At 29.8% G+C, this 57,671-nt stretch carries 40 protein-coding genes, 1 tRNA gene, 1 rRNA gene, 2 riboswitches and 1 other annotated feature (3 of these 45 only partly in view); of the genes, 15 read left to right on the top strand and 27 right to left on the bottom strand.

The features are described 5' to 3' along the window. The 4 genes from CLJU_RS07315 to CLJU_RS07300 form a co-directional block, all read right to left on the bottom strand. Nucleotides 1-437, bottom strand: a 16S ribosomal RNA gene (locus tag CLJU_RS07315); it reaches 1,073 nt to the left of the window's first position. A gap of 536 nt (nt 438-973) precedes the next feature. After that, a tRNA-Met gene (locus CLJU_RS07310) sits at nt 974-1,049 on the bottom strand. A 304-nt stretch (nt 1,050-1,353) separates the two neighbouring features. Continuing rightward, a complete protein-coding gene (locus CLJU_RS07305) occupies nt 1,354-2,874 on the bottom strand; it encodes an FGGY-family carbohydrate kinase (protein WP_023163266.1) in 1,521 nt (506 codons plus the stop codon). A gap of 159 nt (nt 2,875-3,033) precedes the next feature. Continuing rightward, a riboswitch (FMN riboswitch) is annotated at nt 3,034-3,147 on the bottom strand. A 77-nt stretch (nt 3,148-3,224) separates the two neighbouring features. Further along, the gene (locus CLJU_RS07300; protein WP_013238155.1) at nt 3,225-4,043 is read right to left on the bottom strand and encodes a dienelactone hydrolase family protein; all 819 of its coding nucleotides are present in this window, start codon (nt 4,041-4,043) and stop codon (nt 3,225-3,227) included. Nucleotides 4,044-4,204: 161 nt separating this feature from the next. Here CLJU_RS07300 and CLJU_RS07295 point away from each other — a divergent pair, with 161 nt between their 5' ends. Continuing rightward, entirely contained in the window at nt 4,205-4,573 is a 369-nt protein-coding gene (locus CLJU_RS07295; protein ID WP_013238154.1) for a winged helix-turn-helix transcriptional regulator, read from the top strand. A gap of 41 nt (nt 4,574-4,614) precedes the next feature. On the opposite strand, the gene CLJU_RS07290 is transcribed toward CLJU_RS07295, so the two are convergent. Together CLJU_RS07290 and CLJU_RS07285 are read right to left on the bottom strand one after the other, a co-directional pair. Next, a complete protein-coding gene (locus CLJU_RS07290) occupies nt 4,615-5,568 on the bottom strand; it encodes a MerR family transcriptional regulator (RefSeq protein WP_013238153.1) in 954 nt (317 codons plus the stop codon). A gap of 334 nt (nt 5,569-5,902) precedes the next feature. Continuing rightward, nucleotides 5,903-6,535, bottom strand: coding sequence for a YczE/YyaS/YitT family protein (locus CLJU_RS07285; protein ID WP_013238152.1), 633 nt, complete (start codon nt 6,533-6,535; stop codon nt 5,903-5,905). Between the two features lie 366 nt (nt 6,536-6,901). Here CLJU_RS07285 and CLJU_RS07280 point away from each other — a divergent pair, with 366 nt between their 5' ends. Together CLJU_RS07280 and CLJU_RS07275 are read left to right on the top strand one after the other, a co-directional pair. Next, nucleotides 6,902-7,351 carry a YsnF/AvaK domain-containing protein gene (locus CLJU_RS07280; protein ID WP_013238151.1) on the top strand — a complete coding sequence of 150 codons (450 nt, stop codon included), beginning with the start codon at nt 6,902-6,904 and terminating at the stop codon, nt 7,349-7,351. 73 nt (nt 7,352-7,424) lie between these two features. Then, nucleotides 7,425-7,829, top strand: coding sequence for a YsnF/AvaK domain-containing protein (locus CLJU_RS07275; RefSeq protein ID WP_013238150.1), 405 nt, complete (start codon nt 7,425-7,427; stop codon nt 7,827-7,829). A gap of 1 nt (nt 7,830) precedes the next feature. Here the strand turns inward: CLJU_RS07275 and CLJU_RS07270 are convergent, their stop codons facing one another. From CLJU_RS07270 to CLJU_RS07250, 5 genes are all read right to left on the bottom strand, one after another. Further along, nucleotides 7,831-10,311 carry an HD domain-containing phosphohydrolase gene (locus tag CLJU_RS07270; protein ID WP_013238149.1) on the bottom strand — a complete coding sequence of 827 codons (2,481 nt, stop codon included), beginning with the start codon at nt 10,309-10,311 and terminating at the stop codon, nt 7,831-7,833. A gap of 301 nt (nt 10,312-10,612) precedes the next feature. After that, on the bottom strand, nt 10,613-11,353 hold the full coding sequence (locus CLJU_RS21275; protein WP_013238148.1) for an MORN repeat-containing protein: 741 nt from the start codon (nt 11,351-11,353) through the stop codon (nt 10,613-10,615). A 260-nt stretch (nt 11,354-11,613) separates the two neighbouring features. After that, nucleotides 11,614-12,930: an MFS transporter gene (locus CLJU_RS07260; RefSeq protein ID WP_013238147.1), complete on the bottom strand. Its 1,317-nt coding sequence runs from the start codon at nt 12,928-12,930 to the stop codon at nt 11,614-11,616. A gap of 163 nt (nt 12,931-13,093) precedes the next feature. After that, nucleotides 13,094-13,366 (bottom strand) — a binding site (T-box leader). 71 nt (nt 13,367-13,437) lie between these two features. Further along, a complete protein-coding gene (locus CLJU_RS07255; protein WP_013238146.1) occupies nt 13,438-15,150 on the bottom strand; it encodes a methyl-accepting chemotaxis protein in 1,713 nt (570 codons plus the stop codon). Nucleotides 15,151-15,161: 11 nt separating this feature from the next. After that, a complete protein-coding gene (locus tag CLJU_RS07250; RefSeq protein WP_013238145.1) occupies nt 15,162-16,835 on the bottom strand; it encodes a bifunctional diguanylate cyclase/phosphodiesterase in 1,674 nt (557 codons plus the stop codon). 184 nt (nt 16,836-17,019) lie between these two features. On the opposite strand from CLJU_RS07250, the gene CLJU_RS07245 reads away from it, so the two are divergent. Continuing rightward, nucleotides 17,020-17,619: a tyrosine-type recombinase/integrase gene (locus tag CLJU_RS07245; protein ID WP_013238144.1), complete on the top strand. Its 600-nt coding sequence runs from the start codon at nt 17,020-17,022 to the stop codon at nt 17,617-17,619. Between the two features lie 138 nt (nt 17,620-17,757). Next, nucleotides 17,758-18,786: a 3-deoxy-7-phosphoheptulonate synthase gene (locus tag CLJU_RS07240; protein ID WP_013238143.1), complete on the top strand. Its 1,029-nt coding sequence runs from the start codon at nt 17,758-17,760 to the stop codon at nt 18,784-18,786. A 994-nt stretch (nt 18,787-19,780) separates the two neighbouring features. On the opposite strand, the gene CLJU_RS22880 is transcribed toward CLJU_RS07240, so the two are convergent. The 5 genes from CLJU_RS22880 to CLJU_RS07220 form a co-directional block, all read right to left on the bottom strand. Beyond that, entirely contained in the window at nt 19,781-20,032 is a 252-nt protein-coding gene (locus CLJU_RS22880; RefSeq protein WP_013238142.1) for a cyanase, read from the bottom strand. 38 nt (nt 20,033-20,070) lie between these two features. Next, the gene (locus CLJU_RS22875) at nt 20,071-20,259 is read right to left on the bottom strand and encodes a hypothetical protein (protein ID WP_013238141.1); all 189 of its coding nucleotides are present in this window, start codon (nt 20,257-20,259) and stop codon (nt 20,071-20,073) included. A 192-nt stretch (nt 20,260-20,451) separates the two neighbouring features. Further along, complete coding sequence (uvrA, locus tag CLJU_RS07230; protein ID WP_041705350.1) at nt 20,452-22,956, bottom strand: excinuclease ABC subunit UvrA; 2,505 nt, start codon at nt 22,954-22,956, stop codon at nt 20,452-20,454. Between the two features lie 169 nt (nt 22,957-23,125). Continuing rightward, nucleotides 23,126-24,109 carry an alpha/beta fold hydrolase gene (locus CLJU_RS07225; RefSeq protein WP_013238139.1) on the bottom strand — a complete coding sequence of 328 codons (984 nt, stop codon included), beginning with the start codon at nt 24,107-24,109 and terminating at the stop codon, nt 23,126-23,128. Beyond that, nucleotides 24,099-24,671 carry a MarR family winged helix-turn-helix transcriptional regulator gene (locus tag CLJU_RS07220; protein ID WP_013238138.1) on the bottom strand — a complete coding sequence of 191 codons (573 nt, stop codon included), beginning with the start codon at nt 24,669-24,671 and terminating at the stop codon, nt 24,099-24,101. Before CLJU_RS07220 ends, CLJU_RS07225 begins: the two co-directional genes overlap by 11 nt. Before the next feature lie 188 nt (nt 24,672-24,859). Between CLJU_RS07220 and CLJU_RS07215 the strand changes: the two genes are divergently transcribed. The 3 genes from CLJU_RS07215 to CLJU_RS07205 are packed head-to-tail and all read left to right on the top strand — an operon-like array spanning nt 24,860 to nt 29,015. Beyond that, on the top strand, nt 24,860-25,342 hold the full coding sequence (locus CLJU_RS07215) for an NADH-quinone oxidoreductase subunit NuoE family protein (RefSeq protein ID WP_013238137.1): 483 nt from the start codon (nt 24,860-24,862) through the stop codon (nt 25,340-25,342). Between the two features lie 29 nt (nt 25,343-25,371). After that, nucleotides 25,372-27,252 (top strand): NADH-quinone oxidoreductase subunit NuoF, encoded by a 1,881-nt coding sequence (locus CLJU_RS07210; RefSeq protein ID WP_013238136.1) that lies wholly within the window; start codon nt 25,372-25,374, stop codon nt 27,250-27,252. A gap of 26 nt (nt 27,253-27,278) precedes the next feature. Further along, the gene (locus CLJU_RS07205; protein ID WP_013238135.1) at nt 27,279-29,015 is read left to right on the top strand and encodes an NADH-dependent [FeFe] hydrogenase, group A6; all 1,737 of its coding nucleotides are present in this window, start codon (nt 27,279-27,281) and stop codon (nt 29,013-29,015) included. 111 nt (nt 29,016-29,126) lie between these two features. Here CLJU_RS07205 and CLJU_RS07200 read toward each other — a convergent pair whose 3' ends face one another. Then, nucleotides 29,127-29,831: a helix-turn-helix domain-containing protein gene (locus CLJU_RS07200; protein ID WP_242825700.1), complete on the bottom strand. Its 705-nt coding sequence runs from the start codon at nt 29,829-29,831 to the stop codon at nt 29,127-29,129. A gap of 488 nt (nt 29,832-30,319) precedes the next feature. Next, nucleotides 30,320-30,403, top strand: a riboswitch (cyclic di-GMP riboswitch). Between the two features lie 181 nt (nt 30,404-30,584). Here CLJU_RS07200 and CLJU_RS07195 point away from each other — a divergent pair. Next, on the top strand, nt 30,585-31,898 hold the full coding sequence (locus CLJU_RS07195; protein WP_013238132.1) for a VanW family protein: 1,314 nt from the start codon (nt 30,585-30,587) through the stop codon (nt 31,896-31,898). A 271-nt stretch (nt 31,899-32,169) separates the two neighbouring features. Here CLJU_RS07195 and CLJU_RS07190 read toward each other — a convergent pair whose 3' ends face one another. The 3 genes from CLJU_RS07190 to CLJU_RS07180 form a co-directional block, all read right to left on the bottom strand. Beyond that, a complete protein-coding gene (locus CLJU_RS07190) occupies nt 32,170-35,436 on the bottom strand; it encodes an SNF2 helicase associated domain-containing protein (RefSeq protein ID WP_013238131.1) in 3,267 nt (1,088 codons plus the stop codon). A gap of 163 nt (nt 35,437-35,599) precedes the next feature. Then, complete coding sequence (locus CLJU_RS07185; protein WP_013238130.1) at nt 35,600-37,573, bottom strand: EAL domain-containing protein; 1,974 nt, start codon at nt 37,571-37,573, stop codon at nt 35,600-35,602. 213 nt (nt 37,574-37,786) lie between these two features. Beyond that, nucleotides 37,787-39,103 (bottom strand): L-cysteine desulfidase family protein, encoded by a 1,317-nt coding sequence (locus CLJU_RS07180; RefSeq protein WP_013238129.1) that lies wholly within the window; start codon nt 39,101-39,103, stop codon nt 37,787-37,789. Between the two features lie 227 nt (nt 39,104-39,330). On the opposite strand from CLJU_RS07180, the gene CLJU_RS07175 reads away from it, so the two are divergent. Then, complete coding sequence (locus tag CLJU_RS07175; protein WP_013238128.1) at nt 39,331-39,816, top strand: low molecular weight protein-tyrosine-phosphatase; 486 nt, start codon at nt 39,331-39,333, stop codon at nt 39,814-39,816. 98 nt (nt 39,817-39,914) lie between these two features. Here CLJU_RS07175 and CLJU_RS07170 read toward each other — a convergent pair whose 3' ends face one another. From CLJU_RS07170 to CLJU_RS07160, 3 genes are all read right to left on the bottom strand, one after another. Next, on the bottom strand, nt 39,915-40,124 hold the full coding sequence (locus CLJU_RS07170) for a hypothetical protein (RefSeq protein ID WP_013238127.1): 210 nt from the start codon (nt 40,122-40,124) through the stop codon (nt 39,915-39,917). Nucleotides 40,125-41,181: 1,057 nt separating this feature from the next. Then, nucleotides 41,182-41,364 (bottom strand): hypothetical protein, encoded by a 183-nt coding sequence (locus CLJU_RS07165; protein WP_013238125.1) that lies wholly within the window; start codon nt 41,362-41,364, stop codon nt 41,182-41,184. 149 nt (nt 41,365-41,513) lie between these two features. Continuing rightward, entirely contained in the window at nt 41,514-42,176 is a 663-nt protein-coding gene (locus tag CLJU_RS07160) for a hypothetical protein (RefSeq protein WP_013238124.1), read from the bottom strand. Nucleotides 42,177-42,501: 325 nt separating this feature from the next. On the opposite strand from CLJU_RS07160, the gene dndB reads away from it, so the two are divergent. Genes dndB through CLJU_RS07135 form a run of 5 tightly spaced genes read left to right on the top strand, consistent with a single transcriptional unit; the run spans nt 42,502 to nt 48,946 of the window. Beyond that, nucleotides 42,502-43,587 (top strand): DNA sulfur modification protein DndB, encoded by a 1,086-nt coding sequence (gene dndB, locus CLJU_RS07155; RefSeq protein ID WP_013238123.1) that lies wholly within the window; start codon nt 42,502-42,504, stop codon nt 43,585-43,587. Nucleotides 43,588-43,589: 2 nt separating this feature from the next. Next, nucleotides 43,590-45,218 (top strand): DNA phosphorothioation system sulfurtransferase DndC, encoded by a 1,629-nt coding sequence (dndC, locus tag CLJU_RS07150; RefSeq protein ID WP_013238122.1) that lies wholly within the window; start codon nt 43,590-43,592, stop codon nt 45,216-45,218. After that, nucleotides 45,208-47,367 (top strand): DNA sulfur modification protein DndD, encoded by a 2,160-nt coding sequence (gene dndD, locus CLJU_RS07145; RefSeq protein WP_013238121.1) that lies wholly within the window; start codon nt 45,208-45,210, stop codon nt 47,365-47,367. The genes dndC and dndD overlap by 11 nt, the downstream gene beginning before the upstream one ends. A 2-nt stretch (nt 47,368-47,369) precedes the next feature. Next, nucleotides 47,370-47,759 (top strand): DndE family protein, encoded by a 390-nt coding sequence (locus tag CLJU_RS07140; protein WP_013238120.1) that lies wholly within the window; start codon nt 47,370-47,372, stop codon nt 47,757-47,759. Then, nucleotides 47,756-48,946: a cysteine desulfurase family protein gene (locus CLJU_RS07135; RefSeq protein ID WP_013238119.1), complete on the top strand. Its 1,191-nt coding sequence runs from the start codon at nt 47,756-47,758 to the stop codon at nt 48,944-48,946. Before CLJU_RS07140 ends, CLJU_RS07135 begins: the two co-directional genes overlap by 4 nt. A 14-nt stretch (nt 48,947-48,960) precedes the next feature. Here CLJU_RS07135 and CLJU_RS07130 read toward each other — a convergent pair whose 3' ends face one another. Beyond that, a complete protein-coding gene (locus CLJU_RS07130) occupies nt 48,961-51,045 on the bottom strand; it encodes a hypothetical protein (protein WP_013238118.1) in 2,085 nt (694 codons plus the stop codon). A gap of 1 nt (nt 51,046) precedes the next feature. Further along, entirely contained in the window at nt 51,047-52,066 is a 1,020-nt protein-coding gene (locus tag CLJU_RS07125; protein WP_013238117.1) for a DNA sulfur modification protein DndB, read from the bottom strand. Between the two features lie 334 nt (nt 52,067-52,400). Further along, nucleotides 52,401-57,671, bottom strand: partial view of a DNA phosphorothioation-dependent restriction protein DptH gene (dptH, locus tag CLJU_RS07120; protein ID WP_013238116.1) — the 3' portion only. 15 nt of this gene lie beyond the right edge of the window; 5,271 of the gene's 5,286 nt are visible here — the last part of the coding sequence; its start codon lies off the right edge, out of view; the stop codon is at nt 52,401-52,403. Next, nucleotides 57,667-57,671 carry the 3' end of a DNA phosphorothioation-dependent restriction protein DptG gene (dptG, locus tag CLJU_RS07115; protein ID WP_013238115.1) on the bottom strand. The gene runs 1,393 nt beyond the window's last position, so the window shows 5 of its 1,398 coding nt (coding positions 1,394-1,398); its start codon lies off the right edge, out of view — the gene reads right to left on this strand; it ends in the stop codon at nt 57,667-57,669. The genes dptH and dptG overlap by 20 nt, the downstream gene beginning before the upstream one ends.

The following is a 57,671-nucleotide window of genomic DNA, read 5'->3' as shown; positions in this document are numbered from 1 at the left end:
GACAGAGCTTTACAATCCGAAAACCTTCTTCACTCACGCGGCGTTGCTGCATCAGGCTTTCGCCCATTGTGCAATATTCCCCACTGCTGCCTCCCGTAGGAGTCTGGACCGTCTCTCAGTTCCAATGTGGCCGATCACCCTCTCAGGTCGGCTACGCATCGTCGCCTTGGTAGGCCGTTACCCTACCAACTAGCTAATGCGCCGCGGGTCCATCTCAAAGCGGATTACTCCTTTAAATCAGTCTCCATGTGAAAACTGATTATTATGCGGTATTAATCTCCCTTTCGGGAGGCTATCCCCCTCTTTGAGGTAGGTTACCCACGTGTTACTCACCCGTCCGCCGCTAATCCACTCCCGAAGGAGCTTCATCGCTCGACTTGCATGTGTTAAGCACGCCGCCAGCGTTCGTCCTGAGCCAGGATCAAACTCTTAATTTAAAAGTTTATATGGCTCTGTTGAAAATCAATACTAACTTCGCATTTCTGCGTCAAACCTTTCGCTGTGGTGCTCATTTACTTAAGTAAACTCCGCTCCTCACTCAAGGCTTTCCTTGAACTACTCGTTATTATTGATTTTAATATATTACATTTCAGCTTGTTAGCAAAATATAATACATTATTCTTACGAAATTACTTTTTTAGCTGCTCTCGCAGCTCAAAAGAATTGCTGGTTTATTCTAAATAAGTTGTACTTATATCTTCCTCTGTTTAATTTTCAAGGATCATTTTGCTGCCTCACTTCGACAACTTTTATAGTATATCATCTTTGTTTCAACCTGTCAACTAGTAATTTACTATGAATTAAACTTTCTAAGTTATCGTTCAGTTGCGACAGGAATTATATCTTATCACATCTATTTTATCATGTCAATTAGTAATTTATTTCCAGGTTGTTCATTACATTATATATCTTTTAGTAATATAATTAATAACTTTTATATAGTACTATGCAAACTGAATTACTATAATACTCTTGGTTGCGGGAGCAGGACTTGAACCTACGACCTTTGGGTTATGAGCCCAACGAGCTACCAACTGCTCCACCCCGCGTCATTATATACATTTATATTAACAACTATCCTTGGTTGTACTGGCCGCCTCTTGAAGCGACAAGTGATATCTTATCATATATGCAGATATAAACAACTAGCAATATTCGGTGTTTACCATACAATATTATAGCAATACCTCATTATGCTTCTATATACCCAATAATTCATATAGTGACACACCTGACATAGTTTGCTGAAAATAAGTATTACCTCTCAATTAGTATTAGTCAAATCTCCGACCTACTAGTATCAGTCAGCTCATTATGAAAAATGAGTTAGCAACTAACTGCTAACCACTTTTATCACTTTATGTTACTATCCACACCACTTAATACACTTTTTCTAAGTACATACTGCTCCTTATATACATTTGAATTGTTGGCATTTGGACTATATTTATTGATAATTTTTATATTGTTGACAAGTGCCTCTTTTAAGTCCTCTATATCACCTTCTGCATATGCACCAATAATACAATCTGTAAGTACAGCACCTCCTGACACTTCTAGTGTAATTGTTTCACTTTGCATAATGTCTGCTTTAATTTGATTCCACAAATCATCTTTACTTCCACCCTCAGTAATAGTAATTCTGTCTATTTTGATACCAGCATTTCTATAATCATTTGTAATTTCCATATAATCATAAGCAATAGCCTCCAAAACAGACCTCCATAAAGCAAATTGATCTGTATCCAAGGTCATGTTCAAAAAACAACCTTTTATCTTTGAAAATTGACCATATCCACCAGTTAAATATGGTAAGAAAATCACACCATTGCATCCCGGTACAACCTTTTCCGCTCCTCTGCTAAGCAGTTTATAATAGCTATCATCATCAGATTTTTGACAAATGTTATCCTTAAACCAACGCAGTGCCAGACCTCCAGTTCTAACAAATCCCCAGTAAAAATATGTATTTTCTAAAGTGCCGCTGTTAAAAATCAATTCACTTCCTCTTTTACTAAGCTCTGGAATAATCCCATTTGTAGAGACACAGAACATGGCACAAGTTCCTGCAACATCTACAGCCTTATTTGCTTCAAGAATTCCACTTCCCAGCATGGACTGCATTGTATCACCTGCACCAGCACAAATTGGTATGCCATGAGGACATCCCGTTTCCTTTGCTGCACTTTCCGATAACGTACCAATAATATTCCAGGGCTTTACAATCTTAGGCATATAGCTTTTAGCTATTCCTAATATATCAAGCTGCTTATCTGACCATTCCTTTTCATACACACGATATCCAAGGCCCCATCCTGACATAGTTCCCCAATCAACAAAAGCATCCTCACTCTCTAAACCTGCAAGATTCATCAAAATATAGGGAGCATTATGGACAAACTTTTTGCCTCTTTTTTGAAATTCTTTATTATTTGCTAAGATCCATCTTGCATGCAGTGCTGGAAACATACAGCTTGGATCAGCATTTCCGGTTTCCTTTCCCCAAATATCAAGATTCAATTTCTTAAGGACTTCAACATCACTCTGTGTTCTTGAATCCAGATAGTTTATGTAAGGTGTAATTGCCTTTCCACTTTCATCTATACCTACAATTCCACAAATAATTCCATCCCCCATAATTACTTTAATTAAGTTAGGATCAATTTCTTGTTTTTTTAACTGTTCTATGCACTGTTTCATGCCAAGTCTTGTAAGTAAAAGATATTCATCTGCATCCATATCAACCCATCCTGGATGAGGATATTTCAAAGTTGTCCTATTTGACGATTTTGCTACACATTTCATATTTTTATCATATACAGCAACCTTTACGCTTTGAGTTCCTGCATCAAAAGCAAGATAATAATGTTCCATTTTATATATTTAGCGAGAGGTACATAGAAATTGCAATCTCCCACTAAAGTTCGCCTCTTTTCTTTATCATACTATCCATATGTAATTTTAAGTAAAATAAAATAATCCCCTAGGTTCTCCTAGGGGATTGTAAACATAATAAACATATACATCTTGTTTATCCACCTTCTTTCATCCAGACTATACTGTCGGCTTCGGAATCTAACCGAATCTGCCATATGGCTTGCGGGCTGTACCGCCGATAGGGAATTTCACCCAACCCCGAAGGATATTTTATATAACTTTACCATTAATATATCATTATGCTTTTTCTCTGTCAATGCTCATATATTACTATAAACTAGGCTATTTCATACAATCAAATACTTTCTTAAAAAATCTAATGACTTAGATATTATTTCACATGTTCTATCATTATCATTAAATAAATCAAATGCATGTCCTCCTGTAGGATGATTATAGATATCAACAGTTAAATTGTTTACCAACGCTTTTGTAATAAACTTATCAAGTGATTCATTAAGTATTGGATTATCAAGTCCTGCTCTTGCAATAAATAATGGTGGAATTTTCTTTGAGTTTTCATCTATAAGATATATTGGTGAATATTTTTCTACTTCTTCATCTTCATCTGATATATTAATTCCAAGTAATTGTCCTGCATGTTTAAAATCGGTCAAGCCATAGTATGCAATAATACATTTAACATAATTAGAATACCTGTGCATACCTGCATATAATCCAAAAGGAACACCCCCTGAAAAACACCAGATAGCAATTTTATCCTTGTCTATATTTAATTTTTCATTATTTTCTACCAAGTATTTGATAAGGATATCTATATCACTATTAATTTCTTTAATGCTAAATCCTTCTGACAAAACTTTATGATTAAAAGTTACTGCATTTAAACCAGAAGCTGCTATTAACTTTCCCATTGAAGTATATTGTCCCACATCTTTAAAATTTACAAATTTCGCTTCCCCATGTACTAATATTACAACAGGTAATTTTTCCTCCTTCTCATTACTAAAAGGAGTATACATATCCATTAAGAATTCTTTCTTACCATTTGTTTTATATACTAGGTTTTTTAATATATTAACATTCTCCATGTTGTCTATCTTATAAACTACCTCTTTTTTTAAAATTTCCTCCATACTTAACATACTAAATTCTCCTCTAAAGCATTTATTTTTTGTTAACAAAATTACATCGTCAAATTTGACTTATGCTATAATTATAGTATTATATTTTTTAATGTTAAGTAGGCACATAAATGTGCTGTAGTACCCTTTTGGATACTACTTTTATGGGAGAAGGATAAAAAATGGATGATAATAATTGTATAATGATTCATAATGGAATACCATATAAATGCTCTATATCACTAGCACTAAGCGTTATCGGTGGTAAATGGAAACCTTTGATTCTGTGGCATTTAAAAGATAAGGTTTTACGTTTTGGAGAACTAAAACGCTCTCTTGATAATATAACTCAAAAAATATTAACTCAGCAATTACGTGAACTTGAATCTGATGGCTTGATAAATCGTCACATATACACTCAAATTCCTCCTAAAGTAGAGTATTCTTTAACTGAAAAAGGTAATACAGTTGTACCTATTTTAGAAATAATTAGCAAATGGGGAGCTGGCTATTGCAGCTCACTTAGTGTAAATAATTCCAAGAAACTATAATTTATCAGTTAAAATAAAACATTTTTTAACTCATTCATCTTCTATTTTTCTTCATTAAAACTCTTTACTAAATCGTTTATACCAAATCCTAAATTGCCTTTTACTCCATTCTCAATATCAAGCAGCATCTTAGTGTCATTTTCTCTATACTTTTTATAGTTCTCATTAAGCACAGCTAGATATTTTTCAAACTCTCCTTGAATAGGCTTAATTATCTTACAATACTTTTTTGTAAGTTCAATACATCTAATAAAGCTGCACTTTGCTTCCTCATCCTCCTTTAAAGATTTTACAAATTCAATTTGATTATTTACTGTAGTATTTTTAATACTATCATCATAGTTCAATAGCTTTTTAACTTGATTACCTATCGTTGTTCTAAATTCATCTAATTTATCATCATCTAAATCTTTTAATTCTTCTATTGGATAGTCACTTTCATCTACTTCCTCAGCAGAATCTAAAAATTCCACAAGCTTTAACCATACTTTCTTCTTTTCATCATTATCAATTTTAACTTCTAAAAATGGCTCATACATAACGGCAAACATTTTTCCAAAGTTTCCTGGAAATATTCTAAGCAAACTATTTGATATAAGTTCTTTTTTATTATCTCTAGACAGTTCCAGCGTTTCCCGCAGCTTTTTAATTTGTTCTCCTGAATACTTATAATCATCTGGATTCTTTTCCATAAGACTTGATATGATCAACTTACTTTTTTCTAGATAACTTATGTTCTCATCTATTTTTTCTAAAGCGTCCATTAAAGCTTCCTGCAGTCCTTTTTTACCTGCAATTACATCCTTTATACCTTTTATTGGTATATCTAAACTTCTAAGTGCTCCTATTAAATTTAATCTAATAATATCCTCATCTGAATATTCCCTATAATTGTTTTCAACATTTTTTAAAGGATTAATCAACCCTTCACTTTCGTAGTATTTAATAGCCTTCTTAGTAAGTCCAGTCTTCTCTGCTGCAGCTTTTATATTCATACATATTTCCTCCCACCAATATCAATAAATCTTACTTTTTATATTAATGGTATCCCTAAGGTACATGTCAATATATTTTTTAGTAAAAAAAGAATAAAGTACATCTTCTCATTCTCAAATAATTAGTACTTTACTCCCTAAAATTTCAATTTATCCGATGACTAGCTGCTCTAATACTCCCACGCACACAGCTAAAGCGACTATCACCAAATCAAAGATTTGGGATATCTGCTTTTCTCTAAGTGTGAGTAAAGAGCAGCTACGTCCCTGGATAACGATTTCTAAACATCAGATGGAGTTTTGACTCCATCTGACGCCAAGAACTCTGTTTATATTACTCTACAAGTGCAATCATTTTCTTTCCAAATAGCATATTAGTTAAGGCAATAGCTCGTCCAACACCAATAACTGCCACTAAAGTTCCAATTCCAATTCCAACAATTTTTCCAGCACACATCAAACCAATAATTACAGTGATCATAACACTTGATATATCTGTTATATTTTTTGCCAGTCCAAGTCCTTTCTTAGTTCGCTCTGCTAGTGCCTGTGTAAAACCATCTGCAGCATTTGGAACAATCTTCATTTGGACTGTAATATATGCTCCAATTCCAGTTAGAATAATTGCTGCTGCAAGCAAAAGCAAATTCATTATTAAGTTATCACAATTTATGACTATCATATCATTAAAAATATTAATTATACGGCTAAATACAATACTCATGGGAACCTGTAGTAAGTCAAATGGACGAAATTCCTTTCCACGCAATGCTGCTTGTCCAGCTACACACAGTATGTAAATACACATAGTTGCATTTCCCAAGTTTATATTCCAAATTTTTGAGATAGAATAGGGTATTGAAATTATCGGTGATACTCCCAGTCCCGTTTTTGTATTTAAAATAATTCCTAATGCAAGTATCACAAGTCCGATACAGTACATCATTCCACGATAAAATTTCTTCATATACATTCCTCAATTCTTAATTTTGCTATAAATTTACATTTTTAAATTTAGCCACTCTATTTAGTAGAAATTATAAATTTTTAACTACTGTTTATTTACTCTTTTCACTTCCTTCGTATATTGTATATAAATAGTAACAATACTATTATATAAACTTTATAAATTAAAAATCAACTTATATGCAGACATACTTTTACAATAATGAAGCTCATCTAAATATTTTGTACATAAGTCTTAATAAAAAATTTATGTCACTTTTAATTACTCTCGAACCTTTTCTTTAGCATATTTCCAATATTGAAACAGGATAATATACTTCACAAAGGGCAATATATAAATGGTCATTATTTAAGGAGGTGTCTATATATGAGTATATTAAATGGACTTTTGGGAAACAATGATGATAATAAAAGAGATACTGATGAGGATGAAGCAAAACTTCGTCTCCGTAAGGAAGAACTTGACATTACTAAAAATAAAGTTCAAAAAGGTGAAGTAGAGCTTAGCAAAGAAATCATTGAAGAGAAAAAAAGTGTAGATGTCCCTGTAACACGTGAAGAAGTCGTAATTGAAAGAAGAAACCTAGACAATGAAGCCTCTGATTCTCCTATAACTGATGAGGAAAGTATTAAAATTCCTGTCAGTGAAGAAAAAGTTGATGTAAATAAACACACAGTGGTATCAGGAGAAGTTTCAGCTCATAAGCGTGCCATAGAAAATACAGAGCATATAGATGAAACTCTTAAACGAGAAGAAGCTAAAGTAAATAAAATTGGTGATCCTAATGTAGTTGACAGTACAAGTAACCAGAGCTAGTTAAATTTGAGACACCTCACAAATTGTACACAATTCGTGAGGTGTCTTTCTAAACAATTGGAGGACAAAATTTATGGCAAAGACAAGTAATAATATCAATAGTACAACTCTTCAAATTAAAAAAGAACAGCTTGATATAGCAAAAAAGTGGATACAAACAGGAAATGTAAAAATTCATAAAGAAACTTTCACAGAAGGAAAAAATTTTACTATACCTGTTGTACACGAAGAACTTATAATTGAGAAAGAGACCTTTAGCCCAGCTGATGTACAACATAAAGATAGTTCTACTGAATTTATACGTATCCCTTTGAGCGAAGAACAGGTAGAATTTGTAAAACATAAAGTTATCTTAGAAGATGTATCCATATATAAACAACAAATTGAAGAGATACAGCATATTGAAGAAACCTTAAAAAAGGAGGAGGCTAAGATTAAAGTCTCTGGATCTCCAAGTGTGATTGACAATAAAAAGTGAGTTATACTACCTTTTCAACAAATATCTTTACAAGTTCTGGGTCAAATTGAATACCTGCATTCTTAATAAGCTCTTCTACAGCTATCTCTTTTGATAAAGCACTTCTATAAGCCCTCTCACTTGTCATAGCATCAAAAGCATCGGCTATTGCAATTATTCTTGATTTTAATGGAATTTCCTCTCCTTTAAGTCCTTTAGGATAGCCCTTTCCATCCCATCTTTCATGATGTGCTAAAACATACTCTGACATCTCCGCCATATCATTAACAGAACTTAAAATTCGATAGCCTATTTCTGGATGACGTTTAATTTTTTCCCACTCTTCATCGATAAGCTTACCTGGCTTATTTAAAATATTTTCATCTATGGCAACCTTTCCTATATCGTGTAAAAACCCTACAGTCTTTAGTTCTTGTATTTCACCCTCCGGTAAATTCATAGCCTTTCCTAAAAGATTACAATATTCAGATACCCTATGAGAATGTTGTTCCTCTCTTTTATTTTTTTCATGTAGTGTATTTATAATGGCACCAATTGTTTTTCCTCTCATACTTGGGCTCTCAAAAAGCTTCTTTTTATACATGAAATCTTCTGCTTTTTTCAGTACTTCAAATACATTTTCATCATCATAATGCTTTGTATCAAATCCAAAAGAAATTGAAAGGTTTATTGACTCTACTTTCTCTTTTGAAGCCAATTCAGAAATACGCTTAAGTATTTTGCCTGCTTCAAGTTCATTTGTTTTCGGAAGCAGTATTACAAACTCATCTCCTCCTATACGTGATATTATACCTTTATCACTGCAGACATTGAGCATTACTGCTGAAACCTTTTTCAGCAATTCATCACCAGCAGCATGTCCAAAAGAATCATTTATTAACTTTAATCCATTAACATCAGCCATAACAATAGTAAGAGGAAGATTTTCTTTGCTATTTAATCTTTCAATCTCTTCTTCAAAAAACCTCCTATTGTATAGTCCTGTAAGTTGATCGTTATAGCTTAAGAATTCAATTTTCTTTTGATTTTTTCTTTCATCTGTAATATCTCTGCTTATTACAATAACCTCATTTTCCCTACATTTAACTATCCGAAGTTCATAATATTTCTTACCTACTGGTGTATCAATTTCGTATTGAAAACTTTCCAAAGAATTATTTTTAAGAGCAGCCTTAATTTTCTCAAAACCAGTTTCAGCTATTTTAGATGGAAGTACATTCCAAAGAGTTTTTCCTATGAACTCATTTTCAGGCATTATTAGCACAGAAGCATCTTTTATTTGACAGTCTTTGAAAACAGCATTTCCATCTACAACAAAGATAATGTCTGGAATAGCAGTTACTATTGCTCTATTTCGTTCTTCACTTTTCTTTAAATTTTCTTCACTTTTCATTAGTCTATAATATTGGCTTCGAAGTTCTTCTTCTATTGCAGCTAATTCATTATAAGAAGCCTCTATTTCTTCATTTGATACCAGTAACTCCTGTTTACTCTTATTCAAAGCATCATTTGCTTCTAATAATTCCTTTGTACGTACAACAACCCTTTTTTTAAGAGTTCTATTCCATAATAATAATAGAAGTATACTTGCCACTGATGCCATTATTAAACTTCTATACTCTATTACTGTCTGATAGAAAGTTTTTTCTTCATAAACCCCAAGCCATTTATTATATATCTCATCATATTTTCCTGTAGCCTTAAGTATTTGCAGACCTCCATTAAGAGCAAATAATAAGTCTTCATTTCCTTTTTTTACAGCAATACAGTAATCATCAGGATTAATAACTAATCCATTACCCTTTATGTTTGAAATCTTATCTTTTTTCATAAAATAATGACCTATTATAGTTGAAACTACTGCATAATCATATTTGTTCATAGATATAAGTTTAAGTGCCTCCTCAGATGAATGAACTTTAACAAAATTAATGCCAAGATTCTGTTTTTTTAGATATTCTCCTGATATCTCATCTGATTCAACTACTACTGTCTTTCCTCTTAACTGGTTTATGTTCTTTATACTTTCTCCTTTTCTTGTAAATACATCAGCACCAGTTATTGCAGTTTTTGTTGTAAATGAATAAAATTTTTCCCTATCTTTAGAATAGAACATACCTGCTATGACATCTATTTTACCGTTTTCAAGTTCATCCATAGCTTCACTCCAGACACTTAGTTTAATCTTTACCTTAAACCCCATAGCCTCTGCTGCAGCCTTAGCAAGTTCTACATCAAAACCAGTTGGATTACCATTTTGATCTATAAAGCTATATGGGGGATAATCTTTATCATCACCTATTATTATTGTTCTGTCTGCTTTTTTTTCATCATTACCTAGCACCTTGTAAATAGTTTCTTTATTAGAATTCACACTTTCCTTGTTATCAGCAAACACTGCTTTTCCGAAATTATTACCCAATAAACAAGTTACTATTGCAATAAACACTATAATAAAAACTTTATGTTTTATTTCAATCATGCCCCCTTTCCTTTACAGTCATTTACATTCTGCTGTTGCATTAAAAAGTATGTATGTTTTTACATTTATTTTTATATCAAAGTAATACATTTTTTATAAGTATATCAGATTTATTAAACTTCTACACTAACATTTTTCACCAGATAGAATAAAAATTACTACAGGAACTTAATCCTATAGTAATTTTTATTTTATCCCGTCTATTCTATTTTACACAGACCTATGGATGTTACTTAACTATGATAAAAATCATTAGAAATACTATTTAAACACACACTCAAATCACTGCACATCTTTCTATCTAGCAAGGTATTGGTGTCAAAATTTCAACTTGCGGAATTTGAGGCACATCATCTGCTGTTTCTATTTTAGGAACTTCTTGTATTTTATTTTGCTCTGCAGTATTACTTTGAGAAACTGTATTTTTCGAATTTGCTAATACATCTGATTTGCCTTTGGAAAGTGTATTTGACTCATCAGATCTTATAAATTTCCCATTTTCCCAAATTCCTTCTTTAACATTCCCATTTTTATATGTATATTTGCCTTTGCCATCTATATTATTATTTTTCCATTCTCCTGTATAAGTGTCACCATTTTTAAATGTATAAGTTCCATTACCACTCATTTTATCATTTTCCAATTTTCCAGTATAACTATCTCCATTGCTCCATTTAAAGCTGCCTTGGCCTTGTTTTTTATTATTTACAAAATCACCTTCATAATAATCCTTAGAAGCATATGTAATTTCACCTTGTCCATAAATTTTGTCGTCCTTCCATTGACCTTTATACGTATTTCCATTATTCCAAACAAACTGACCCTCCCCTTGCCTCTTGCCATTTATTATATCTCCAGTATAATTACCAGTTTTAAACTTAACTTTCTGTTTCTTTGCTCCTTCTTTATTATTTTGTTTTGATGCAATCTTCTTATCATTGTTAGCTTTATCTTGATTGCTAGATGATTGAGTACCTTGTTCACAACCTGCTAATGCCAATACTAACATTAAAATTAGAAGTATTCTACTTATTCTTGCCATTTTGTGCCTCCTACAATAAGTTGCCCTTCCAATGTCATTGATTTAATTTGTCCATAAACATCTTCATATATGCTAACATTATAAAATAAATACTACAAATTGACAATAAAGTTTATATGCTGCTCTAATTACATTTGTAATCATATGATGTCAACATGTTTTCATATTTAAAATCAAAAGCACTATCATATAATTTGAACTGATCCCTATCTATTTGACAAGAATCAGTTCATTATAAATGATAGTGATTTTTATATAGCTTATCCTAGTTCAATTTTGTTTTGCTTAGCATTGCCCTGCTCTAGCATATCAGCTGGAACCTTTTTCTTAAGTGTAAGCATGGTAACACCTGCAATTACAAGTGATATGGCCAAACACATATATGCCGCTGTATAAGAACCTGTACTAGTTTTTATAAATCCAACAAAATAAGGTCCAGTAAATCCTCCTAAATTTCCTATGGAGTTAATTAGTCCAGTAGCACCAGCCGCTGCAGGACCAGATAAAAACGATGTAGGTACTGCCCACCATACTCCCATTCCTACATATACACCAATGGCAGTAACACAGGTACATATAAAGCTTAATACAGGATTAGAAGTCAAAGCTCCTAATGCCATACCTACAGCACCAATAAAAAGTGGAATAGCTATATGCCATCTTCTTTCTCCTGTTTTTGAGGTAGAATTACCATTAATTATGAACCCAATAAGTGCTGCTGTCATTGGTATTATAATTAGCCAGCTGACACTAGAATTACTCAACCCTGATACTGATTTGAGTACTGTTGGCAGCCAAAATCCAAATCCCCAAAATCCTGTAACCCACATAAAATATATAAAACATAATTTGAGAACTGTCTTATCTTTTAAGGCTTCCCATAATGTATATTTCTTTATTGAATTTTTTACAGCAATTTCTCTTTCGTATTCTGCTCTTATTGTCTTCTTTTCTTCTGGAGTTAACCAACTGACATCTTCAGGAGAATCCTTGAGCCAAAAAATAAGAATGATTCCATAAATAAAAGCCATAGTTCCTTCTAAAATAAACAACATCTGCCAACCTTTAAATCCAAAAGCTGCAATACCTAATATTATGCCTGCTAAAGGAGAACCAATAATACTTGAAACCAGCATTGAAGTTAAAAGTATTGAAAGTGCCTTAGGTCTTTCCTTTGCATTAAACCAACGAGGAACAATAGCTGAGTAACAAACTGGATAAAAACTTGCCTCTGCGGCTCCTACTAAAAAACGAACAATATAAAATTGAAGTTCCGTATGCACAAAACCCATAAGAGCAGTAACTATGCCCCAAGTAAGCATAATTCTAACAACCCATTTACTTGGACTTCGCTTCTCTGCAAATACAGTTCCAGGTACCTCAAACACTACGTACCCGAAAAATAAGATTCCTGCTCCCATTCCAAAAACCTGTGCAGTAAATCCCAGATCTTTATTCATCGTCAAAGCAGCATAGGATATATTGAGTCTGTCAATATACGCCAGCATAGATGCTATAAACAATGGCAAAATAACATTTAAATATTTTCTTTTAGTAACACTACCTTTAATATTCATAAGATAAAGCCCCCTTCTTTTACTCCTGTATAATCATATTTCTATATTGTAATTTGCCCCAATTTTTTTAATATTCTAATATTAAATTATCCTCCTTTCCTATTACACATATTTTAATGAATAAAAAAAATCTCTCATCCTTATAAACACATTTTACTATGTTCATAAGGACGAAAGATATATTTCCGTGGTACCACCTTATTTGCAATTAGATATACCAATTGCCTCTCAATTCAAGTCAATTTTAAATAGAAACTTTATTTAAAATAAACCCTAACCATATATCGTTGGTATACGTCCTCGTTTACTTGGCAAAAGCCTTTCTACTTGGAAACTCCGGAGTGATTTGCATATTTTCATTAACACCAACTTACACCAAACATTAGCTCTCTTAAGTTAATAGATTAAATATTTCTTTCTCCATCACAGTTTATGCTATAAAGTATATTATTTTTCTTTGAGATTGTCAAATGTTTTTTTGGAATATTTATCTGACTCAAAATCACTTCATATCTTAAATTTTTGAACCATTTCATTAAGTTTTTGAGCAAGTTCCGCTTGACTTTGTGCAGTTTTGGATACCTCTACTATTGCTTTTGCCGTTTCATCAATGCTTGCCTTTATTGCTTCTGAATGTTCACTAGAATCCTGCGCATTTTCTGCCACATCCTGCACTGCATTGCTTACTTGACTCACTGTGGCTGTAAGTTCTTCAGACATAGCTGCAATTTCCTCAGACATTCTGCTAACAAAATCAGAATCATCATAATATTGACTTCCCATGTTTCCAAAATCCTGGAATTGTGGATCTACATCTTCATTTATAAATTTTAATACATCATTACCATTTTCAGATAGATTTTTAAATGCATTCTGAACCTTTACAATGGTATCTTGAATACCTGTTACCGCTTGTGAAGATTGTTCTGCAAGTTGTCTTACCCTTTCTGCAACTACTGCAAATCCTTTGCCTTGTTCCCCAGCCCTAGCCGCCTCTATAGCCGCATTTAGGGCAAGTAAGTTTGTCTGCTCTGATATATCTGCAATAGTGTCCGCCATAATCTTTATATCATCTACTACTTTTCCCTCTTCAATTGCCTGCAGCATATGATTTTTCTTCTCTTCATATAAGTTTCGTACTTCCTTTATTGCATCCTTACCTTTTTTCTTAACTTTAACAGCTCTTTCTTTAGATTGGTTTGCATTATTGCTTCCTTCTGCAGCTTTACCAGACAGTTCATTAATACTAGAATCCACTTCTTCAATAGAGGCTGTTATTTCTTCTGATGATGCACTGTTTTCCTGAATTCCAGATGTTATATTCTTTACTGCACCATCTATCTCCTCTGCTTTTGCCGATAACTCTTCTACTGTAGCAGAAAGTTCTTCACTAGATGCACTAATCTCCTGTGAATTTGCCATTATTCCTTTAATTAACTCAGTTAAATCTTTCTGCATCATATATACTACATCGGCAAGTTCTCCTATTTCATCTTTACGTCCAAGTGGTACAACTGTAGTAAAATCTCCTTTGGCTATAACTTTTATATTTTCTACAGCTAATTCCAAAGGGCCTGCTATGCATGAATTTAGCAATAATACTAAGCCTATCGCAAATATTAGTCCAGCTATCATTAGTATAGTCATAATTTTATTGCTGTTTAAAAATTCAGAATGGTTACTTGAATTTTTGATTTTTGCATTGTCATTATTTAAACTAATTAGCTTATTAAGACTTGAAAACATAGCATCTCTTGTAGTTCCTATCTGATCATATTGTTTAGCTGCCTCATCAAAATTTCCTGCATCAATAAGCTTAATAGTGTTTTCCCTTAAAGTTATATACTTACTAGAATAACTTTTAAATTCAGCCCACATTTGTTTTTCTGTGTTATCTTTAGTAAGCTTTTCATAATTCTCAATATATTTATTATCTTCGTCCTTATTTATTTGGATATCCTTTTCTAAATCGCTTTTTTTTGAAGCATCTTTCACATAAACCAATTGCAGCATATCACTTTTTATTTCTGTTAAATTTTGTTTCATGTCTGTAAGCATATAAACACTCTGCAATCTATTACTGTACATCTCTTCAGAATTTACACTTACTTTCTTTAATGACGTTGTACCTGTAACACCAGCTGCAACAATTAATAGAGCCATTATAGTAAAAGATAGTATCAATTTTGTTCTTACTTTAATATTTTGAAAAAATTTCACCTTGATTCCTCCTATTTACTTTGATTTTTTAATAAATCCTCAATTTTATTTTCTTTAAGCGGTTTACTAAAATAATAACCTTGAATCAAATTACAGCCTAAACTAACAATTTCATCTAACTGTTCTCTTGTTTCCACTCCTTCAGTGATTACTTTATATTTTAAATATTTTGATAATTTAACTATACTGCCAATTACAGCTTTGTTTTTATCATTATGTATATTAGGAATAAATGACTTGTCTATTTTTAATGTATTAATAGGTAAATTAATTAAATAGTTCAAAGAAGAATATCCTGTTCCAAAATCGTCTATTGCAATGCTTATACCACTTTCCATAAGCTCATTTAATAATTCAATCCTATCTTCTCCAATTTCAATTAAAGTTCTTTCCGTTATTTCTATTCCAAGCAAAGAAGGTTCTACATTGTGCTTTGCACATATGTTTAATATATTGCTCTTAAAATCACTTTTTTTTAATTGAATCGGAGATACATTTACAGATATCGTGTTAAATTTATAGCCCTTTTCTTTCCATGAACAAGCAGTCTCTAAGGCTTTATTTAGAACCCAGTTTCCAATTTGAACAATGTATCCATTATCTTCGGCTATAGGAATAAATTCAGTAGGAGGTACATTACCTAGTTTATTATTATTCCACCTTAAAAGTGCTTCAACACCAATAATCTTATTATTTAAAGCATTAATTTGAGGTTGATAAAAAATATCTAATTCGTTATTAATAATTGAATTCTTCAGTTCACTTTCAATTAAAATTTTTCTAAAATAGGGTTGTGCCTTTTGTTTATCAAAAAAGGTACACTCATTTTTCCCTTTACCCTTAGATCTATATATTGTAAAATTACAAAACTTTAATAGTTCATCTGGATCAGAACTATCATCTGGAAAAACAGTTACCCCTAAACTTGTACTAATGTAAATTTCTTTACCCATTATTTTAAAAGACTTTTTTAAACATTTATGAATTTTATTACACATTTTCTCTATTTCTTTTATATCATTAAATTGGTAAACTAGTATTGCAAACTCGTCCCCTTCTAACCTGAATAATTCACCCCGCTTACCAAGTAATACAGTAATTGATTTTGCAAACGATTTTAAAATCCAATCACCAAAGCGGTGCCCAAAATTATGATTTATAATTTTCAAATTATTGATATCAATATATATAAGTGCGCCGCTTTTATTATGAATTTTAGCCGTTTTTATTGAATTATTGAGTTTTATTAAAAAAAATCTCCTATTAGGTAAATTAGTAAGACTATCCCATCTCTCATAGAACTTCATATTTGTAATATTAAATATTAATACACCTAGTACACCAGAACTTTCTGTTTCATCTTTAAATATTTTCCCCTTAAGCAGAACCCATTTAATATCCCCACATTTAGTCTTTATTCTAAATGTACTTTGATAAAATTCTAGCGATCCATTAATATAATCATCTAAATCTTGTATTGCCATCATTTTGTCTTTTTCATAAGTTATAATATTAATAAATTCATTCATACTTTTAATAGCATTAAATTTATATCCTGTTATTTTTTCGGAAATAGCCATTTCACCTGTATCTATATTCCATTTACATATTCCAACATTTCCTGTATTAAGTGCATATGTATACACGTTGTCATCTTTTAAACTATATTTATCGTTTCTACACATTTTACAATCCTCATCTATGCAAATAATTTTTCTTCTATAACTATTTAACACTATTCGTATTTGTTTATGTAAATCTTCATTTTCTACCATGTGATTAATATTTTGACTTATTTTTTTATCTACATTATTATTTATTTAGACGAAATATTTATATTGTACAATTATTTTGAAAAGAGGAAACTAAATGGAAAGAACTGGTAATAAAAAAATAAAATATTTTACTCAGGAGGAAACAAAAAGCCTTTTTAACGCTATCATAAATTTAGATAATATACATGCAGTTAGAGATTTAGCAATTTTTAGAGTTGCTTATAGATGTGGTTTAAGAGCATCTGAAATTGCTTTGATTAAATTGGAAGATTATAACGCTTCAAAGGGCGAACTTTACTGTAAAAGACTAAAAGGCAGCTGCAATAATACTATAAGACTTGATAAGAAAACAAAAGATGCATTAGATAAATATATACATGAAAGCAATTTGTCATCTAACTCTGAAGTTCTGTTTAAAAGTCAAAAAAATAGACCTATTTCAAGGCAAACTCTTGATTATCTTATGAAAAAATATTGTTCTTACTCTAATATTCATGATAAGAGTAAATATCATTTTCATGCTCTAAAACATACTACAGCAGTTCATTTAGCAGAGTCCGATATGGATATAAAAGAACTGCAATGGTGGCTCGGACATAGATCTGTTACTAATACAGAAATTTACTTTCAATTTACGACCAAGCAGCAGGAGAAAATGTATTCCAAGCTTGAAGAAAAAAGTGAAATGGTCTAGAAATATCTAAATTTAAAGCTAAAGTGCAAATATAGCATTTTAGCTTTAAGTTTATATTGACATAAAAAAACTAGATGATATAATTACATAAATTGAAACTTAAATCATATAAATATCTTAAAGAAAGGATTTAAAAATATGAGTATGGAATTTATTAAAAAAATACCTACAGCACAGGAAATTATACAAGAAATGCCTCTGCCGAATCATATTAAAGAAATTAAAAAAAATAGAGATATTGAAATAAAAAAAATTTTTGAAAATGAAGATGACAAATTTCTTCTTATAATAGGGCCTTGTTCTGCAGATAACGAAGATTCTGTTTGCGAATACATTGGAAAGCTTGCAAAAGTTCAAGAAAAAGTAAAGGATTGTATTATCATTATACCTAGAATATATACAAATAAGCCAAGAACCACTGGTGAAGGATATAAAGGAATGGCTCATCAACCAGATCTACATAAAAAACCAGATTTAGTTGAAGGAATAAGAGCAATTAGAAGGATGCATATAAAAGCATTAAGTGAATTTCATATGCCTGCTGCTGATGAAATGCTGTATCCTGAAAATTATAAATATCTTTCAGACATGTTAAGTTATCATGCAGTTGGAGCTCGTTCAGTAGAAGATCAACAGCATAGATTTACTGTAAGCGGTATTGACATGCCTGTAGGAATGAAAAATCCCACCAGTGGAGATATCCATGTAATGTTAAACTCCATTAAAGCAGCACAGCTTGGACATTCTTTTATTTATGATGGTTGGGAGATTAAAACAAGTGGAAACCCTCTTGCACATGCTGTTTTAAGAGGAGCAGTAGACTCTTATGGCAGAAACATTCCAAATTATCATTATGAAAACCTGACTTATCTTGCTAATGAATATGAAAAACAAGGATTATTAAATCCTGCTATTATTGTAGATACAAATCATGCAAATTCAATGAAGCTTTATAAGGAACAACCGAGAATTGCAAGAGAAGTATTAATGAGTAGAAAATATAATTCTACGCTAAAAAAATTGATTAAAGGATTTATGATTGAAAGCTATCTTGTAGGAGGTAAGCAAGACGTAAATGATAATATTTATGGAAAGTCAATAACAGATCCATGCCTGGGCTGGGAGGATACAGAAAATTTAATTTACTATATTGCTGAAAACGTGTAAATTTACAATAGATGAATTTATTTGCACATACATGAAACCTAAGCTGAAACTAAAAGTGCCTCACACCTTAGGTTTCGTGTCTATACATATTTCCATTTCAACTCTAGATGATGTCATAGGGCATTTCCACAACAAACATTTATACAAATAATCAAGTTTGTAATAACTTGCCCTCAAATTATCTAACGTGATAAAATCCAAGTTATTGAAGATACTATCACAAATATCATTGTCTCTATTATATAATATTTCATATCTCCTTGTTTAATTATTTCTTCTTCCACTATTTTTTCTTCTATTACTTTTTCTTCGATTATTATCCTCCTCTGCAAAATAAGATAATATTATATCAATAAACATAATTGTTAATGTTATATATTTTTTGGATAATTTACATTTTTATAATACTATTAGTTAAATAAAGATGCAAAGTAACAAAATAACAAAAATGCCTTTAATCAGTCTTCATTTTTTAAATAAAAAGAACTATAAATAGATTAATTAAAATCCACTTATAGCTCTTATATAGTAGAGCACATAATAATCTAAGTTGCACCATTATAGATAACATATATCACTTTATTATGATGTTTCCACCATAATAAAGCAGTTCACCACCTATAATGATGGTTTCCTCGACTATATAAAATATCTACACAACTATATACAACCTCTCGGCTATATATAACCATCTCAACACCTCATATAATTTTAGCTCGACTCTATATCATAAGTTGGAACCTTAATATAATCAACTTTAATCAACTATATTAAAGCTTTTCCCCACAATATAGAATCTTCCCTCTGACTATATATAAGCTATTTGTACAATAACCCATATACAATCGTCGGCCGACTTATACACACCTCTTTTCAAAGCATATATAAATCTTGACTCAACTGTTATATACCCTATGCTATTATAGTAACCTTTTTGTCTTTATTATATACTGGTAATTTTTTACTTACACATATTATCAAATAAGTTTTATAATTACCATGGATATTTATCTCCTTTTGCATAAGGTAGTAATTTTCCGTCAAACTTTATAATTACTCTGCGATTACCATCTTCATCATCAGTAACATCAACATCAAGTCCGAAATCAATGGCACTCATGATAGCGTTTCCACCTTGTTCGTGCATAATATCTTTAATTGCCGGACCATACGTATCAAGTACTTCATGAAGTCTGTACAATATGGGATCAGTATTTGCTTTATATGGATGATTGTTTAAAAACATGGCTTTTTCCACACTAATGCCAAGAACCTTTGCAATTTTTACACAGTATTCTTCAGAAACCCACTGCTGACCTTTAAATCCAGATCAAGCCATACCTTGTTTACTCCAATTTTCTGTGCAAGTTGTTCATAGTTTAAACCAGATGCCTTTTTCGCAGTTTCCAATTCTTTTAATTCATCAGAAAACTGTAGTCTTGATAAATACTCATTATTACTCATTGGCGTCATATTTTCATCCCCCTTATATTTCCCCACTTATTTAAGTTTATAACTAATATCCAAACAAGTTATACTATATATAATTAGTAAAATTATTTATCATTTTATAACTTTTTATATATATTTTAACATTAAATACAACAATTATTAATAATTAAAAGCGCCAACTCACTAATTACAATAAGTTGGCGTTATGTCTATTTAACATCTTGTTAAATTTTTTATACTTTTCATTTGCTTAATAGCTCTTCCAGTAAAGCTTTCCTTTGAGTTAATAACATCTTTCAAAGTACCTTCTACAATAACTTTACCTCCATCTTTTCCGCCTTCTGGCCCCATATCTACTATCCATCCTGCTGCTTTTATAACATCTAAATTATGTTCTATAACTATAAGAGTATGTCCTGCTCTAAGAAGTTTATCAAAAATAGCAAGTAGCTGGGATACATCATGAAAATGCAATCCATTTGTAGGCTCATCAAATATATATACCGTCTTTCCTTTAGCTTTTCTGCTGAGTTCCTTTGCAAGTTTTACTCTTTGTGCCTCTCCTCCACTTAATGTTGTAGCACTTTGACCAAGCTTTATATATCCAAGTCCTACCTCTTTTAAAACTTCAAGAATTAAATGTATATCTTTGTAATCTTTAAAGAATTCTGATGCCTCATTGGCATCCATATCAAGCACATCAGCAATATTCTTACCATTGATCTCATTTTTAAGCACTTCTTCTTTAAATCTCCTGCCTCCACATTCATCACACTCTATCCATACATCTGGTAAAAAGTGCATTTCTATTTTTATTTGACCTTGCCCTTCACAATAGGGGCATCTTCCTTTTATTGAATTAAAGCTAAAATAATCAAAGCTCATATGGTGTTCCTTAGCATACTTTGTATTTGCAAAAACTTTTCGTATTTTATCAAACACTCCTATATAAGTAGCTGGATTAGATCTTGGAGTTCTTCCTATAGGCTCCTGCGAAACATTTATAACCTTATCTAAGTCTTCATATCCTAATATTTCACTGTAATGTTCTCCCTTATTATCCGCTTTATTTAATAAATTTTCTAAAACAGGCTTTAAAGTTCTGCTTATTAAGCTGCTTTTTCCACTGCCACTGACTCCTGTTACAACATTTAATGTATTTAACCTGAAGTTTGCTGTAACGCTTCTTAAATTATTTAAGTCTGCACCTTTTATTGTAAGGAATTTATTATTTTCCAAATTGTTATACATAGTATCATTGACTTTTAAAGTTTTACTCAAATATTTTCCCGTTAATGAATTACTATTATTTTTAATAGCATCTAAGCTTCCCTGTGCTATTATTTCTCCACCTAAAATTCCTGCATAAGGGCCTATATCTACAATATAATCTGCATGCTTAATTATTTCTTCATCATGTTCTACAACAATTACTGTATTTCCCTTATCTCTTAACTTTAAAAGTGTGCTTACTAGATTTTCTAAATCCCGCGGATGCAGTCCTGTTGATGGCTCATCTAAAACATAAGTTATACCTGTAATCTCACTGCTAAGCTGTGCAGCCAGCCTCACCCTCTGTCCTTCACCTCCAGATAAGGTAGGTGCACTCCTGTTTAAAGATAAATAGTGAAGACCAACATCATTTAAAAAAGATAATCTCTTATATATCTCTAAAATTATTTCCTCTGACACCTTGAATATAGAATTTGGAACATGTTCATATACATCTTTGATAAAGCTTAAAGCTTCTCTCACAGACATATTTGAAACCTCCGATATTGTTCTTTTTCCTATCCTGACGCTATTTGCTTCTTTTGATAGTTTTGTACCCTTGCAGACACTGCAAGTATTGAAACTCATAAATTGTGCATACTTTTTTCTTGTTACCTCGGAATCTGTTTCATAATAAAGTCTAGTTAACTCCGTAACAATTCCCTTAACCGGTTTAAGTGTAGTTTTACCTCCCATTATAGATGGATACTCCAGCTTTTCTTCTCCTGAACCATACAGTATTACATCTTGAAAACTCTTAGGTAAATCTCTCCAGGGCGTTTCAATGTCTAAATTATAATGATCAAAAACAATATCTAAAGGCCCTGTTGGCCATGTAGTTTTATTATTTTCTCTAAGATTTCCAAACCAATTAATAGCTCCATCTAAAATACTTAAGCTTCCATCACCAATTAAAAGCTTTAAATCAACTTCCTGCGTAACGCCAAGTCCCTTACAATGAGGGCACATTCCCTGAGGAGTATTGGAACTGAAATGTGCTGACATAAGAGGTTTAATAAAGGTATGACAATTAGGACATTCACTTTTTTTATTTTTATAAAGCAGTGTTTTTATTTCCGTTTTACAATTTTCACAGGTTCTAATCCCTATTCTGGAATATAAAAGACGCAGGTAATCAGAAATTTCCGTCAAGGTTCCAACGGTAGAGCGTGGATTGCTGCTTACACTTTTTTGCTCTATAGCAAGGGATGGGGTTAAGCCTGAAATATATTCAACCTTTGGTTTTTCAATTTTTCCCACACTTCTTTTTGCAAAGGTGGATAAACCTTTAATAAATCTTCGTTGTGCTTCAGCATGTATTATATCAAATACTAAAGTAGATTTTCCGCTTCCACTGACTCCAGTAAATACAATGAGCTTATTCTTTGGGAGTTTCAAAGAAACGTTTTTAAGATTATGATGCTTTGCGCCTTTTATAACAATCATATTATCTTCAGATTCTTCATTAATACTTTTATTTATTATAAGTTCTCTAAGCTTAGTACTCATGGTACACCTCCAGCTTTGAATATTTCTTAAGTTCTGAGGATACACCTCTTTCAAACTTCTACTTGAAAGAATAATGCATCCAGTAACTGGAGAGTCAATACTTATTTTAATTATTGGAATATTGTCTACTTTTTTCTTTCTTACTTATTTTTGATAATGCATCAAAAACCAGGTCAGGCTGATCCATCATCAAGAAATGTCCTGCATTAGGAATTATGAATATATCTTTACTTGGAGCCTTTATATCTTTAAAATAATCTTCAGCTACAACACGGGGAGCTTGCCAGTCCCTTTCTCCCAAAATATAATATACTGGCACCTTATATTCTTTCGATTCTCTGCGTAAATTAAAGTCACCAAGAAAACTGTGAACCTTTGAATTTGCCTTAAAGATTTTCATAAATGCTATAATATCGGAGAACTTAAAAATGGGACTCTTAAACATAGCTATCCATATATCAATGCCCATTTCCATACCTAATTTATATTTACCCAGAAGCTTATGAACTATATTACATTTTCTCAAAAACTCTTTGTCAAAAACAATCTTGCTGCCAGGATATTCACCTACGCTCTCAAGCTTCTTCAATGATTTTTTATCGCCTGCCTGCTCAATAACTTCTTTAAGTTTATTATAGGCTACCTGCTCATTTTCCACCATACCAATAACCTGTCCAGCACCAATATAGTATTCTGCTTCTTCCGGGTGCTTTCTAATAAATATTGATCCTAAAACACTTCCCCAGGAATGGCCAAATATAACAACCTTTTTCTTGTTATATTTTTTCTTAAGATACTGGATAACTTCAAATAAATCCTGAAGCATTAAATCTATTGTAGGAAGTTTATCTGGATTTTTCGTGAGGGTCTTCCCAGCACCCCTCTGGTCCCAATGAACTACAGTATATATTTCTTCCCATCTATCTTGAAATAATCCTGTAAATAGGGATTCTGCAGAGCCTGGCCCTCCATGCAAAAATAGCATCACAGGATTATCAAAGCTTGTTCCTAGATGATACAGAAACTGATCTATTCCATTAATACTTACATATTCAGAAGTACATATTAACCTGTTGTTTCTATTTCTCATAATTTTTTCTCTGCTTTCTTTGATTTTTTCTTATATTTTCAAACTCCTTTAATATTCTTGCTGCGTCATCTTTCTGACTTTCATCTACTTTTAAATTACTATCTTCTTCAAAGCCATCTTGTTCTTCACCATCAAATCGATACAGTTTTTTAAGCATTCCCCAAATAGTTTCTAGCTCTTCAGTTGAAAAATCTTTAAAAAGCTGTGCCATGAACAATATTCCTTTTTCTGAAACTTGATACAATACCTGCTTTCCAGCTTCCGTAATTATTACATTGACAGCACGTCTATCTTCAGTATTAGGTACAACATCAACATATCCCTTTTTCTGCATGACAGTAACAATTTGTTTTACATTTTGTTTAGTAGAACCAAGCTTTCTTGCAATATTATTGAGGGTAGTTTTACCTTCAGATAAATGAGCAATTGCAACCATGGTCATATACTGCCTTGAAGTTAAATCTCCCAGGTATTCATCTCCTCTTACCTGAAGCTTATTGGCCAGTGAAAATAATGTTGCATAGGTTTGCTCCATTAAAAATATTTCTCTATATGTATCCATAAAAGTTTTCCCTCCTATAAGACAATATATTGTCTTATTACAGTTTAATGATATTTTTTATATTTGTCAACATATTGTCTATTATTTTATCTGATGACTATATAATAAAAAACTCCCATACTACCAATACTATTTTAAGAATATAAAATGAAAGATGGTGAAAAAACTGCGGCACAGCAGGAAATATTATGGATGTATGCAAATTAGATAACGAAAAACTAAAAGAACTATCTTCCTATATAGATAGTTTGGAAGAAAAAGAAGGTTCACTTATAAGTGTACTTCACAGAGCTCAGGATATATTTGGATACCTTCCTGAAGAATTACAAACATTTATTGCAAATAAACTTGACATTAGTGCAGCAAAAGTATTTGGCGTAGTTACTTTCTATTCATACTTTACAATGAAGCCCAAAGGTAAACATGTAATAAGCATATGCATGGGTACAGCTTGTTTTGTTAAGGGTGCAGAAAACATTTTAGAAGAATTTAGAAATCAGCTTAAAGTAAAAGATGGATTTACCACAGAAGACGGATTGTTCACTATAGATATTTTAAGATGTGTTGGAGCTTGCGGCCTTGCACCAGTAGTTGTAGTTGACGGAACAGTCCATGGAAAAGTAAAGGTCGAAGATGTTAAAGGAATATTAAGTCAATATACCTTAAAATAAATATCAGAAATTTATGTGGAGGAAAATATATGGATAAGATAAAATCCTTTGAAGATTTAAAAGCTTTAAGAGAAAAATATAAAGCTAAGATAGCAAACCGTACTTATGATAATGCAGATAAAAATATAAAAAAAACTTTACTTGTATGCGGTGGAACAGGATGTCGTGCTTCAAGAAGCTTAGATATAGTCAATATACTTAAAACTGAAATTAAAAACGCAGGTCTAGAAAATACAGTTGATGTCATTTCTACAGGATGTTTTGGGTTTTGTGAGAAAGGACCTATCGTCAAAGTTGTACCAGATAATGTTTTTTATGTTGAAGTTAATACCGAGAGAGCAAAGCTAATTGTGTATGAACATATGGCCAAAAATACAGTAGTTGACGAAGCTTTATATAGAGACCCTATTACCAAAGAAAAAATATCAAAACAAACAGATATTCCATTTTATAAAAATCAAGAAAGAATTGCTCTTAGAAATTGCGGTCTTTTAAACCCTGAAGATATTACAGAATACATAGCAATGAATGGGTACGAAGCTTTAGGCAGAGTTTTAACACAAATGACACCTGACAGCACAATTGATGAAATTAAAAAAAGCGGCTTGAGAGGCAGAGGGGGCGGCGGCTTCCCTACAGGTGTAAAATGGGAAATGACAAGAAAATCTAAATCCGATACAAAGTTTATGATATGTAATGCTGATGAAGGAGATCCCGGTGCCTTTATGGATAGAAGCATACTTGAGGGAGATCCAAATTCTGTGCTTGAAGCTATGGCTATTGCAGGTTACTGCATAGGTGCAAATAAGGGATATATTTATATCAGAGCTGAATATCCTCTTGCAATTAACAGATTAAAAATTGCTTTAAAGCAAGCTTATAATTTAGGCTTATTGGGTGATAATATTTTGGGCACTAATTTCTCATTCCATATAGATTTAAAATATGGTGCCGGAGCTTTCATATGCGGTGAGGAAACTGCTCTCATAAATTCCATAGAAGGGGGACGTGGAGAGCCTACAGTAAAACCTCCTTTTCCTTCCCAAATAGGTCTCTGGAAAAAGCCAACTAATATAAATAACGTAGAAACTCTAGCAAATATCCCCCCCATTATATTAAAAGGCTCTAAGTGGTTTAGTTCTATAGGAACTGAAAAGAGTAAAGGAACCAAAGTTTTTGCCTTAGCAGGCAAGATCAATAATGTTGGCCTTGTTGAGGTACCTATGGGCATAACCTTACGGGAAATAATATATAATTTAGGCGGAGGTATTCGGGGTGGTAAAAAATTTAAGGCTGTTCAAACTGGCGGTCCTTCTGGCGGGTGCATTCCTGCAGATCATTTAGATACTGCCATTGATTACGAAAGTCTTACTGAAATAGGCTCCATGATGGGTTCTGGTGGAATGATAGTTATGGATGAAGATAATTGCATGGTAAATATAGCTAAATTTTATCTTCAATTTAGTGTAGATGAGTCCTGTGGAAAGTGCACTGCCTGCAGAATCGGGAATAAAAGACTTTTAGAAATTTTAGAAGATATCACTAAAGGAAAAGGTACCATGGAACATCTTGAAGGGTTAAAAGATTTATCCTATGTAATAAAGGATTCAGCCCTATGCGGTCTTGGTCAAACATCACCTAATCCAATTATAAGTACAATGAAATTTTTCTGGGATGAATATGTAGCTCACGTAAAAGATAAACGCTGCCCTGCTGGAGTTTGCACTGCACTTTTAAAATACAATATAAATTCTGAAAAATGTATTGGCTGCACAGCCTGTACAAAGGTATGCCCTAAAGGAGCTATTTCTGGAGAAATAAAAAAGTCACATGTAATAGATAAGTCAAAATGTATAAATTGTGGTGCATGTAGTAGTACTTGTAAATTTTCTGCTATTACGAAAGAATAATAATTTAAAGAAAGGAGTTTGTAAAAATGGTAAATTTAACTATAAACGATATAAAAGTTTCTGTACCAGAAGGCACTACAATTTTAAACGCTGCAAAAAAAGTAAACATAAATATACCTACTCTCTGCTATCTTGATCTTCACGATATAAAAATGGTAAATAGAACTTCCTCCTGCAGAGTCTGTCTTGTTGAAATTGAAGGTAGACGAAATCTTGCACCTTCATGTTCTACAGAAGCTTTCGAAGGTATGATAGTTAGAACAAACAGCGCCAGAGCTATAAAAGCAAGACGTACTATGGTAGAACTTTTATTGTCAGACCACCCTACTGACTGCCTTGTATGTGAAAAAAATACCCAATGCCAGCTTCAATTAATTGCTGCTGAATTAGGTATAAGAAAAATAAGATATAAAGGTGCTATGTCTAATTATAAAAAAGATTCCTCAAGTGGTGCTTTATATAGAAATCTGGATAAGTGCATAATGTGCAGACGATGCGAAACCATGTGCAATGAAGTTCAAACCTGTCAGGTTTACTCTGCAGTAGATAGAGGCTTCGAAACTGTAGTATCCCCTGCATTTGGTCGTCCTATGGTTGACACACAATGCACATTTTGTGGTCAATGTGTATCAGTATGTCCAACTGCTGCATTAACTCAAGTTAGTAATGTAGCCAAAGTATGGGAAGTACTAACTGATCCTGATAAATATGTAGTAGTTCAAACTGCCCCTGCTATAAGAGTTACTTTAGGTGAAAAATTCGGTATGGAACCAGGAACTATTGTAACTGGTAAAATGGTATCTGCTCTTAGAAGACTGGGCTTTGATAAAGTATGTGATACTGATTTTGCAGCAGATGTAACTATTTTAGAAGAAGCTCATGAATTTATAGATAGACTTCAAAATGGTGGAAGACTTCCAATACTCACAAGCTGCTGTCCCAGCTGGGTTAAATTTATAGAACATCAATTTCCTGATCTTTTAGATATACCTTCAACTTGTAAGTCTCCACACATAATGTTTGGTACTTTAGCTAAAACATATATGGCAGAAAAATTAAATATTGATCCATCTAAAATTGTAGTAGTTTCAGTTATGCCATGTATTGCAAAAAAATATGAAATAAGCAGAAAAGAGCTTCAATATGAAGGTCATAAAAATGTTGATCTTGTAGTTACCACAAGAGAGCTTGCAGATATGATAATGGAAGCAGGAATAGATTTTAACAAACTTCCTGATGAAGATTTTGATAATCCACTTGGAGAATCCACAGGTGCCTCTGTAATATTCGGAACTACCGGTGGTGTAATTGAAGCGGCTCTTAGAACTGCTTATGAATGGATTACTGGAGAGACTTTAAAAGAAGTAGAATTTCATGGTGTAAGAGGACTTGACGGACTTAAAGAAGCCAGTATAAATATTGATGGTAAAGAGATAAACATTGGCGTAGCTCACGGTCTTGGTAATGCAAGAAAACTTCTTGAGGAAATAGAATCTGGTGAATCAAAATATCATGCTATAGAAATAATGGCCTGTCCCGGAGGATGTATTGACGGAGGAGGTCAGCCATATCACTTTGGAAATTTAGATATCGTAAAGAAAAGAATGGAAGCTTTATACAGAGAAGATAGAAACAAACCGCTTAGAAAATCTCATGAAAATCCTGAAGTTCAAGCTCTATATAAAGAATTTATTGGAGATGTAGGCGGAAAAAAAGCTCATGATCTCCTTCACACCCATTATATAAAAAGGCAAAAGTTGTAACTTTATCTTTAAATATTGAAATCCTCCTGAATTGCTGCATTAAAATAAATACTAATTCCAGGAGGAACTATTTTTATCCGATTATTACCATTGCTAACACCTACCTTACCCTTACATATTGCCTCGTCCAATAACCCATATATTTTCGTTACTCTTCTTCAAGTTGTCTACCATACTATTAATATCTTTCTTAGCAAACCATGACTGAGGAAAATATAAATCCTTATAGTAATACTTTGTACTATTATCACACTTAATTACTACCATTGGGTAACTACCTCTAGAACGTACCGTAAACTCTATTTCTGTTATGTTTGCTATGTTCACCCTTTTTGTTGTAGAAATTTTTTTTATTTCTATATATTTGTCTTCTATAGTAATATAAATTTTATTTTTAAATAAATAGTAGGCTAACACAGTGTAGTAGGCAGTACACATTAAGCATAAGAGTACTGCAATAAATATAATACATACTTCTAAAGTATTAGACCTATCAGTTAATGCAAATATTAACACTGCCGAAAAAATAGCTGAAAATAATATGGGAAAAATAGCTTTGTATTTATTAGCTGGATAAATGGTATATTTAAATGTTTGGTTAAATTTAAATTGTTCATTTTTATCAAGCCACCAATTCATGTTTTTGCCACTAATTTTATATATTTTTTCAAGTAATATCCTAGAGGGTTCCTTTAAACCAGTCTCTAGCTGGCCTATAGTTGCTTTTGATAAATCTAATTTCCTACCTAAATCCCTTTGTGTAAGTCCTAAATCTCTTCTATATCTTTTTAACTTATCTGAAAACAATACAACCACCCCTACTATTCATTATTACCATCCATATTAAAATCTTTTTCATTTTTCTCTCTTAATTTAAATAATTATTGACACCTTCGTAAATTTTATCAACTTTTTCATATACATCTTTAGCTATATTATAGTATCATATAAAACTCCTTATTTTTAATCTGTTTTGAATTGAACTCAGTATAAGCCCTCTATTTTTATCCATAATTTAACATAATGGTTTAGCTTATCTATAATGTTAACATTGCACTATTTAGTTGTCAAAAGACTTTTATATGTTTAGATTTATCAATCTGCTTGCCATATTTTCTTTTTTTGCCTAAAAATATTTTACTTAATCGACATAAATTAATTTTTATGCTATAATTTTACAAAAGTTTTAAGTTTTTTTATTTTTATATTACAAATTAGTAAGTAATTATTTACTTTAAGACATAAATATGGTACTATCTTTAATGTAGTGTTATGTAAGAAAAATCAAGAATATATATACCGTAGAAAATATGGGAAACTATGAAAAATTTCTTCTAATTGGGCACTTTGGAAATTTGGAGTTAATAGTGCAACCGGCCAGCTATATATGTTATATGTGGCTGTTTTTTTATGCAAAAAAATAGTAATCAGTAGGTGGTGAAGCAAAATAAACTTGAATTATAAAAATCACTTTTAATAATTGAGCAAACTTTGTATGTAATAATTACAAAACAATAAATAAAGAATTGAGCTTGTAAGAATTCTCTTCAGTAGGAGGCATTTTACTAAATGATACAACCCATAGACAGAAATCAAATTATACCAAAAAAACGAAAATTAAAACGAAAGTTAAAAATAAATAAAAAGAAGATGACAAGATCATTAATTATACTTTCTATATTAACCTATATAATACATTCATTATGGATACATTTTTTAGTTACAAGATATGATAATCTCATATATCCAGGAGTTAAAGTTGAAGGCATAAATTTAGGTGGTAAGACTAAAGATGAAGCTATAGATACTTTAAAACGTAAATATGTAAATCAAATATTTAAAAAGAATATAATAATTAAAGTACAAGATAAAGTTTATACAATAAATTATTCAAAACTCAATATCAAGTACAATTTAGATGACGTTGTACAAGATGCTTTTAAATATGGAAAATGTGGAAATACTCATAATAAATATAAAAATATAAAAAGTAAAAACGGAAAACAATTTAATTTAAAATACAGCTACAATAAAAAAGAAATAAATAACACTATATCAAAAATTGAAAATGAACTTAATAGGGCACCAGTAAACGCCAGTATAACTAAAGATGAAGATGATAAATTTAAAATTGATTTAGAAAAAGATGGACAAGAAGTTGATAGGGATAAACTTTTTAATGATATTGACAAAAAAATTAACAATAAAAATATGAACGATGTATACATTTCTGGTACAATAAGAAAAGTAGCACCTAAAATAAAGAAATCAAGTTTAGTAAATATTAATACAAAAATATCAAGCTTTTCAACTAATTTTTCATCTTCTGATGACAACAGATCAAATAATATTGAAGTTGCTGCTAAAACCTTAAATGGTACTACTATAATGCCAGGTGAAATATTTAGTTTCAATAAAATTGTTGGAAAAAGAACTAAAGAAAATGGATATAAATCTTCAAAAATAATTGTAGGTAATAAACTTCAGCCAGGTTTAGGTGGTGGTGTATGTCAAGTATCAACAACTTTGCACAATGCTGTAGTAAGATGTGGTATAGTACCTACAGAAAGGGAACACCATAACATACCTGTTACTTACGTTGGTCTTGGAATGGATGCAACTGTAGATTATGGGCACATAGATTATAAATTTAAGAATACACTTGATTTCCCAATTTATATAGAATGTTTAACTAAAAATAAAAATTTGGTGATTAATATCTATTCCAATTCAAAGTTAAATAATAAAATTTATAATCTTATAAACAAGGTTGATAAAGCAAGTAATGGCAAAGCTACAATTGCAAAAGTCTACTTAGTCACTTATGAAGATGGAAAAGAAACTTCAACAAAATGGATAAATACTGATAACTACATAAAATAGTATATATAGTAAAGAAAACCTTTAGCAAATAGTCCTTTGTTAACAACCTTCCAGGGGGTCCTGTGAAAGCCTGCATGAGCTTGCTATGATTACATGCCAATAGCTTAATTGAATTTAAAAAATTCTGATGCCACTTAGTTAGGCACCAGAATTTTTATTATTTAACATGAGTTCTATAAGTTAAATGGAAAAATTTAAGATATAAAAAGCCCCATCAAAATGTTTTATTATTGTAAGTAACCAAACAAACAAAAGGATGATATATCTTTATTCAACTGAAAAGCTCCTCAATATCCTTCTCTTCCATATTGGAAAGTAAAATTTCTTCTCCAGTATTTTCTTCTATAACATTGTTTATTATTTCTTTCTTCTTATCCTGTATTTTGTGTATTTTCTCTTCTATAGTTCCCTTAGCAATAAGTCTAATAACCTCTACAGTTTTCTTCTGTCCAATTCTATGAGCCCTGTCTGAAGCCTGATTTTCTACTGCTGGATTCCACCAGGGGTCATAATGAATCACTATATCCGCAGAAGTTAGGTTTAGTCCTGTTCCACCAGCTTTAAGGGATATTAAAAATATAGGGATTTGACCTTCATTAAACTCTCTGACCATTTCTCCTCGTTTTTCTGCTTTTACGCTGCCATCAAGGTACATATACTTTATATTTTCATTTTTGAACATATCTCCAATATTTTTAAGTACAGAGGTAAATTGAGAAAATAGCAATATTTTATGCCCATCATTTACACTATTTTGTACTATACCCATAAGAGCTTCCATTTTTCCATTATCACTTTCATAGTTTTCTATAAAAGTAGAGGGGTCACAACATATTTGTCTAAGTCTCGTGATTATAGAAAGTATCTTTATTTTGCTTTTATTAATGCCTTTATCTCTTATTTCATTATTCAATTCCTCTTTAGCTTGCCCAAGGTAAGCTGCGTATACCTTCTTTTGATCCTCTGTCATATCTATCACCATATTATGTTCAATTTTAGGTGGAAGTTCTTTTATGACATCCTTCTTAAGCCTTCTAAGAATAAAAGGTCTAATATGTTTATTCAATTCCTCTAAAGCTTTTTTATCAGCATTTTTTATAATAGGCATTTCATATTTTTGACTAAACTTCCCATGACTTAACAAGTATCCCGGCATGATAAAATCAAAAATTGACCATAATTCTGTAATAGAATTTTCAATAGGGGTTCCTGTTAGTGCAAAATAGCTGCCGGCTTTAATGGATTTTACACTTTGGGCATTTAAAGAATTAGGATTTTTTATATTTTGAGCTTCATCTAAAAAGCAGTGTCTAAATTTTATAGCTTTATATTCTTCTATATCTCTTTTAATAAGTGCATAGGAAGTTATAATTATGTCCGCCTCATTCATCTCTTTTAACTGACTTTCTCTTGCATCCCTGCTGCCTGATACAACTAAACATTTTAAATCCGATTGAAATTTATTTATTTCACTTTCCCAATTGTACACTAAGGATGTAGGACACACCACCAAAGAAGGCTGCTTTTCCTCATTTTCATCTACCTCTGATTTTACAAAAGCTATAGCCTGAAGGGTTTTTCCAAGGCCCATTTCATCTGCTAAAATGCCTCCAAAGCCGCAGCTTGAAAGAGTTTTAAACCACTTAAATCCAAACTTTTGATAACCTCTCATAATATTATCCAGTTTTTCTGGAATTGTATAATCAATGTCACCAATATCCTTTATATTATTTATAAGTTCTCTAAACTTCTTATTTCTTTGTACAAAAGTTATATTATTTTCCTTAAGACTTGTATCTATATAAATAGAATTATATTTAGAAAGAACTATTTGATCCTTTTCAAGATCTGAAGGCTTGATGTTCAAATAATCTATCATATCCGACATATTTTGAAGTTCTCCAGCTTGCAGAGGAATAAAGCCTCCATTTTTAAGTCTGTAATATTTCTTCTTTTGTTTTAATGCATCAAATATGTGCTTTAACTCTTCTCTATTTACACCATCAATATTAAAGGTAAATTCTAAAAGATCCTCATCATTTAATCTTATGTTGGATTTATAGCTTTTAGCTGTATAAATTCTTATATCTTTAAAAGCATCCGAATAGTAAATTTCTGCGGATTCCTGAAGTTTTTCCAGGCCTTCTCTAACAAAATCTAAAATTTTATCTTCATCCTCTAAAATAAAATTAGATTTTCCCTTTTCAAATTGAAAGGCAGTCAAGGTATCTACTATAGCTGCTTCTTCCTCAATATCTCTAACCAATACCTTCTCATCATCTTTCCTTGCCTCATCATCCTTTAAGGGGTTTATATCTATATCCCCATATTTAAATATTACATCACAAACTACAGCATCTTTATCCTTATCAAAATAAAGACAGGGCTTTAAAGGTTCTTCATAAAATTTCTCTTTAATACTGTCATTCACTGTTACCTTTGTGCCTATCTTTTTTAAGGCTGGAATTATATAAGAAGCTATTTCTTCACTTTCACTTTGCTGAAAAGTAATTTCAGAGTTTTTTTGTTCAATAAAAGTATTGTAAAGTGCCTTATACACCCTTACCTGTTCATTTGTGGGCATATATATCTTGTTATTATAATAAAAATAATTTCCACTTTTGACTAAAGCTTTAGGCAACTTTGAGATTTGAGATAAAATTATACTATTTTCCTTGCTGTCTAATTTAAATTCTAAAGGGAAATTTTCTCTTACCACTTTAACTTCACTGTAGTTATCATCATTTATGACTAAATCTATAGCTGTTTCTCCTATATTATCAAGAAATTTTTTTAGGTTACTTTCCGTAAGCCTTGCCTTTTTTCCACTTAAAAATCTCGGTGTTTTGTTGTAATGATAACCATACATTACCATGTCCTCTGTAGCCCTATCTATTTCATATAGATCTTTAAGCATACTCAAAATAAATTTGTCTTCATCCTTAAACCTGTGTAAATATGAGTTATATGTAAAACTTTTGCCAAACTCCAGCTCATTATGTTCTATAACTGCCTCTAAAAAACTCTTCATATTCTTTACTACATAGAGCTTTTCTTCTCCCACCTTTAATTCTAAAAAAGCTTCACTTTCTCTGCGGCTAATATTAAATTGAAGTTTACACTGCAGGTTTAAAGTCCTAGTTTCCATCTTTGTCTTAGAGGATATTAGACTTTTCTTTAATTGTTGAATTAATTTACTATTTTTCTTCATCCCTGATTTATTCTTTTCTCGAGCATATTTTATAAGCACTGCAGCTATATGCTTACATGGAGCATTATAATTATAATATGCCTTGCAGTCACAATGACAACTTATATTTTCATTAATATTTGGATATATTATTTTTACATTATATTTTATAGGCATTTGTGAAGAAGACTTAACTTTTCCTTCAATAGTAGTTTTTTTCCACCCTAATTCTTCTTGAGTACTTACACTCAGGTTTTCTACTTGATCATTTTCATAACATGTAATACCTTTTTCATACGTTTCAAAATTTAAACTGTCTTTTATTATACCCTCATTTAATTCAAACAAATTTATTCACTCCTGTTTATATCACTGTTAAACATTCTAGCACATAATAATATTTTTAAACATATTTCTAAATTATTTTTATTAAAATAATTGTAAAACCTATACTAAAACTGTTGTTAAAGCATAGGTTTTTTATTAAAAAAATGATAGTAGAAAATGTTAATCACTTGATATTATCCAGCTTTAAGAATCCATTTTCAAAATTTGTATCTTCCATTGGTTTTCCATAATAATATCCTTGGAATATATCACATCCTAAGCTTTTTAAATTTTCTATTTGTTCTATTGCCTCTACTCCTTCTGCCACAACTTCATATCCAAAGTAATGAGATAATGAGATAATTGTATTAACCATTACCACACTTGCTTCATTTGACGTTATATCATCAACAAAGGACTTATCAATTTTAATAACATCTATGGGCATATTTTTTAAATAATTTAATGATGAGTACCCAGTTCCAAAATCATCCAGACTTATTTTGATTCCATTAGCTCTTATTTTATTTATATTGTTTACAGCTTCATCAAAATTCTTCGCTACTGTTGTTTCTGTAACTTCAAATTCTATATACTCAAAAGGCACTTTAAACCCTTCTATTATTTCCAGTAAGTTGTCACATAGTTTACTGTCAATGAGCTGTTCTGTAGATAAATTTACAGCTATTTTAAAATTTTTATAACCTTTATCAATCCAATTTGATACATTCTTGCATACCTCAACAATAACTGATTTTCCTATATATTTTATAAGCCCTTCTCTTTCTGCAAAATCAATAAATTCTGAAGGAGGTATAATCTTATTATCCTCTTTAATCCATCTTACAAGCGCTTCCGCACCTAATACCTCACCATGTTTTGAAATTTTAGGTTGATAAAAAACTTTAAACTCACCATTTTTAATCCCATCTTCTATTGCCTTTTTCTTTATTGTCTCTTCATATATACCAACATTTATAGCGTCGTTATAAAAGCTATATACATGCTTGCCTATTCTTTTAGATTCATACATAGCATCATCTGCATGCTCGTACAAAGTTTCAAAATTATTTCCGTCTTTAGGAATAACTGCCACGCCCAGGCTTGCAGTCACATAATCAACATTTTTTCCATAAATATTAAAAGGCTTTTTAAATACATTTAAAATTTCCCTAAGCATTACCTCTGCTTCATCTTTATTCTTAACAGACCTTATTAAAAATAAAAACTCATCGCCTCCATTATGACAAATGTAGTCTTGAATATGCATTACCTTCTTAAATCTTCTCCCTGCCTGTTTTAAAAATTCATCACCTGAAATATGACCTAACGTATCATTTACAGCTTTAAAATTATCCATATCCAAACTTATTAATATGGAATAGGTTTTTATTTTAGGAATTTCTTTAACTAATGTGTTTAATACATAATTCTTATTTGGAAGGTCAGTAACACAATTATGAAATGCATAGTAATCCATCTTTTTACTTATTTTAGTAACCACAAACATCATTAAACTAAACAAAAGTATCATTGCAAAATTAATAGCAATTATTGTCCGTAAGGTGATTTCCTTTATAGTTTCATTTTTATCACTTAAACTTTTTATATATTGGTCTGAATAATTTAACATTTCTTTGCTTAGTTCAATTCTTCTATCTCCTAAATCCATTATTTCTTTCTTTTCATCATTGGTAATAGTTTTAGATTCTTTTAGCTTTCCAAGCAATTCATTTAATCTATTTGAATATTTCTTATTTGATTCTTTAAATTGAACAACTAAATCTTTTTCTTCATTAGTTAAATCGTGAAGTGTGGTATATTTATTAATATTTTCTTCAACATCTTTTTCATATTCATCTACCTTATCTTTCATATCCATATAATCATTAACTGAATACAGTGCGTATAATCGTATACTCCAAATATCCTCATTGATTTTATTTGCATAATCAGAAGTTAAATATCCATTTTGGTACATATTAGTTTCATTGTTGTAACTATCTTTAAGTGTTTTATAAGAAATAAACGTAAATATTAGAAATATTGTCAAAGCTAACATTATAACACTATTAAATATAATTTGTAACTTTGGATTTTTTGAAATAACCTGAGCAAAAAAATTTTTTCTAATTCTATTAATTATCTTTTTTATCATAATTTCTCCCGTTAAATACAATAATTCATATTTTAAACTTATTAATTACTTTTTTAAGCTATTTCATCTTCTTTAACATACAATTATAACAATTCACATACAACTCAAATATATAATATATTTGGGTTGTATATTTAGTCAATCTATTATTTCTTACAGTTTTCCCATTCTTATATAGACCTTCAGTGATAGCCTGTTCAAAACCTTACCTTATTATATCACGTCATTTATCCGACTTGAATTAATCTTTCTTTTGTTTTCAAGAATCTCTACAATGGTTTTTTCGGTACCAACCATCCCTGGAGATGCAATACAGCCCATATTCTTCATTGTTTCTTCAGGAGTTTTACCATTAATACCGTGTACATCATCAATATATGTGCCGTCCATTGCAAAATCTACAGCTTTATAGGCAGCATCTACAGCAACAATTCCTTTCATGGTACATCCCTGATTTCCACCATCACATATCATACCAGTAATACTGCTGGCCATATTGTTCAGCACATGGGCCATAGTATCTACAGTTCCCCCTCTCAAATATACCAATGCACATGCCATTCCAGAGCCTGCTGCTATTGCGCAGCCACAAAAGGCCGAAAGCTTTCCAGAGTATTCTTTGATATACATGCAAACTAAATAACTAAGTGCAGTAGCACGAAGTAGCTGTTCTTTTGTATAACCATTTACTTTATAAGCTGCATATAAAGGCATGGTAGCTATAATTCCATGGGCACCAGAACCTGTAATACTCATTGCTGGCTTATCCAAACCAATTACACGAGCTTCAATTGCCGCATTGCAAAGTAAAGATGCAGTAGACTGTTCATCTTTAGAAATTTCCTTTCCTCCATTGTTTTTCAGAAGATGTCTGGCAAATGTTGTTCTAGGGTTCTTTAATCCTTCACCATATAATTTAAGATTAACTTTATAAGCTTCTTCTATAAAACTTATTTCTTTAACATCAACAGTTGTAATATAATTGTATAATTGCTGAAGCGTATATTTATGTATATCAAATACTTCTTTTGACAGCTCATTATCGTCATCTTCTTTTTTACCTTTTTGTTCCATTTCTTTTTTTCCATTTACAGTAATCTTTGTTATATTTGTATGAGAATCCTCTATAGTAACAACGGCTGTATCACTTTCAGTAATAACTGCAGCTTCTATAAATATTTTACTTGTAATTCCACTGAGTTCAACTGTGACAGCACCAGATTTTACAAGTTTACGGGCTTCTATATTGTCCTTCTCTGTTACATTTTCCAATGCTTCAAGGCCTTTTTTTGCATCTCCTGCCACGTAACCCAGTGCTGCAGCAAAGACATTGCCAACCTCGCTGCTGTTTGGTATTCCGCAGGTAAAGGCATTCTTATACATGCCACTGTTCATTGCCACATTTATTTTTATCACATTGCCTTTTGTATAACTTTTTGCTTTTGCTACTGCAAAGGCAATTGCACCTGGTTCTGTCACTCCTAATGCAGGCTTCATGTCATCTTTAATTAATTGTGTTAATTCATGCATAAACATCTTCTCCTTAAATTTATATAATTATTATGGAAGATTTAAATTCACTTTTACAAAGTATACTATGTCTAAGATATATCCTATAGTAAAAGCCTATGAAGCTATATTCAGACACCCATTTGTTACAGGCTTAGCCTTGATTTTGTCTGCATAATAAAAGCATGATATAATTTATTTGTTATGTCAATTGAAAACAAAAATATTATTTAAATGAGGTATAATATATGATTAGAATAATGTTTGTATGTCACGGCAACATATGTCGCTCACCTATGGCTGAATTTGTATTAAAAGATATGGTCAAAAAACATGGACTTGAAGATAACTTCTTTATAGTATCCTCTGCAACAAGCACCGAAGAGATCGGCAATCCTGTTCATAGGGGAACAAAAGACAAGCTTTCTAAATTTGGTATTTCAACAGATGGAAAATATGCCATTCAACTAACCAAATTGGATTACAAAAAGTATGATTATATCATAGGAATGGACAGCTATAATATAAAAAATATTCTAAGAATAATTGGACAAGATTCTGAAAACAAGGTTACAAAGCTTCTTGATTTTTCAGATACTCCAGGGGACATTGCAGATCCCTGGTACACAGGTAATTTCGATGATACCTATGATGATATAAAAATAGGCTGTGAAGCTCTTTTAAAATACATATCAGATAAAGCTTCATATAAAAATGCTTCATCCTTGATATAACAGGGGTGAAGTAAATTCTCTTCTATTTTCCCTGTTAAACATTCTAGCACATAATAATATTTTTAAATATGTTTCTATATTATTTTCATTGAAATAATTTAGAAACCTATGCTAAAATTGTTGTTACAGCATAGGTTTTTTATTGATTTTGTATCTTCAGATATGCGAGTCAATTCATGTTTCATATTATCTTGTTCAGCTTTTATGATATCTACTTTATGTTCAAGAGCTTTAAGTACCTGAGTATTTTCATTAACTTGAGATTGCATATTCTCTAGCAACTTCAATATTTTTTCTTCATTGTTCAAACCAGATCATCCTCCCAATTAAAATTAAGAGAATTATATCATATAATACTTACAAAATCCATTTACTCATTTAATATGCTCTAAGTTTCTTATTGAGATAAAGTTTCTTGGGATTTACATGGAAATTAATGGCAAAGAGAAAAAGCACCCATCCTCCAAAGATTAGTGCTTCACTCTCTCAAATTTAATATATAAATTTATCCAATAGCCCTAAAACAAAATAAACGTTCTAAGGATGCTTAGTGTTACCAGCACTAAGCATTTCTTATTTATATTATATCAAACTTTTTATAAAAATAAATATATTTTTTGAAGATACATTTATTTTACTTATTAATCTTGTCTTACAACACTTTCTTATTATGGATTTGATTATACTGTATATAGCACATTAAGATAATTGTCTAATAACGGAGGTTCAATGTTAAAACCCGTAGCAAGCTTATATTCCTGTACATCATCATTGCTTTTTAGTCTTGTATTTATAATTTTATTAATACTCATATATATATTTAGTAAACACAATGTTTTCTATACCAAATTCAATAATTTCATTTTCTATCTTAACTACTATATTTTTAATTTCTTCTTTAACTTTCTTTTCCTTATTTTTTACAAAGTAAATTTGGCTAACAAATTGTTAACGCCCTCAAGGTTTCTTGTGAAGGCTTGTATGAGCTTGCTTTTATTTTCGTACAGCCTGTCGGAGGTATTTGCAAAACCCTGCCTAAGCCTGTTCTAACGATACTGCTTTTTAAAATTATCTAAAATATGAGTAAACTTAACTATCTGATCTGAAAAATCAGAGCAATTTAATTTTCATGCATAAAATTGAAAAAATCAGACTTCTTTATTCCTGTACGCCCAACTATTAACTTTCCATAATTTCTAATCTCTATCTTCTTTCCGTCTGTATATGCTCTAGTATTATAAATTCTTTTAAATTCGTAAGGTATAGTAATTTCAACAATATGTCCTAATGATTGTTTTCTTTTTGCTGGAAATGTTGCAACTATCCCTTTTCTATTGGGAATTCTAGTTCCTGAATTAATTCATTCTACAAGTGTACACCATATACTGTACCATATTTATCTGATATAACTTCATAAGTAGATAATCCTTTTACTTGACCCTCAGGATTTCCCCAATTCCAATCACCCACATACTTAAATTTATTAAAAATACTATTAATCATATTACAAAAATCATTTGCAAACTTTTTAGTATTTATTTGCTCCATAATTTTCACACCTCTCTTCATCTCTCAGTATTACATTAACTTATTGAACTTACAGACTTTATGATAATAATTTTTTATAGCAAAATGCTTGTTTATATTACTTAAATTTTTCTTATGGGGTCCAATCCCTTTATAAAAGTTCCTTAGCATCAAAGTTCTTGTTTATATTTGTTACTATATTTATTATACTTTTCAACAAATAATTTTTTACTTTCTTTGTTATTTAAAATTTTTCCTGCATATCCTTCCTCTTTAGCTCTCTCCCATTCTGATTTAAAATAGCATCTAGTAATTTTAATTAAATTTCTCTTATGATTTTTAATTTCATCTACATTACAATTTTTAATCATCATAATATATTTATCATAATTGTAATAACCTAAACATTTTAAAATATCATAATCAGGACTAGTTTCTTCTATTTCAGGATTCAAATAAGATATTATCTTATCTCTTGATGTAAATAACTTTGTTACAATTTTATCTTTTTCGCAAGAATCGTTACTATATACTAATTCATTCAAATATTCTATATATCCATGTATAAATTTTCTTATAAGTTGCATCCAATCAATTCTGCTTTTTGTAATAACCTGAGTAATTCTCATTTTTTGATTACTTTTATTATTGTTATCTATAGTTTTCATAACACCTAATACAGCTATTATAGAAGCTATAATTGTAGCAATTGGTTCTATCAAACTATCCTTTTTATTATGATAGCTTAAAATCATTACTATACTCAAAAATATTAATGACAGAATTAAAATAAGAAACATATTTATTCGTCTAGATTTCTTATAATTAAACATTTTACATACCTCCTTTTAATTATTCATATAATTAATTCAACAAAAACACCATTTTTCCTTTATATGTATTACTAAATTTTAACACAATATATTAAAAATTATCATAAGCACCAAAATTTAACCTGTAAATTTTTAATTATTTAAATCAAAAATAATTCATTTTTATTTACATAAAAAGCACTAATAAAAAAGCTTACCATTTTGGTTTTAGATTTTATTAATATTCATCAAACTTTTGTTCTGTTTTATATAATAATTTCTTTACTTTTTACTACGCACGTAATATAATAAAAATAGTCATATATACGTACGTAGGAGGAATATTATGAACAACAATTTCTATTATACATTCCCAGCAATTAAAGGAAAACAAGCAACTAGAGACTTTTTTATTATAATGTGTCCTCTAAAAATATTATCAAAACTTTTTACATTTAATGATGATGATTTACCACCAGAACATAGAGCTCAAAGAATTTTAAACAAAGCTCGTATACCAGAAATGGCAGCATATATTGTTAATAATCCAAAAGACTATGTATTTTCATCATTAACCGCCTCAATCGATGGTGATTTCGAATTTTCACCAATTGATAAAAATTTTGATGAGAAAATAGGTAATCTTAAAGTAGCTATGGATAGTCGTTTACTCATAAATGATGGACAGCACAGACGTGCTGCTATTGAAGAAGCATTAAAAGTTGATCCAATAATTGGTGATGAAACTATATCAGTTGTTTTATTTATAGATGAAGGTTTGAAACGTAGTCAACAGATATTTGCAGACTTAAATAAGCATGCTGTTAATGTATCTAAATCCATAGGAATTTTATATGATTCTAGAGATCCCATTGCAATGATTACAAAATCTTTATTAGAAAAAAATCAATATTTAAAACATTTTACTGATAAAGAAAATCCTTCTTTATCAAAATTCTCACCAAAATTATTTACTTTAAGCAGTATAAACGAGACTAATAAAAAACTATTAAACAAATTAAATGTTAAAGATGTTAAAGCCTCTGCTTTTGTAAATGAATTTTGGGATGTGTTATGCCAAAACATGAAAGAATGGAAATTCGTATTTAACAAAGATACTAATCCTCATCTTTTCAGAAGTGATTATATTAGTTCTAATGGTGTTGTTCTTGAAGCCTTAGGCTTGGTAGGAAATTACTTATATAAAAGTAATCCTAATGACTGGGAACAAGTTCTTTCTAATATAAAAAACATAGATTGGCACAGAACTAACCTTGAAGATTGGCAGTATAGAGTAATTGGTCCTAATGGCAGAATTGTTAAAAGTGCTACTTATGTTAGACTTACAAATAATTTAATAAAAATGAAACTCGGTCTTTCTTTAAGTAGTGAGGAACTTAAGCTAGAAAAAGACTGTAAAAAGGAAGGCTGATTATGAACAAAGAATTACAGAATAAAGTAAATGATATTCTCGAAGAAATGAAAATGGTATATAAAAATGATAAAAGACCTTGGATTATAGGATATAGTGGTGGTAAAGACAGTACTACTGTTGTCCAATTAGTCTTTACAATGCTTATGCAATTATCTCCAGAAGAAAGGTTTAAAAATGTTTATGTTGTTTCTTCTGATACACTGATAGAAAACCCAATTGTTTTAGGATATCTAAAACAAAACTCTATTTTAATAAATGAAGGTGCAAGAAAAGAAAATATTCCTTTATATACTCATATGGTTCATCCTGATTATAATAATACATACTGGATTAATATAATTGGAAAGGGACTTCCTACACCAACCTCAATTAGATTTAGATGGTGTACTGAAAAGCTTAAAATAAAACCTTCCAACAATTTTATTCAAGAAAAAGTAAAGGAAAATGGAGAAGTTGTTGTTCTTTTAGGTGTTAGAAAATCTGAAAGTATAGCAAGAGGTATACGAATTAGAAACAGAGAAATTGAAGGTTACATTTTAACTCCTCATGCTACACTTACTAATACTTATGTATACAATCCAATAGTTGAATTAACTACAGATGATGTGTGGGGTATTCTTCTTTCTAATAATGGTGCTACACCCTGGGGTACTAGTAATAATGACTTATTCTCACTATATTCAGGAGCAGATGGTGGCGAATGTCCTTTCACTACCACAAATGACAAAGAAACTCCATCTTGTGGAAATTCTAGATTTGGCTGCTGGATTTGCACAGTTGTAAGTAAAGATAAGTCCTTAACTGGATTTATTGAAAACGGTGAGACTTGGCTTCAACCTCTACTTGATTTTAGAGAATGGATCATAAGTATTCGTAACAGGCATGAATATAGAATGCACTATAGAAGAGATGGAAACCACTATTATAAAAAATTGTACTTAGACAAATTACCTTTGTTAAATAATAATGTTATTAATCCAGATTGTATTTTTGCTAACGCCAATGGTGAAGCTTATATAGATCTAAAGAACTGTCAATCTGAAATAGACAAAGGAAATAAATATGTTTCTGAAGACAAAGATAAAATTTATTTAGAATTACTTCCAATTTTAAGCATTAATGATTCTAATGACGTTACTTTAGATAAATCCAAAATTCAACATGATGATAAGGGTAACTTTATAAATATACTTGGATATGGACCTTTTAATTTTATAGCTAGACAAGAAATATTAAAGAAACTTTTAAAATTGCAAAAACTAATTAACGAAGAATATGAAATTGATCTTATTACTAAAGAAGAATTAGAAGCCATTGATAAAATTTGGGATGATGAAGAGGATTTAACTCATAGGACATTAGTTGATCTATATAATGAAATCATGGGAAAAAAACTTCCATGGGATGATTATAAAAAACCTATGTTTGATAAAAAAACTATTGATGAAATATCAAATTTATCTACTAAGTACAATATTGATCAAGATTTAATTAATAAGCTGCTAATTGAAACAGATAAATATAAACACTTTATTAATAAATCTATTTTAGATAAATCAATTAATAAAATTCTTAATCAAAGGCACTTGCATAAAGCAATTTTTGAGGAGATAGAAAATGATAATTAACAGCATAACATTAAAAAACTTTAGATCTTACGAAGATGAAACTACTTTCACTTTTACTCCTAAAGATAATAAAAATATTGTTTTAATTGGTGGAGAAAATGGAGCTGGTAAATCAACATTATTTGAAGCAATTAAATTGTGTATTTATGGTCCTATTACTTATGGATATCTTGGTCAAAATCATAATTATCAAACCAAAATTAAAAATAATATAAATGATAATGCATTTAAAAATGAAAACATAGAATGTTTTTTAGGACTGAGCCTTTCCTTTAAAGATGGTACTGAAATAAAAGAATACTATTTAAAACGTTCATGGAAATATGTAAATCAAAAAATACATGAAGAATTTAATGTTTATCTAAATAATTCTGAATTAAATGATGAAGATAAATTATATTTTGATAAATATTTAAAATCTGTACTTCCACCATCTCTATTTGACTTTTTCTTTTTTGATGGCGAAGAATTAAGCGATTTCTTCACTGGGAAAAATGCAAATTCTAATTTAAAAGAATCGGTACTTGAATTATTTAATTACGATACCTTTGAAGTGCTAAAAAAACATTTATTAACTCACCAAAGAGCTAAATCAAAATCTAATGCAAAGCTTGAAGAAGTTCAAAGTAATTTTGATTTGCTCTCTTCTACTGTAAAAGGACTAAAAAATGAAATTGATGATTTAAAAAAGTCATTAATTTTAGATGAAGAGCATTTAGATAATCTACTAATTAAAAGAAATCAAGTAGAGGATAATTTTAAAAATAGTGGAGGACTTTTAGAAGGAGAAAAAGCTGTTATAAATTCAGAAATAGCTAAACTAGAAACTGAAAGAACTAATTTGAATCAAAATATAAAAGACTTTTGTAATGATACTCTCCCCTTCTTATTAGTTGCAGATCTTTTAGAAGAAACAAAAATTCAAATTGAAAGAGAAGATTCGTTAAACTCTTACAATTCTGTAAAGGGGAAATTATCTGCAGATATTGTAAAAAACGTTCTTAGCAATCATCTACATAACAAAATAAATGAAGATACATATACTGAGATTGCAGTTGATTTACTAAATAATATGTTCAATACATCTGAGTTAAAAAATGTAGCTACCATATTGGAATTGTCATATGAACAAAAAAATACTATAAACCATACTATTGATAATATTCTAACCTCAAAAAATGATTTAGCTAAAAGGGTATTTGAAAAATTTACCAGAGTATCTAAAATAGGAACTAATTTAAAAAATTTGAAGGATAAATTAGCCTCTTCGGTTTCTGATGATACACTAAATAACTATTTAGAAAAAATACATTTAATTAATGAAGATATAAGTAATGTACAAAGTAATATTGCTGTTAAAAAATCCTCTATAGATTCAAAACAAGGTGAATTGCAAAATAAAGAATATCACCTTACTAGAGCAAGAAATGAATACACTACTTTACTTCAAAATATACATGTTTTAGATATGTCATCACAGCTTATTCAATATTTAAACGAACTCCTTACTAACTTAACTAAAGATAAAATTAAATTAATTCAAGATGAGTTCTTAAAAATATTTACCACCATAATTAGGAAAGAAAATTATGTAAATAGCATTGTAATTGACGATAACTTTAATACTACTTTATATATAAATAAATACTATACTAGTAGTGAAATTTTGAATGTAATTAAAAATCTTGGATTTGATGCCTTAGGGAAAAAATATGGTCACAAATTCTTAGAAGACTTATTAAAATATTATAATGTTAAAACAAACAAAGAACTTGAATTAAAAGTAATTAACGATATTTCATTTAATTACATTAGTCTAAGTACTAAAATTAATTTAAATGATTTTTCTAATGGCGAAAAGCAAATTTATATACTTTGCTTGATATGGGCAATAATTAAAAGTTCAGGAGTTGAAATACCATTTATAATAGATACTCCTTATGCTCGTATTGATGAAACACATAGAAATTCATTAGCCACTACTTATTTTCCAAATATAAGTAAGCAAGTAATTATACTTTCAACTAATAAAGAAATTGATGGTGAGTTGTATAAGCTTGTAAAACCTTACGTTTGTGATGAATACTTACTGCTATATAATTCAGGACTACGTAAAACTGAAGTTAAAAATGGATATTTTGAGGTGTAATTATGGGATTTAGATTAAAAACATCAAAAAAAACAAAAGAAATTTTTGAAGAAATAGGTAAAAGCTCAAACCTTAAACCATTTGCTCTTAGTAAAATAGCAGTTTCTTTATCATTAAAAGATAAAACTTCAATTGACGATTATGAAAATAATGATATAGATGGTCTTGAACTTCAAAGATCAACAGTTACAGGCGAATTTGATGCAATATTTAAAGCTCTTATTGAAGTCAACCTTAATCGTAATATTGATGATGATGAATACTATCCACATTATATGAAACTTCACATGGATAGAGGTGCTGAACTTTTATTAAACCGATACAAATATTCAGGTGGTAATTTAGAAAAGTTCTTAAGAAATGCCTTAAATAAAGGAGATGCTAACTTATGATATATTTAGATAACAGCGCAACTACCCCTGTTGATCCTGAAGTATTAGATGCAATGCTGCCATATTTAAAAGAGGAATATGGTAATCCTTCTAGCAGATACTATACTCTAGCTGTAAATGCTCATAATGCTGTAGAAAAAGCTAGAGAACAAGTTGCAGCTTTGATAAACGCTAAACCTAAAGAAATAATTTTTACTGGCGGTGCATCAGAAAGTAATAACTTTATAATAAAAGGTGTAGCTGATTATAAAAAGCATTACGAAGAAAGCGGAAATCACATAATTACATCAACAGTTGAACATAAATCAGTGCTTCAAACATGTAAATTTTTAAATGGTGATGTATTCTGGAACAAATCAGAAAAATCAGTTGCAAATCAATTTTTAAAGAAAAAATCTACTACAAAAAAAATTGACAGAGGCTATGAGGTTACTTTTCTTCCAGTAAATAAGTATGCACAAGTTGAAAAAGATAGCTTCAAAAATGCAATTAAAGATAATACTATCCTCGCCTCCTTTATGTGGGGTAATAATGAAATTGGTTCATTAAATGATATTGAAGGTTTATGTTCTATCGCTAAAGAAAAAGGAATATTATTTCATTCAGATGCTACACAAGTTTTAGGCAAAATTGATATTGATGTAAAGAAACTTCCGGTAGATTTTCTTTCCATGTCAGCTCATAAAATTTATGGACCTAAAGGTGTTGGATCTGCCTTTGTAAGACAAAATGGTTTATCAGATTTTAAAATGACTTCATTGATACATGGTGGCCTTCAGGAAAATGGTTATAGAGCTGGAACTTCTGCTGTACATAACATTGTAGGCTTTGGTAAAGCTTGTGAAATTGCAAAGAAAGATATGAATAAATATATTAAGAAAATCTCTAAATTGGAAATTGAAACTAAAAAAATGCTTACTGAAAAATATCCCGGAATTGAATTTTTAGGTGATCCAGAGCATCATATTCCTGGAGTTATTGGAATGCTTATTCCTGAGATTACTAACGATATATTTATTAAAAATATAGCAGATAAAGTTGCTATTTCTTCAGGATCAGCTTGTGGGATTGGAGAACCTTCCTATGTTATTAAAGAAATTGGAATTCAAAATAAGAGTTCCAGTTTTACAAGGCTTACATTATCCAAGTTATCAACTATTCAAGATATTAAGGCAGGGTCATTTTGACCTTGCCTTGAAAATTAATTGTTCCACTTGTATTCAATTTGTGTCATAATTTGATCTATTTGATTTTCTAAATAATGTCTATTATTTTGTCCTTCAGTTATTAATATATTTTTAAATATTTCTTGTATTCCATTAATAAAATTTTCTTTTGTATATGGATCAACCACATCTTTGTTTCCAATAACATCGTTTAATACTTCATTATTAAAAAAGATTATATTCTTGTTCAAATTTAATCTAAAAACAGTATCTATGTAAATTATTAACGCTTTATACTGTGAATCTTCACTCATACAATTCACATCCTCATACTCTATCTCAGTTTTTCCATCATTATTATTTTTCCAATTAATTTTTAATTTTTGCTTATTTATATCAATATTGATAGCTAATCCATAAAATTGATTTAGTAATCCTATGAAAGAACTTATTATAGCTTTATTCACATTAATCATTGTGCTACTTATGTTTTTATATTCACAATTAAATATAATATTATTATGAGCAACAATATTTCTAAACGTTTCAATTGTTTCCCATTCATTATTTATTATTTGCAAATTTGTATCCCATTCCATTACAGTAAAAAGTTTTTCCTTTAATGCAATTCCATTTCCATTAGAAATATATTTATCAATTAGTCCTTTAATAGTGGTATTTGTATTATTATTTCTATCTAATGAATTTGTTAAATAAGTTCTTAGCTTCCCAGTATCTTCCTCAAAAAATTCGTTGTTAATCAAATTTGAAGCTTTTAAACTACTTTCTTTTAAAAATAACCTTTCCTTATCTTTTTTTAATATTTTTTTTCTTTGATTTTCATTTGCTGATACACCTTCACCTTCAACAAAAGATTTATCTTTATTAATATCTAAAACCGACAAATACGCCCTAAGACCATTTTCAAAAAAATTAAACTCTTTATATAAGCATTTATTATAGGAATTTGATGAGAAATCAAATATATAATATATATCTAAAGAGTCCTTTGATATGTATTTAATCAGCTTCTCCATGTCTATATTACTATTATGTGAAGGCATTAACTTTTCAATGTATAACACATATAAATTGCTACACATTTCTAGTTTATAAAATCTAAATTTATACTCGTTATTCTCACCAACTAGCATTTCATTTTCAATATTTATATCAGATATTATATTTAATTCTAATAAAATTTTCATGAAGTATATTTTTTGTTCATATATTCCACATAATTCTTTTTCAATTAGTAACAATGTTCCATTAATTATAGAATTTTCATTAAAATTCAATTTGTTAAACACACTATTACTCATATAAGTATTTATTATTTCTTGATTTATTTTATCAATAACACCTACACAATTCTTTTCAAATAAATCATCTTCTATCACTTTATTGTGTGCAATAAAGTTTCTAAAATGTAATATTGTTTCTTTAACATGATTAAATGCACAATTACCTCCAATAACATTCTTTATATTGTTAAAAATATCTTTATCTCTTAGTTCTTTCAATTTTTCTTTATCTTCAATAACTTCTTTATATCTATTGCTCTCATTTCCACCCAAATTATTACTTTCTATATATTTTAAAAAGCTATTAAAATCTGTTCTTTGTAATATATTATTTAATTTGTTCGGCAAGTATTTTCTTTTTTCTTCATAGTGTTCTATATATCTAATGTAATTTTTAAAATTATCTTTGTACTCATTAATTAACTCATTTACTATAGCTAATCTCAATAAATTTTCTAGAATATATAGTTTTTGATAACTGCTAACAAGTATCGTATTAGAAAAGTTATCCACTATAATTTTAATATTATCTATTTCTTTAATACTTTTTAAACTAGTAAGTAAACTATATTTATCAATATTCAACTCAGATATATAATTAATTAATGCACCGTTATCTTTGAAAGCTAATTCAATATAATATACTATTTCAGGCTTTATATGATCCTTTACTATTATATACTTATCAGAACAAGTATCCATATATAATTCATTTCCTTGAAAAGCTACAAAAGAATTTTTTACTATTTTATTTATTAATTTATTATTATCCATAACACTTACACTAATTATTAAATTGTTAATTTCTCTATTCATTTTATTGTTGCTCCTTAGTGTGTTCTTCAATTATTTTCTTAATACACTCTACTTTTCTACTTCCAAATAGTTTATCAATTTCTTTCTTAAGTTCAACAGGATCTATATCAAAAAACGGTTTTAGCTTATTGAACTCAGCTTTAATATTTTCATCAGTTATATCTTCATATAAGGCTTTGCATTTTTTATAAATTTCATCAAAAATAGTAGTATAATAAATTTCTAATGAATATACTGTGTCCTTAATTGTATCAGATTTAGACATATAACTTGTCACCCTTGTTAAGATAAATTTCCAAATTTCTTCAATACTCTGATAGTATTTATTTAAGTCATCTTCTGGTATAAGATTTTTTTCATAATTGTTCTCAAAATCTTTTAATAATTGTGCATTAGATTTTAAAATAAACTTATATGGTAGTCTCTTTTCGTTCTTTTTTAATACTTGATCTTCATCAAAATTAATATTACACAGATACTCACTATTTTCATTTAAAAATCTTAATCCATAATAATTATATGTACTGATATCTAGTCTAAGCTGAGTTCCTTTTTTAACTTTATTTGGTGTTCCATTTATCTCCAAAAATAAATCTCTTTGCTGTTGATTAGTAAGCTTGTCAATTAAAAAAACTGCTTGCTCCTTTTCTTTTAATCTATCTTTTTTATCATCCTCTATTTCTTGGCTTTTTAACATTAACTCTATTGATTTATATCTATGTTGGCCATCTACAACTCCTAGTAGTTTATCTTCGTTACTTTTCAATAATAGAGTTGAAGTTGTATTATCATATTCTAAGTCACATTTATCTGACACAACCATTATTATAGTTGGATAAAATTTATTATTTTGTTTTATGAAAGAAATCATCTTGCTAGCTTTCGTTTCATCTACAATTCTATTTACGCTTAATTTGTTAATCTCTGTTATTTCTACTAAATCTTTATACTTTATTTTGAGTAAATATTTATTATTTAAAAAATCATTAATTCTAATGCAATTAAATTTTTTAACCCCCATTTTTGCTATCCTCTCAATATTTTCTAATTTTTTATATACATATTCTGCTAATTTCCAGGTATAAATTATATAAATACTTTTATATTAATCGTTTTATATTTTAAAAATATCTAATAAATGACTATCATTATTATGATAAATGTTTATGCTTATAAATAATATTTCAACATTTCTTCAAGTTCAGCTCTATTACACCAATAAAATATTTCTTCAAGTTTTCCTAATACTAATCATTTTATTATAATTTTCTATTTTTATTATATCTGTAAGCATAACTAACTCCACAAATATATACTACTACATTCTTGTTTTCTATTTGTAACCATATTTCACATTAATTCTCTTTCACTATCTCCCAAAAAGCCCTATCCCTCATAAATACAGCTCTATCACTATCACCCATCTTAACTAAGCTATAATGTTTATTAAGGCTCTTTATCTTACTATAAATACTTTCTTCTTCAGACTTACTTTGAGTATTAAATATATATTTAACATCCTTATTACTTAAATCAGCCACATTATGAACCACCCAAGTTAGGATATAATTAGCATACTCATTTTCGCTCGTAGAAAAATGGCTTAATAACTGTGTTGAAAGGATAGTTCCAACCCCAAATTCTCTTCCTTCTTTGAGTATCTTCTTCAACGACGAGAAGTTTTTACTTAAAAAGTTGTCTGCTTCATCTACTAATACAATCTTATTTAATTGTCTTAAGTTACGATCAATTTTGCTATGTCCATAAGCCTGCATTTGTGAATAGAATAAATCTAAAGTTATGGCCACAACAAGGTTTTGTATGCTCGGATCATATCCTGATAAATCTATAACTGTAACTCCATCAATTAAATCAAATAAACTCTTGGTTTCATTTGGATCTGGTTCAAAAATTTCAAAATCTATTAGGCTGCTAAATGCTGCATATAAGCTGTCATCCTTCTTTATATCCTCTCTACCCATATAAACATCATATACATCTCTTAATGTAGGTGCTGGTTTATCCCATGTATCTGATAAATTTTTAATGATACCTCTTTTTTCGTAAGCTTCCATTATAAGTTCCCTTAATAAGGTTTCCTGCTTAGGACCTAATCCAAAAGCTTTTGCTAAGGTTTCTTTTAATCCACTTGCAGTATGAAGAGGCAACATAGGTTTTGTATTTGCCGATTTAACTAATGACAATGGATTAAAAGGCAAATGATAAAGTTCAAATACTTTTGCATCTGTAGCATCTAAGAAATCCTGCTTTGACTTATTGTAATCACCTTTATAATCGAAGATTAATATTCCAACTTTTTTTCCGTCCACATTATATTTAGATTCTCTATAAATTTGCGTAACCATTGATTTAGTAAATTGAGTTTTACCAGTTCCCATTGTCCCAATGATTCCTGTATTTGTATGCATTAACTTATTTGTATCATTTGGACACCAGTAAATTTCTCTATTACTCTTTTGATTTACTCCAAATAAAATTTGCATATTTCTAGCACTATTATTTTCACAATGGGATGATGAATCAGCATCAACCCCTAAACTTGCTGTTTCTCTTCCAATATTATCATCAGTACTACTTGGCGGTGTTGATAAATTATTATCTGGTTCAACTTCATCAGAAATTTTAGGTTTTATTACCTCCGCTATAGGTATATCATTTATCTTAGTTTTTGGTACTTTTATATCCTCTACAGGTTTAGTCGAGGCAATTTCTGCATCTGCTGTTACCCCTTCATTTCCACCTTGAACAATAGTATAATCATCTTGTTGACTTGGAATATTTGAATGTACTTGTGTATTAATCTCTATTGAACCTACTTTTTCTCTTATTTCACCAACAGTTTTTGTTATGAAATTAAATGCATCATCTTCCGACATTTCAATAATCATAACATTATCCTCTTTTCGAATATCTACTAATTCAAAGCTATTTTCCTTCTTAAAAGATATAACTGCTGCAATTCCAAGTGATTCTTCTATAGAATTACTAATAACATATTCTTCATTAAGTAGTTTTCTTCTTAAATCAGAATCAATAACTCTATTCCAATTTTCTTCATTACACACTTCATATAAATTAAGTTTTTCTGCACTTGTTACTGCTAATTGCATTAAAAAATTTCTATATACCTTCTGTGTGTTTGTAATTTCATTACCTTCTTTAGGTAATAATAATTTACTAAATATATTCTTAGTATGTTTGGCTTGTTCTACACCTTTTTCTATTACTGAATTATTGTTTTCTCCTATTTTAACTTCTATCGGATAATAATAAACATACACTTCTTCATTTATTGCTTCTATTCCAATTAAAAGAATATCATCACTTGTAGACCCACTACCTTCAAAGCCTAGTTTTTTAGCAGATAAGAAACCTTCCCTTTGCTTAAGTCCAGCACCGCCTGATACTCTTAAAACCTCTTCTAAAGATATAGGAACCCATATTATATTATCATTTTTAAACTTGGCCAATGCTAATTTAATTGCTGCTAATATGCTTATTTTTTCTTTTGGACGATGTGACTTACTTGATAGCAAACTTAAAAGCCAATCTCCATTTACAGCATTAAACATATTTATTATACTTGAGGAATGCTCTTTTGCATTTTCAATTCCTTTTTTAGTCAAATATTCTTCTATGACTTTTTGGTATGGCCTTGATTTTCTTGTTACTGTAATTGCATCATATCCACCTGCCGTTGTGTATTGATCACTATAATGAATTATAAGTAAATCTTTTGCATCTGGATCATTTTTAAAGAAATTCAAATCAACTTTTGGATCTATAAATGTAACCCAATGACTTGCATTATAAATATCTTCTAAAATTGTTTTGCTATTATTAGGTATTGAAATCGCTTGACATTGATTTACATGAAATGGTGCCCCACCAATTGCTGTATTTAATGCATTAAGCCTACTTGCTATTACCATTAAATCTGTTTTATCATTAGAATATTTTATGCCAAATCCTGTTCTATAAGAATCTCCCTGAAATACTGATGGTACTCCAGAAATTAATCCATTCAATACTATACCTGAAGGTATCTCATCCATATTGGACACTATTGTTTTTGCGTTATCACTCATTTCTACAAAAGTAATATGTGCATATTCTATTCCCCTCTCTGTTTTTTTCGAATAGAAATGGACTTTTTCTCTATATAAATCCAAGACATCTTGTTCTGACATATTTTCAACATTTAAATCTAAACTATAAGTTTCTTTTAAATCATCTATATTATCATTAAATGCAACCTCTTCAAATGCATTTGTTATATTTTTATTTGAATATATAAATAAATCAATCGGTAAAACATCTTTATTTTTAGCCCTAAGCTGCTTTACATAATATTTAAATATTCCCTGCAATATTTCTTTACTATCACCAGTATTAATTAAATTAATTCTTATAGGTGCATTACTTGACATGTTAAATAAATACCTAAAATGGCCTACAAATTCCTCAATTTTTTCGTTTACTAATTTAGATACAAAGTCTCGCGAACTTTTATATCTTGGAAGTGCTTCATCAACATAGTATTTCCATTCCAATGAATTAAATTGTTCTATCGGTATGTACAGTTTTCTTTCGTCTACAGTAATATATGGTAAAAGATATGTTGAAGAAAGTTTTTTCACAATATCATCATTCATTTCATCCTCAGATAACTCATCACTTAAATGTAATTGATATACAATATTTATAGGATGAAGTGGTGTTAACATTAGCTCTCTATCTTCTATTTCTCTTTTAATTGTACCAATTTTAAATAAATTCTTTTGTTCTTTAGTAAGAATTGTCCCTTCCTTAATATTATTCAACTCATTTACATAACATTTAATAAAATTTCTATACAATTGTTTCAAATCTTCATTTAAATACGTTAAACTTGGCAATTTATTAGATGTCTTAAAATATCTTAGTATATCATAATAGGCTTGTTTTACTTTATCATCCAATTCTAAATCAATAGTTTCTAACCCCTCAGCTGTTTCTATAAAGCACAAGCCGCCCATCTCAATAATCTGATTTTCTAACTGAAGATTTTTTCTAAATTCATCTCTTGTAAAAAATTCTTTTGTTCCATGCTGAAGCTTATTATCTCCTATTAACCTGAAATCACTTTTATTTTCTCTTTTTAACTTCCAAACTCGCAGGCCATCAACTGGTGCAACCTTTTCACTAGTTCCTACAATTCCAAATGGAACAACACAATCTGAAATTTTTATTTTAAACCTAACTAAATCACTGTCATTTTCATATTCAAATGAGTCACTTATGTTTAAAGTTAATTTTTCATCTTCATTTATGTCAACTGTATCATAATTATCACTAAGCTCATGAATTTTAGAATTTGCAGCAAATTCATTAAATACAATTGATGAATCATTTGTATTTACAGAAATATAGCCATTTTTCCCTTTGTTAAATATAACAGAATATCTTGTTTTTATACTTTCAAAATATCTTTCGTTAAATCTTACTATTACTATTCTAAATTCAAATTTAACATCTTTTTTGTAAGTTATTTTATAAAAACTAGCATTTTCATTACAATTATGTATAGATGCTTTTACTTTTTTACCTGAAGTTAAAGCATCTATATCCCCGTCAGTTTTTAAAAATTCTTTATATAAAGTATCATCAAAAGAAAATTCTAATTCTATATCATCTCTTTCATCTTCATTAAAAACTATAATATTTCTTATTCTAGCTTTAGCTTTTGAGTTTCCTTCTTCTTTATCCCATAATTCAGAACCAGAAACATTATTATATTCTAACGTATTCTTTTTCTTGTCTTGTATAGACTTCTCTATGTCAGTAAAATCAACATTTGTCCAATCTTCTTTTGTAAGCTTTCCTACTCCTTTTTCATCATAATATTTTTCCAATTGAGCTTCTGGATTTCCATAGTTGTAAATATCATCAACTCTATTAAAATTTACCGCATTCTCTCTTAATCTATTTGTCAGCTTTTTTCCTGTATAGCCTTTTAATTTTCTATCATAAAATAATCCAAATTTCTTATATTGATCTTTTTCTATACATGTACCATTAACTGTAGCTAATAAGTCTTTATATTCAAATATAGAAATACTGTCACTAAAAAAATCTTTCTTTTTTCTTTCTAAATCTAGTTCAATAATTTCTTTGTCCACTTCAGAAAATTCTGCATCGTCTAACTTTCTTCTTATATCTTTCTGAATAGAGTTGATATTAAATGGCATTCCTTCCTTTGCAAAGGATTCTGTACCTCCCATGATACTATCTAATGTTGTATTATGAATAAAAAGTATAGCTTTATCTTTATATCCTTCTTCAACCCCAACTATATTCCTAAGTCTAGTTAAAAAATCTGGTTGTATATCACTAATTGTTGCGGCAACAATCAATTTTACATTAGGATAATTAAGAAGATATGATGTATATTTAACTTTTCCTTTATCCTTATATTCAAATTCTTTATAAAGTGAATTATCTTTTAATTCTTCATATAAAGCTTCTACTTGCTCCTTTTTTTCAAATTGTATATTATATTTAGCTCCTGAACTTAATGGATTAGCCTTAAAAAATTCTATTATTTTATCTGATAAATAACTATA

It is taken from the genome of Clostridium ljungdahlii DSM 13528, from assembly GCF_000143685.1.
In the GTDB taxonomy this organism is placed as follows: domain Bacteria; phylum Bacillota; class Clostridia; order Clostridiales; family Clostridiaceae; genus Clostridium_B; species Clostridium_B ljungdahlii.
This window is presented reverse-complemented; position numbering and strand designations above follow the sequence as displayed.

Bases quoted from the DNA above. Each gene is read 5' to 3' on its own strand.
- CLJU_RS07305 (WP_023163266.1), bottom strand. From the start codon at position 2,874: ATGGAACATTATTATCTTGCTTTTGATGCAGGAACTCAAAGCGTAAAG.
- CLJU_RS07300 (WP_013238155.1), bottom strand. From the start codon at position 4,043: ATGTTAAGTATGGAGGAAATTTTAAAAAAAGAGGTAGTTTATAAGATA.
- CLJU_RS07295 (WP_013238154.1), top strand. From the start codon at position 4,205: ATGGATGATAATAATTGTATAATGATTCATAATGGAATACCATATAAA.
- CLJU_RS07290 (WP_013238153.1), bottom strand. From the start codon at position 5,568: ATGAATATAAAAGCTGCAGCAGAGAAGACTGGACTTACTAAGAAGGCT.
- CLJU_RS07285 (WP_013238152.1), bottom strand. From the start codon at position 6,535: ATGAAGAAATTTTATCGTGGAATGATGTACTGTATCGGACTTGTGATA.
- CLJU_RS07280 (WP_013238151.1), top strand. From the start codon at position 6,902: ATGAGTATATTAAATGGACTTTTGGGAAACAATGATGATAATAAAAGA.
- CLJU_RS07275 (WP_013238150.1), top strand. From the start codon at position 7,425: ATGGCAAAGACAAGTAATAATATCAATAGTACAACTCTTCAAATTAAA.
- CLJU_RS07270 (WP_013238149.1), bottom strand. From the start codon at position 10,311: ATGATTGAAATAAAACATAAAGTTTTTATTATAGTGTTTATTGCAATA.
- CLJU_RS21275 (WP_013238148.1), bottom strand. From the start codon at position 11,353: ATGGCAAGAATAAGTAGAATACTTCTAATTTTAATGTTAGTATTGGCA.
- CLJU_RS07260 (WP_013238147.1), bottom strand. From the start codon at position 12,930: ATGAATATTAAAGGTAGTGTTACTAAAAGAAAATATTTAAATGTTATT.
- CLJU_RS07250 (WP_013238145.1), bottom strand. From the start codon at position 16,835: ATGTGTAGAAACGATAAATATAGTTTAAAAGATGACAACGTGTATACA.
- CLJU_RS07245 (WP_013238144.1), top strand. From the start codon at position 17,020: ATGGAAAGAACTGGTAATAAAAAAATAAAATATTTTACTCAGGAGGAA.
- CLJU_RS07240 (WP_013238143.1), top strand. From the start codon at position 17,758: ATGAGTATGGAATTTATTAAAAAAATACCTACAGCACAGGAAATTATA.
- CLJU_RS22880 (WP_013238142.1), bottom strand. From the start codon at position 20,032: ATGTTTTTAAACAATCATCCATATAAAGCAAATACTGATCCCATATTG.
- CLJU_RS22875 (WP_013238141.1), bottom strand. From the start codon at position 20,259: ATGACGCCAATGAGTAATAATGAGTATTTATCAAGACTACAGTTTTCT.
- uvrA (WP_041705350.1), bottom strand. From the start codon at position 22,956: ATGATTGTTATAAAAGGCGCAAAGCATCATAATCTTAAAAACGTTTCT.
- CLJU_RS07225 (WP_013238139.1), bottom strand. From the start codon at position 24,109: ATGAGAAATAGAAACAACAGGTTAATATGTACTTCTGAATATGTAAGT.
- CLJU_RS07220 (WP_013238138.1), bottom strand. From the start codon at position 24,671: ATGGATACATATAGAGAAATATTTTTAATGGAGCAAACCTATGCAACA.
- CLJU_RS07215 (WP_013238137.1), top strand. From the start codon at position 24,860: ATGGATGTATGCAAATTAGATAACGAAAAACTAAAAGAACTATCTTCC.
- CLJU_RS07210 (WP_013238136.1), top strand. From the start codon at position 25,372: ATGGATAAGATAAAATCCTTTGAAGATTTAAAAGCTTTAAGAGAAAAA.
- CLJU_RS07205 (WP_013238135.1), top strand. From the start codon at position 27,279: ATGGTAAATTTAACTATAAACGATATAAAAGTTTCTGTACCAGAAGGC.
- CLJU_RS07195 (WP_013238132.1), top strand. From the start codon at position 30,585: ATGATACAACCCATAGACAGAAATCAAATTATACCAAAAAAACGAAAA.
- CLJU_RS07185 (WP_013238130.1), bottom strand. From the start codon at position 37,573: ATGATAAAAAAGATAATTAATAGAATTAGAAAAAATTTTTTTGCTCAG.
- CLJU_RS07180 (WP_013238129.1), bottom strand. From the start codon at position 39,103: ATGCATGAATTAACACAATTAATTAAAGATGACATGAAGCCTGCATTA.
- CLJU_RS07175 (WP_013238128.1), top strand. From the start codon at position 39,331: ATGATTAGAATAATGTTTGTATGTCACGGCAACATATGTCGCTCACCT.
- CLJU_RS07165 (WP_013238125.1), bottom strand. From the start codon at position 41,364: ATGGAGCAAATAAATACTAAAAAGTTTGCAAATGATTTTTGTAATATG.
- CLJU_RS07160 (WP_013238124.1), bottom strand. From the start codon at position 42,176: ATGTTTAATTATAAGAAATCTAGACGAATAAATATGTTTCTTATTTTA.
- dndB (WP_013238123.1), top strand. From the start codon at position 42,502: ATGAACAACAATTTCTATTATACATTCCCAGCAATTAAAGGAAAACAA.
- dndC (WP_013238122.1), top strand. From the start codon at position 43,590: ATGAACAAAGAATTACAGAATAAAGTAAATGATATTCTCGAAGAAATG.
- dndD (WP_013238121.1), top strand. From the start codon at position 45,208: ATGATAATTAACAGCATAACATTAAAAAACTTTAGATCTTACGAAGAT.
- CLJU_RS07140 (WP_013238120.1), top strand. From the start codon at position 47,370: ATGGGATTTAGATTAAAAACATCAAAAAAAACAAAAGAAATTTTTGAA.
- CLJU_RS07135 (WP_013238119.1), top strand. From the start codon at position 47,756: ATGATATATTTAGATAACAGCGCAACTACCCCTGTTGATCCTGAAGTA.
- CLJU_RS07130 (WP_013238118.1), bottom strand. From the start codon at position 51,045: ATGAATAGAGAAATTAACAATTTAATAATTAGTGTAAGTGTTATGGAT.
- CLJU_RS07125 (WP_013238117.1), bottom strand. From the start codon at position 52,066: ATGGGGGTTAAAAAATTTAATTGCATTAGAATTAATGATTTTTTAAAT.